Here is a 57,671-nt window from a genome sequence, read left to right as displayed (position 1 = left end):
CGTTCCCGCCGGAGCCGTTCGCCTGGACGGGGATCGCGCTGACCAAGTGGTCGCTGGCCCGGGCCGACGCCCGCGGCGGCCGCCGGAACCTGTGGCTGAGGGCCCTGGACCGGTTCGGCCTCGGCTTCGACAGCTAGCGCGCGCCGCGGGTACCCGCCCCTTCGTGGTGTGAGCCGGTTCACCCCCACGAGGTGGCGCATCCCGCGTCATCATCGCGCCCGGCCCCGCTCTGTCCTGGTGAGAACGTCACCGAGACACAGGGAACGGAGGCCGGGCGATGACGACCCCGGGGTCCAAAACGGCGGTGGACTGGCTGGTTTCGGCGGCGCCGGATCCGGATGCCTGCCGGTGGGAATGGGAGCGCAACCCCCTCGGGGTCGCGCTCCTGCCCGCCGGCCGGCACTGGGACGTGCTGATCCTGCCGGGGGCGCTGGGGAGGCCCACCCTCGACGTACTGACCCGGCTCAAGGGCCCGCCCGGCCCGGTGCTCGCCGACTCCGGCGACGCCCGGCTGGGCTTTTTCGTTCCCGCCGGGACCGCCTCGCACTGGCTCGGCACGGGCGTACGGGGGGCCGGGCGCGGGAGCTGGGTCGTGGTCCCGTACCCGGGCCGGGACGCGGGCGGGGTGCGCTGGCTGGTGGTCCCCGACGGCCGCGGGACGCTCACCGACCCGGCGCTGCTGGAGCTCGCGATGCACGAGGCCGCGGCCCGGGAGCCGGGCGGGGAGGGCTGGAGGCCTTGACGGGGGGAGCGGTCCGGATCGCGCCGGGCGCCGCCCTCGCGGTGTCCGCCTCGCCCCGAGGCCTACTCCGGCGGCTGACCAGGCTCCCGGCCCGGCCCCCGGCCCGTCGCCCGGCGTACCGCCAGGAGCAGGGGTACGCACAGGAAGCAGCTGGCCAGGACGTCCAGGGGCCAGTGGAAGCCGCGCAGGATCAGGCCGCAGGCCGTGGCCGCCGTCAGGGCGAGGGCCAGGGGGAGCGGCCAGGGACGGCGGGCGTACGGGCGGACCAGCAGGGCCGCGCCGAGGTAGGCGACGGCCGCGGTGGCCGTGTGGCCCGAGGGGTAGTACCCGGCCGCCCAGGGCTCCAGCGGGCCCGGGCGGGCGGTCCACTCCTTCAGCGGGACGATCAGCGCGGGCACCAGGGCCATCGCCAGACCCGCCGTCAGCGCGGGGGCCCAGGCGCGGGAGCGCCGGACGGAGTACGCCATCGCCAGCGCCAGGACCGGTACGGCGACCTGGATGTTGCCGAGGTCGGCGAGGCGTTCGGTGACGGCGTCGGGGACCTTGCGCACGAGGGCGCGGCTCAGGCTCTCGTCGGGCGCGAGCAGCGGGCCCGAGACCAGGACCTGCCAGGTCGTCAGGGCAAGGCCCGTCAGGGCGAGGAGGAGAAGGAGGAGGTGAGTGGCCGGCCGTCCCGGAACAGGGGGGATGGTTCCGGGACGGCCGCCCGGATCGGGTTGCCGCGAGCCCCGGGGGGTTTGGGGCGGACGGCCGTCCGATCGGTGAGGAGGGTGCGCGAACGCATGCCCGGTACGGCGCTGGGGAAGCCCGGTGCCGGGATCGTCCCCGGTCTCCCGGGAACGGGCTGTCTCACTCATCTGCAGAAACCGTACGGCAGCAAAAGGGGGACCGACAGCAGGAACGCGCTCCCGCCATCGGCCCCCCACACCTTCTTCACAGTGCCCGACCGTTACCGGCGGTACGGATGGGCCACTGCGTTCGGGCGTTCGCTCAGATGCCCGCGAACGCGGCCTCCAGGATGTCCAGGCCCTCGTTCAGCAGGTCCTCGCCGATGACGATCGGGGGGAGGAAGCGGAGCACGTTGCCGTAGGTGCCACAGGTGAGGACGAGCAGGCCCTCGGCGTGGCAGGCCTTGGCGAGCGCGCCGGCCGCCTCCGGGAACGGGGTCTTGGACGCGGGGTCCTTGACCAGCTCGATCGCGATCATGGCGCCGCGGCCGCGGATGTCGCCGATGATGTCGTACTTCTCCTGCATGGCCGTCAGACGGGCCTTCATGAGGGACTCGATCTTCTTCGCCTTGGCGTTGAGGTCGAGCTCCTTCATGGTCTCGATGGAGCCCAGCGCACCGGCGCAGGCCACCGGGTTGCCGCCGTAGGTGCCGCCCAGGCCGCCCGCGTGCGCGGAGTCCATGATCTCGGCGCGGCCCGTCACGGCGGCGAGCGGCAGGCCGCCCGCGATGCCCTTGGCGGTGGTGATCAGGTCCGGGACGATGCCCTCGTCCTCGCACGCGAACCACTGGCCGGTGCGGCAGAAGCCGGACTGGATCTCGTCGGCGACGAAGACGATGCCGTTGTCGTTGGCGAACTTCACGATCGCCGGCAGGAAGCCCTTGGCCGGCTCGATGAAGCCGCCCTCGCCGAGGACCGGCTCGATGATGATCGCGGCGACGTTGTCGGCGCCGATCTGCTTGGTGATCTGGTCGATCGCCTGGGCGGCGGCCTCGGGGCCGCAGTTCTCGGCGCCGGTCAGCCAGCGGTAGCCGTAGGCGACCGGGACGCGGTAGACCTCGGGGGCGAACGGGCCGAAGCCGTTCTTGTACGGCATGTTCTTCGAGGTCAGCGCCATGGTCAGGTTCGTACGGCCGTGGTAGCCGTGGTCGAAGACGACGACGGCCTGACGCTTGGTGTACGCACGGGCGATCTTGACGGCGTTCTCGACGGCCTCGGCGCCGGAGTTGAACAGCGCCGACTTCTTGGCGTGGTCGCCCGGGGTCAGCTCGGCGAGGGCCTCGCAGACCTCGACGTAACCCTCGTACGGCGTGACCATGAAACAGGTGTGGGTGAAGTCCGCGAGCTGCGCGGAGGCGCGGCGCACGACGGCCTCGGCGGAGGCGCCGACGGAGGTCACGGCGATGCCGGAGCCGAAGTCGATCAGACGGTTGCCGTCGACGTCCTCGATGATGCCGCCGCCCGCGCGGGCGGTGAAGACGGGGAGGACGGAGCCCACGCCGCCGGCGACCGTCTCCAGACGGCGGGCCTGCAGCTCCTGCGACTTGGGGCCGGGGATCGCGGTGACGATGCGGCGCTCCTGCGGGACAGCGGTCATAGGGGGCTCCTGGGGGGTGTTTTCGGACGCACTTGTGTCTTTGTCCGCAGGCTAGGCCCGGGGGCGGGGGTACGGCATGCTCCGTTCGGGAGTGGTCCCAGCGTGTCCTTGTCCGCGGCGGCCATAGGAGTGGCCGGGCGGATGTCCTGTGGACATGGCCCGGTACGCGCCCGTGGGCTGCGCCGGGCAACTACATTGAGCGCCGCAGGGCACGGCACGGGCAGGGGGCAGGGGTTTCATGGACAGCGACGGCACGTACGACGGACGGACGACCCGCGAGGGCCGCGTACCGCGCCCGTCCGCCCCTCCCGAACACCCCCCGAAACCCCGCCACGCCCCGCCCCAGTCCCCGACCCTGACGGACTGGCTGCGCGCCGACCGCCCGGCCGCGGAGCCTGGCGTCTGGCGGTACGGACACACACCACGCGCCGAGGTGGAGACCCCGCAGACCCCCGACCGGGCTCTCGCCAGCGGCGCGGTCATCTCCTTCCTGGCCTGCGTCCTCGTCTGGTCCCTCATGCGGAACACCTACATTCCGTTCTGGGACGCGCCGCTGAACCTCTTCACCCCCGACAGTTGGTACAAGGCCAACGGCGAGCCCGTCATGGGCACCGGAGGGATGAAGGCCAAGCCGATCTACGAAACGCTCTTCGTCGCGGCGCTCCTCTACGGATTCGGCCGGCTCGGGAGCTGGCACACCGCCTGGAACCGCCTGGTCGTGGCGCGCGGGCCCTGGGTCCAGGCCCTGGCCGTCGTTCCGGTCGCCTACGTCACGCTGCTCCTCGTCGACCAGCACCAGCTGCCGGTCCGGCAGCTGGTGTACGCGTTCCTGCCGTACACCCCGAACGACAACGTGGCCAACACCGAGCTCGTCAAGACGGCGGAGAACGTGATCGACGTTGCCGTCGTCCTGGTCTTCGCCTGGCTCGGCGGTGCGGCCCGGGCGGTGCGCCGCCTCTTCGGAGCTCCCGCCGCGGCACCCGCCGCCCCCGGCAGGGCTCCCGCGCGCCCGTCCGCGGCTCAGGACCCGGCCGACGACCCCGTGGAGTGGGGGCAGGTGCGGGGTGGGGGGATGGGGGAGGTGGCCGATCGGTTGGCGGCCGAGGTGCGGGGCGGGGGGATGAACGACGTCGACTACGCGCGGATCCGGCGGGCGTGGGAGACCGTGCGGGTCGATCCCTCGCGGCAGAAGGCCTTCGCCGACGCCGTCAGGGACAACGGCGCGGGCGCCTGCGTGCACCCCTCCGGGGCGCGGGACCTGCCCGTGCGGGCCGCGCGGCACGACCTGCTGGCCCGGCAGGTGCTGCTCGGCACCGTGGACGACGGCGCCCGCAATCCGTACGCCCGCCGCGGGACCCGGCTCGCGCTCGACCCCGCCGTGCTCGGGACCTCGCTGCTCGCCGTCGGGCCGTCCGGGACCGGGAAGACCCGGCAGCTCGTGCGCCCCGTCGTCGAGTCGCTGGCGCTCCAGGCGCTGGCCGGCCAGGCCGCCGTCATCGCCGTCGGCGCGGCCGGATCGCAGCTCGGGCCGGACGCCGCGTACGACGTCGTCGTCCGGATCGGCGACCCCGGCTCCGTCTACGACCTCGACCTCTACGGCGGCACCACCGACCCCGACGAGGCCGCGACCCTGCTCGCCGACGCCTTCACCGGTGACGTCCCCGGCATGGACGTACGCCGCGCCGCGACCGCCCTCGCCCAGCTGCTCGGGCCGTTCCGCGCGGTGCACGGCCGCTTCCCGGCCGTGCCCGAGCTGCGCGAGCTGCTGGAGCGGGTGCCCGGCGCCGTCGACGGCCTGCGGGCGGCGCTGGAGAGCGCGGGGCACCCCGCGATGCTCCGCGAGCTCGACGCCCGCGACCGCCAGCACGGCGCCCCCGGCGACCCCGGCGCGGTGCTCGCCGACCGGGTGGCGCTGCTGGACCGGCCCGCGTTCGCCGGGTTCTTCGACACCACCGCCCAGTCGCGGCTGTTCTCGCTGCGCTCCCTCGAACACCCCCTGCGGGTCCGGATCGACCTCCCCGAGCGGGGCCACGCCGACGCCTCCCGGATGCTCGCACGGCTGCTGCTGGCCCAGTTCACGGCCTCCGCCTCGGCCCGCGCCGACCGCTCCCTCTTCGCCTTCCTGGCCTTCGACGACGCCTCGCGCACCCTCACCGCCGAGACCGTGCGCGGGGTCCAGCGGCTGCGTTCGGTCAACGCCGGCGTGCTGCTGACGCTGCGCACGCTGGACGACGTACCGGAGGCGCTGCGCACGCCGCTGCTCGGGTCCGTCGGCTGCCGGATGGTCTTCTCCGGGGTGACCACCTGGGACGGGCAGCGCTTCGCCGAGGCCTGGGGCACCGAGTGGGTCGAGGCGCGCGACGTCACCAGCAGGACCGTCTTCGCCGACCAGCCGCTGACCCGGGCCATCCACGCGTTCCGCAAGCTGGTCACCGGCAAGGCCGTGACCACGGACGCGGTGACCGTGCGCCAGGTCGAGCGGGAGCGCTGGTCCGCCTCCGACCTCGCGAACGCGGTGCCGCCGGGGCACGCGGTGCTCTCGCTGACGACCGTCCGGGGGGAGCGGGCGGCCCCGCTCCTGGTCCGCCTCGCCGGCTGAGCCGGGATCCAGGTGAGGTGACCCTGCCGAGGTGGCAGAATCGAGGGGAGCCGTTCGTACGCCGTGGCGAAATCGCCCCGCCCGGCTCGGCTTCCCTCCCTCGCTCCGCCTCCTCACCTCCTGTTAGGGCACCTGGTACCCGATGCCGCTCACCCTCGCCTCGCTCGTCCAGCACTCGGCGCTCAAGCTCAGCGTCCGGGCGGGGGAGGACCGCCTCGACACCCCCGTGCGCTGGGCCCATGTCAGCGAGCTCGCCGACCCCGTCCCCTACATGGAGGGCGGCGAGCTGCTCCTGATCACGGCGATGAAGCTGGACGCGGAGGACCCCGAGGAGATGCGGCGCTACGTACGCCGCCTCGCCGCGGCCGGGGTCGTCGGGATCGGCTTCGCCGTCGGCGTCAACTACGAGGCCGTCCCCGAGGCCCTGGTCGAGGCCGCGCGGACCGAGGACCTGCCGCTGCTGGAGGTGCCGCGCCGGACCCCGTTCCTCGCCATCAGCAAGGCCGTCTCGGCGGCCCTCGCCGCCGACCAGTACCGCGCCGTCACCGCCGGCTTCGAGGCGCAGCGGGAGCTGACCCGGGCCGCGCTCTCGGCCGACGGCCCCGCCGAGCTGCTGACCAGGCTGGCCGCGCACGTGCACGGCTGGGCCGCGCTGTACGACACCTCGGGCGCGGTCGTCGCGGCCGCCCCGGAGTGGGCCGCGCGCCGGGCGGCCCGGCTGACCCCGGACGTGGAGCGGCTGCGGGAGCGGCCCGCGCCCGCGAGCGCGGTGGTCGGCGGCTCGGAGGACCGCGTCGAGCTGCAGTCCCTGGGCACCGGCCGGCGGGCGCGCGGGGCCCTGGCGGTGGGTACGGGCGCCCCCCTCGGCACCGCCGAGCGCTACGCGGTGCACTCCGCGGTCGCGCTGCTGACCCTGACCACCGAACGGTCCCGGTCCCTGCACGACGCCGAGTCCCGGCTCGGCGCGGCGGTGCTGCGGATGCTGCTGGCCGGGGAGGCGGACCACGCGCGGGCCGTCGCCGGGGACCTGTACGGGGCGCTGCTGGAGGCCCCGTTCCGGATCGTCGTGGCCGAACCCGCGCTGGCGGGCACCGCGCAGCCGGAGGGCCTGGCGGCGCTGGCCGACGCGGTGGAGTCGGCCGCGGCCCGCACCGGCGAGGCGCTGCTGGTGGTCCCGGAGCCGGGGCGGCTCGTCGTACTGGCCGCCGACGGGGGCAGCGCCGTACAGGCGTGCGCGGAGCACGCCGAGGTGCTGGAGTCGCGGCGCGGCCGGGACGCCACCGGCCCGGAGCCGGACGAGCTGGTCGTGGGCCTGTCCGCGGCGGCGGGGCCGGCCGGGGTGGCGGCCGCCTTCAAGCAGGCCGACCAGGCCCTCGCCGTGGCCCGGCGGCGCGGCCGGCCGCTCGTGGAGCACGAGGACCTGGCGGCGGGCTCGGTGCTCCCGCTGCTCGCCGACGACGCGGTACGGGCCTTCGCGGACGGCACGCTGCGGGCCCTGCGGGAGCACGACGCGACCGGCCGCGGCGACCTGGTGGCCTCGCTCCAGGCGTGGCTCTCACGGCACGGCCAGTGGGACGCGGCGGCGGCCGACCTCGGCGTCCACCGGCACACGCTGCGCTACCGGATGCGGCGGGTGGAGGAGATCCTGGGCCGCTCCCTGGACGATCCGGACGTACGCATGGAGCTGTGGCTCGCCCTGAAGACCAGCCCGCCGGCGGCGTAGCCCGGGGACCCGCCGCGCGCTCGACAGTGACAAAGCGGCGCGGGGAGGGCGCCGCCTACTCCATGCCGGACAAACAACGAATCCCGGCCGGAGTTCTACGGTGGTGGGGACAAGGACCCACCGCACGAACTCCGAAGGGCCGGGATCTCGTATGACTTCCACCCACGCCTTCTGGCTCGCCGGCCGCCAGGCCACCGGCGAGGCCAGCTTCGACGTCCACTCCCCGTGGGACGGCCGGCTGGTCGCCGCCGTCAGCGTGCCCACCGACGCACAGGTCGAAGAGGCCGTGGCCGCGGCGCACGCCGTGACGGCGGAGTTCTCCGCGACCCCCGCGCACGTACGCGCCGCCGCCCTGGACCACGTGTCCAAGCGGCTCGCCGAGCGCACCGAGGAGATCGCGCTGCTGATCTCCGCCGAGAACGGCAAGCCCATCAAGTGGGCCCGCGGTGAGGTCGGCCGTGCGGTGTCCGTGTTCCGGTTCGCCGCCGAAGAGGCCCGCCGCTTCAACGGCGGGGAGGCCCAGCGCCTGGACACCGACGCCGGCGGCGTCGGCCGGCTGGCCCTGACCCGCCGCTTCGTCAAGGGCCCGGTCCTCGGCATCGCGCCGTTCAACTTCCCGCTGAACCTGTGCGCCCACAAGGTGGCCCCGGCCATCGCCGTCGGCGCGCCGATCATCCTCAAGCCCGCCCCGGCCACGCCGCTCTCCGGCCTGATCCTGGGCGAGCTCCTCGCCGAGACCGACCTCCCGGCCGGTTCCTGGTCGGTCCTGCCGGTCACCAACGACAAGATGCCGGCCCTGGTGAAGGACGAGCGCCTGCCCGTCATCTCCTTCACCGGTTCCGACACCGTCGGCTACGCCATCCAGCAGTCGGTGCCCCACAAGCACTGCACCCTGGAGCTCGGCGGCAACGCCGCGGCCGTCGTCCTGGACGACTGGTCCTCCGAGGCCGACCTCGACTGGGCCGCGACCCGCATCGCGACCTTCTCGAACTACCAGGCCGGCCAGTCCTGCATCTCCGTGCAGCGCGTGATCGCCGACGCCTCCGTCTACGACCGCCTCGTCGAGAAGGTCGTCGCGGGCGTCCGGGCGCAGGTCACCGGTGACCCGTCCGACTCGGCCACCGACGTCGGCCCGCTCGTCTCCGAGGACGCCGCCAAGCGCGTCGAGTCCTGGGTCGAGGAGGCCGTGTCCGCCGGCGCGAAGCTGCTCACCGGCGGCAAGCGCGACGGCGCCTCCTTCGAGCCGACCGTCCTCGCCGACGTCCCGGCGGGCGTCAAGCTGGCCACCGAGGAGGTCTTCGGCCCGGTCCTGACCCTGACGAAGGTCGAGAACACCGACGAGGCCTTCGCCGCCGTCAACGACTCGAAGTTCGGCCTGCAGACCGGCGTCTTCACCCGGAACGTCCAGACCGCGTTCCGCGCCCACCGCGAGCTGGAGGTGGGCGGCGTGATCATCGGCGACGCGCCCTCCTACCGCGCCGACCAGATGCCGTACGGCGGCGCCAAGCAGTCCGGCGTGGGCCGCGAGGGCGTCCGCTACGCGATGGACGACTACACGTACGAGCGAGTCCTGGTCCTGACCGGCCTCGACATCTGATTCTCGTACGGCCAAAAAGCCGACGGCCGGAGCCCACTGTGCGGGGGCTCCGGCCGTCCCCCTTTTCCCGACGGCCCGAAGCGGGTACGACTCACAGGCAGCACCGGCCAGGAGGCCGGTACCACCGACTCCGGCGGCGAGGTGAGTCCCCGCATGTCCGCAACACAGCCCAAGGTGACCGAGCGCGAGGCACGGCAGGTCGCGGAAGCGGCCCGGGAACAGGACTGGCGCAAGCCCAGCTTCGCCAAGGAACTGTTCCTCGGGCGGTTCCGGCTCGACCTGATCCACCCCCACCCGCTGCCCGCCGACGAGGACGTCCGGCGCGGCGAGGCCTTCCTGGCCCGGCTGCGGGAATTCTGTGAGACCGAAATTGACGGCGCCCGCATCGAGCGCGAGGCGCGGATCCCCGACGAGACCGTGCGCGGGCTCAAGGAGCTCGGCGCGCTCGGCATGAAGATCGACCCCAAGTACGGGGGCCTCGGCCTGACCCAGGTCTACTACAACAAGGCCCTCGCCCTCGTCGGCTCGGTCAGCCCCGCCATCGGGGCGCTGCTCTCCGCGCACCAGTCGATCGGCGTCCCCCAGCCGCTCAAGATGTTCGGCACGCAGGAGCAGAAGGACGCCTACCTGCCGCGCTGCGCCACCACCGCCATCAGCGCCTTCCTCCTCACCGAGCCCGACGTGGGCTCCGACCCGGCCCGGCTGGCCACCACCGCCGTCCCCGTCACCGACGGCGGCGAGGACGCCTACGTCCTCGACGGCGTGAAGCTGTGGACCACCAACGGGGTCGTCGCCGACCTGCTCGTGGTGATGGCCCGGGTGCCCAAGAGCGACAACCACCGCGGCGGGATCACCGCCTTCGTCGTCGAGGCCGACTCGCCGGGCATCACCGTCGAGCACCGCAACGCCTTCATGGGCCTGCGCGGCCTGGAGAACGGCGTCACCCGCTTCCACCGGGTCCGGGTGCCCGCCGCCCAGAGGATCGGCGCCGAGGGAGCCGGGCTCAAGATCGCCCTGACCACCCTCAACACCGGCCGGCTCTCGCTGCCCGCGATGTGCGTCGGCGCCGGGAAGTGGTGCCTGAAGATCGCCCGCGAATGGTCGGCCGTGCGCGAGCAGTGGGGCCGCCCGGTCGCCCGGCACGAGGCCGTCGGCGCCAAGATCTCCTTCATCGCCGCCACCACCTTCGCCCTCGAAGCGGTCGTCGACCTCGCCTCCCAGATGGCCGACGAGGACCGCAACGACATCCGCATCGAGGCAGCCCTCGCCAAGCTCTACGGCTCCGAGATGGCCTGTCTGATGGCCGACGAGCTGGTCCAGATCCGCGGCGGGCGCGGCTTCGAGACCGCCGAGTCGCTGGCCGCGCGCGGCGAGCGGGCCGTACCCGCCGAGCAGATGCTGCGCGACCTGCGCATCAACCGGATCTTCGAGGGCTCGACGGAGATCATGCACCTGCTGATCGCCCGCGAGGCCGTCGACGCCCACCTGTCCGTGGCCGGCGACCTCATCGACCCCGACAAGGACCTCGGCGACAAGGCCAAGGCGGGCGCCCGCGCCGCCGGGTTCTACGCCCGCTGGCTGCCCCGGCTCGCCACCGGCGCCGGCCAGGTCCCCGGCACGTACCGCGAATTCCACCCGGCCGGACACCCCGACCTCGCCACCCACCTGCGCTACGTCGAGCGCAGCGCCCGCAAACTCGCCCGCTCCACCTTCTACGCCATGTCCCGCTGGCAGGGCCGCATGGAGACCAAGCAGGGCTTCCTCGGCCGGATCGTCGACATCGGCGCCGAGCTGTTCGCGATGAGCGCGGCCTGCGTGCGCGCCGAGCACCTGCGCGCGAGCGGCGACCACGGCCGCGAGGCCTACCAGCTGGCCGACGCCTTCTGCCGGCAGTCCCGGATCCGCGTCGAGGAACTCTTCGGCCGGCTCTGGTCCAACACCGACGACCTGGACCGCAAGGTCGTCGAGGGCGTGCTGTCCGGCACCTACACCTGGCTGGAGGAGGGCGTGCTCGACCCCTCCGGCGAAGGCCCCTGGATCGCGGACGCCACTCCCGGCCCCTCGACGCACAAAAACGTGCACCGGCCACTTCGCTGACCTGAGATCATCGACACCAGTCGGAAGGATGTACGAGTACGGGTGCGGGTAGGCGTACGAGTACGAGTACACGTACGGGCACGAGGGCAAGGCGGGCAGCGATGTCGACGGCCGTGGAAGACCGGGACAGCCGGCGGCTGGCCTGGTGCGTGGCGCACGTCCTGCGCCACGCGTCCGACCACATCGCCCTCGCCCTGCTCCACCGGCTGGACCGGCCGACCCGCAAGTACCTGTGCCGCGACGAGTGGCTCCCCGCCTCGGCCGTCACCCTGCTGCTGCGCCACGGCGGCGAGGCGGACCGCCACTACATCGCCCGCAACCCGCACGTCGTCGGCCGGCCCCTGCCCGGGCTGCCCGGACCCGCCCGGTACGCCCGGCGCCGGACCCCGGCCGGGCTGCTGCCCCTGCTGCGCGCCGAGCTCGGCCGGGACCCCGCCGACGGCCCCCTCACCACCGGGGAGCTGACCGGCCTGCTGCGCCGGCACGGCATACGCCGGCCCCGGGCCGCCCTCGACGTCCTGCGGCTACCGTACGAACTCGACCCCGATCAGCTGGCCGCCGAGCACGCCCGGCGGCCACTGCCGCCCGGCTCCACCGAGGCCCTGCTGCTCGTCGCGGACCTGCCGGAGAAGAGCGTCCGCGCCCTGCTCACCGCCCCCGCCGCCGACGCGGACGGGCCCTCCTGGCACCGGCCCGCCGTCCGCGCCGTCCGGATGGGCCGGCTCACCCACGAGGAGCTCGTCGCCTGCGTCGCCCCCGCCCGCCGTACGCTGCTCCTGGGCCACCTGCCCGCCTGCCCCGGCCTGCGCTGGACGCTGCCCGAGCAGGCCGGGATGCGGGCGGCGGTGACCCGGGCGCTGGCCCCGCTGGCGGACGACCCCCGGCTGTGGTCCGAACTGCTGCGGCACGCCCCCGGCTTCCCGGGCCCGCTGCCGGAGCTGGTGGCCGCGGTGACCGCCGGGACGGCCGGGAGCCCGGACGGCTCCGACGCGCCGCACGACGACCTGGCGCGGGCCGTGCGCCGGCTGGCCCCCACCGCCGCCGAGCCGGCGACCGGCGGCGTGGAGCGCGAGCTCGCCCTGGCCAGCCTCGCCGTCCCCATGGAGACCGTCGAGGAGGACGTCCGCTGGGTACGGGACTGCCTGGACCGGGGCCTGCTCACCGGCGCCGACGTGATCCGGCACAAGCTGCCCGCCTGCTGGGCCCTGGACGAGGTCCACTGGCTCGGCGCCGTGGACCACCCCGACCGGTACGACCGGCCGGGCGCCGTCCTCGCCGCCCGAGCCGAGGCCGACCGGCTGTTCGCCCTGGCCCTCGGCGAGGACCCGGACGCCTGGTGGCGGGTGGCCCGTACGCTCCCCGACTTCGCCGGAACACTGCCGCACCTCCTGCTGCGCGTCACCGACGGGGACTCCGTGTCCACGCGCCCGTGAGTTGCGGCAACAATGGGGGGCATGAGCGACAGTCCAGCCCCCCTCGCCGACCCGCACCTCCTCTTCGATGCCGCGGCCGGCCGCCGGGACATCGTCATCCTCGGGTCGACCGGGTCCATCGGGACCCAGGCCATCGATCTCGCGCTGCGCCACCCGGACCGGTTCCGGGTGACCGCGCTGTCCGCCGCCGGCGGGCGCGTCGGGCTGCTGGCCGAGCAGGCCCGGCTGCTGCGGGTGAACACCGTGGCCGTCGCCCGCGAGGACGTCGTACCGGCCCTGAAGGAGGCGCTGGGCGCCCAGTACGGCCCCTCCGAGCCGCTGCCGGAGATCCTGGCCGGTCCCGACGCGGCCACCGAGCTCGCCGCTTCCGAGTGCCACACCGTCCTCAACGGCATCACCGGTTCCATCGGCCTCGCGCCCACCCTCGCCGCGCTCCGGGCCGGCCGGACCCTGGCCCTGGCCAACAAGGAGTCGCTGATCGTCGGCGGCCCGCTGGTCAAGGCCCTCGCGAAGCCCGGCCAGATCATCCCGGTCGACTCCGAGCACGCGGCGCTCTTCCAGGCGCTCGCCGCCGGCACCCGGGCCGACGTGCGCAAGCTCGTGGTCACCGCCTCCGGCGGCCCCTTCCGCGGCCGCACCCGCGCCGAGCTGGCCGGCGTCACCGTCAAGGACGCCCTGGCGCACCCCACCTGGGCCATGGGCCCGGTGATCACCATCAACTCGGCGACCCTGGTCAACAAGGGCCTTGAGGTCATCGAGGCGCACCTGCTGTACGACATCCCCTTCGAGCGCATCGAGGTCGTCGTCCACCCGCAGTCCTACGTGCACTCGATGGTGGAGTTCACCGACGGCTCCACGCTCGCCCAGGCCACTCCGCCGGACATGCGCGGCCCCATCGCGATCGGCCTCGGCTGGCCCGAGCGGATCCCGGACGCGGCCCCCGCCTTCGACTGGACCAAGGCCTCCACCTGGGAGTTCTTCCCGCTGGACACCGAGGCCTTCCCGTCGGTCGGGCTGGCCCGGCACGTCGGCGGCCTCGGCGGCACCGCACCCGCCGTGTTCAATGCGGCGAACGAGGAGTGTGTGGAGGCCTTCCTCGCCGGTCGGCTGCCGTTCACAGCAATCATGGATACGGTCTCTGCCGTGGTCGATGAGCACGGGACACCGGAGTCGGGAACTTCCCTGACCGTCCGGGACGTCCTCGAAGCGGAGACCTGGGCCAGGGCCCGGGCACAGGAGATGGCGGCCCGGGCCGCCGTGGAGGCGGGCGCATGACACTGGTGCTGAATCTGATCGGCGTGCTCGTCTTCGTCGCGGGCCTGCTGATCTCCATCGCCTGGCACGAGCTGGGCCACCTCTCCACGGCCAAGCTCTTCGGCATCCGCGTGCCCCAGTACATGGTCGGCTTCGGCAAGACCATCTGGTCGCGCAAGAAGGGCGACACGGAGTACGGCATCAAGGCCATCCCCATGGGCGGCTACATCCGCATGATCGGGATGTTCCCGCCCGGCGAGGACGGCAAGGTCTCGGCCCGCTCGACCTCCCCGTTCCGCTCCATGATCGAGGACGCCCGCTCGGCGGCGTACGAGGAGCTGGAGCCCGGCGACGAGACGCGGCTCTTCTACACGCGCAAGCCGTGGAAGCGCGTCATCGTGATGTTCGCCGGGCCCTTCATGAACCTGGTCCTGGCGATGGCGCTCTTCTTCGGCGTCTGGATGACCTACGGGATCAAACAGCAGACCACCGAGGTCGCGACCGTCTCCGAATGCGTCCTGAAGCAGAGCCAGAACCGCGACGTCTGCAAGGACGGCGACCAGATCGCCCCCGGCAAGGCCGCGGGCCTCCTGGTGGGCGACCGGATCGTCGCCTTCGACGGCAAGCAGGTCAAGGACTGGGCCGCCCTCCAGAAGAAGATCCGCGACACCATCGGCCCCGCGACCCTCACCGTCGTCCGCGACGGGGAGCGTATGGACCTCAAGGCGAACCTCGTCGCCAACCAGGTCGCCAAGTCCGACGGCCACGGCGGCTACGTCAAGGGCCAGTACGTCGACGCGGGCTGGCTCGGCTTCGGCTCGAAGACCGTCATCGCCCCGCTCTCCCTCGGCGAGTCCCTCGACTACGCGGGCCAGTACGTCGAGACCAGCGTGCAGGGCCTCGTGAACCTCCCCGCCAAGATCCCGGCGCTGTGGGACGCGGCCTTCAACGGCGCCGAGCGCCAGCCCGACTCCCCGGTCGGCATCGTCGGCGCGGCCCGGATCACCGGGGACCTCGCGGCCCTCGACCTGCCGTCCGAGGAGCGCGCCTCGTACATCCTGAGCATGCTCGCCGCGTTCAACCTCTCGCTGTTCCTGTTCAACATGCTGCCGCTGCTGCCCCTGGACGGCGGGCACATCGCCGGCGCCCTGTGGGAGTCCGTACGGCGGCACGCGGCGCGGATCTTCCGGCGCGCCGACCCCGGCCCGTTCGACGTGGCGCGCCTGATGCCCGCGGCGTACGTGGTGGCGGCGGTGTTCGTCTGCTTCACGCTGCTGGTGCTCGTGGCCGACGTGGTGAATCCCATCAAGATCACCTAGGCGGGCTCCGGGCGGCTCGCCCGTACACCGCGCCCACGGGAGCCGGGCACGCATCGTGCCCGGCTCCCTACGTTCGGGTGGCACGGCCCCTCTGATGCGAGGAGCGCGCGCTGCTTGGCGTAATCTCGAAGCCTGGAGCCCGCCGATCTCGGGACCTTGATCCACACCTTGGGGTTGCACAGCAGATGACTGCCATCTCTCTCGGAATGCCGTCCGTGCCGACGAAGCTTGCCGACCGACGGGTCAGCCGCAAGATCCAGGTCGGTTCCGTGGCCGTCGGAGGCGACGCGCCCATCTCGGTGCAGTCGATGACCACGACCCGCACCTCCGACATCGGCGCCACGCTCCAGCAGATCGCCGAGCTGACGGCCTCCGGCTGCAACATCGTCCGCGTGGCCTGCCCCACCCAGGACGACGCCGACGCCCTCGCCGTCATCGCGAAGAAGTCGCAGATCCCGGTCATCGCCGACATCCACTTCCAGCCCAAGTACGTCTTCGCCGCCATCGACGCCGGCTGCGCCGCCGTCCGCGTGAACCCGGGCAACATCAAGCAGTTCGACGACAAGGTCAAGGAGATCGCGCGCGCCGCCAAGGACGCGGGCACCCCGATCCGGATCGGCGTCAACGCGGGCTCCCTCGACGCCCGGCTGCTGAAGAAGTACGGCAAGGCCACCCCCGAGGCGCTGGTCGAGTCCGCGCTGTGGGAGGCCTCCCTCTTCGAGGAGCACGGCTTCAGCGACATCAAGATCTCGGTCAAGCACAACGACCCCGTCGTGATGGTCAACGCCTACCGCCAGCTCGCCGCCGCCTGCGACTACCCGCTGCACCTCGGCGTCACCGAGGCCGGCCCCGCCTTCCAGGGCACCATCAAGTCCGCCGTCGCCTTCGGCGCGCTGCTCTCCGAGGGCATCGGCGACACCATCCGCGTCTCGCTCTCCGCCCCGCCGGTGGAGGAGATCAAGGTCGGCATCCAGATCCTGGAGTCCCTGAACCTCAAGCCGCGCCGCCTGGAGATCGTCTCCTGCCCCTCCTGCGGCCGCGCCCAGGTGGACGTCTACAAGCTGGCCGAGGAGGTCACGGCGGGCCTGGAGGGCATGGAGGTCCCGCTGCGCGTCGCGGTCATGGGCTGCGTCGTCAACGGCCCGGGCGAGGCCCGCGAGGCCGACCTCGGCGTCGCCTCCGGCAACGGCAAGGGCCAGATCTTCGTGAAGGGCGAGGTCATCAAGACCGTCCCCGAGTCGAAGATCGTGGAGACGCTCATCGAAGAGGCGATGAAGATCGCCGAGCAGATGGAGAAGGACGGCATCACCTCCGGCGAGCCCACCGTGGCCATCGGCGTCTGATCGCCGCCGCCCGCGGTCTTCCGCAGCACTTCGGTCCCGGCCCCGTTCCCGCAGCTCGCGGGCGGGGCCGGGGCTTTTTCGTGACCTGGGAGACAGGGCATCCCACGGCGCCGCCGGGTACAGTGCGGAGATCAGCAGACTTGTACGGTGAGGCCCCCAGTGTTGACGCAGACCACCACCCGGGTCCTTGAACCCAGTGATCTCGACGCCGCGCTCGCCATCCTCGGACGCGAGCCGGTCGAGAACGCGTTCGTCACCTCCCGCGTCCAGGTGGCCGGGCTCGACCCCTGGCGCCTGGGCGGCGAGATGTGGGGCTGGTACGCCGACGGCGAGCTCCGCTCCCTCTGCTACGCGGGCGCCAACCTCGTCCCCGTCTGCGCCGGACCCGACGCCGTACGCGCCTTCGCGGACCGCGCCCGCCGCACCGGCCGCCGCTGCTCCTCCATCGTCGGCCCGGCCTCCGCCACCCGGCTGCTGTGGCAGCTGCTGGAGCCCACCTGGGGTCCCGCCCGCGACATCCGCTCCCACCAGCCGCTCATGGTCACCGAGCAGCCCTCCGCCGAGGTCCGCCCCGACCCGCTGGTCCGCCGGATCCGCAAGGACGAGATGGACCTGATCATGCCCGCCTGCGTGGCCATGTTCACCGAGGAGGTCGGCATCTCGCCGACCGCCGGCGACGGCGGGCTGCTCTACCAGGCCCGGGTCGCCGAGCTCGTCGCCGCCGGCCGCTCCTTCGCCCGCATCGAGGACGGCAAGGTCGTTTTCAAGGCGGAGATCGGCGCCGCCACCTCCCGCGCCTGCCAGATCCAGGGCGTCTGGGTGGCCCCCGAGTTCCGCGGCCGAGGCCACTCCAAGACCGGAATGGCCGCCGTCGTCGAATTCGCGCTGCGCGACGTGGCGCCCGTGGTCAGCCTCTACGTCAACGACTTCAACACCGCCGCGCGGGCGGCCTACCGGCGCGTCGGCTTCCGCGAGGTGGGCGAGTTCATGAGCGTCCTGTTCTGACCCGGCGCCCGCCCGCGGGGCCGCCCCGGCGGCCCGGACCGGACGGCCGGATCGCCCGCCCCGGCCCTCGACGCCATACCGGCGCGCCGGGGCCGCGAAGTAAGGTCGCCGCATGCTGCCTACGCCCGGGCTCGACCCCGACCGGCCCGCCGGACTCCGCATCGGCCCGCTCGACCTCGCCGCCCGCGTGGACGAGGCGCTGCGCGTCCAGGCCGTGGCCTTCGGGCTCAGCCAGGAGGAGGTCGGCATCCGGCGCTGGATCGTGCAGCGCCACATGACCTGCCCCGGAGCCCGCGCCCTCGGCGCGTACACCGACGACGGGGCGCTCGCCGGGTTCGTGTACGGGATGCCGAACGACCGCGCGCACTGGTGGTCCACGATCGTCGAGCCGTACCTGCGCTCCGGCGGCCACGAGGACTGGCTCGACGGCTCCTTCGTGATCACCGAACTGCACGTCCACCCCGGCTTCCAGGGCCACGGCGTCGGCCGCGCCCTCATCACCCGGATCACCGACGGCGCCGCCGAACAGCGCTCGATCCTCTCCGCCGTCGACACCGACAGCCCGGCGCGCGGGCTCTACCGGGCGCTCGGCTACACGGACCTCGCCCGCCGGGTGCACTTCCCGAGCGCGAGCCTCCCGTACGCCGTGATGGGCGCCCCGCTGCCGCTGCGCAGGCCCTGAAAATCCCGTTTCGGGGCGGGCGGGGGCTGCCGGTAGCCTCCCGGCATGGCAACGCAACACGTACAGCGCATGTCCCGCCTCATGGCCAAGACGCTCCGCGAGGACCCGGCGGACGCCGAGACCCTCAGCCACAAACTGCTGGTCCGCGCGGGCTATGTCCGCCGCAGCTCGGCCGGGGTGTGGACCTGGCTGCCGCTCGGCAAGCGGGTCCTCGACAACGTCTCGCGCGTCGTGCGCGAGGAGATGGACGCGATCGGGGCGCAGGAGGTGCTGTTGCCCGCGCTGCTGCCGAAGGAGCCGTACGAGGTCAGCGGGCGCTGGTCGGAGTACGGGGACCTGCTGTTCCGGCTCAAGGACCGCAAGGGCGCCGACTATCTGCTCGGCCCGACCCACGAGGAGATCTTCACCCTGGTGGTGAAGGACCAGTGCACGTCCTACAAGGACCTGCCGGTCATGCTCTACCAGATCCAGACCAAGTACCGGGACGAGGCGCGGCCGCGGTCGGGCGTGCTGCGGGGCCGCGAGTTCCAGATGAAGGACTCGTACTCGTTCGACGTGTCGGACGAGGGGCTGGCGGAGTCCTACGCGCTGCACCGGGCCGCGTACCGGCGGATCTTCGAGCGGCTCGGCCTGGACCACCGGATCGTCTCCGCGGTCTCGGGGGCGATGGGCGGTTCGGCCTCGGAGGAGTTCCTGGCGCCCGCGACGGCGGGGGAGGACACCTTCGTGGACTGCCCGTCCTGCGACTACGCGGCGAACACCGAGGCCGTGACGTTCGCGGCGCCCGCCGTCGACGGCGCCGGGCACGCCCCGGCGCAGGAGATCCCCACCCCCGACACCCCGACGATCGAAGCCCTCGCGGCGCACCTGGGCGTGCCGGCGTCGGCGACGCTGAAGAACCTCCTCGTGAAGGTGGACGGCGAGATCGTGGCCGTCGGCGTACCGGGCGACCGGGAGGTCGACCTCGGCAAGCTGGGCGAGCATCTCGCCCCGGCGGTCGTGGAGTTGGTGACGGCGGAGGACTTCGCGGACCGGCCCGATCTGGTACGCGGCTACGTGGGCCCGCAGGGCCTCGACAAGGTGCGCTACCTGGCCGACCCCCGTGTCGCGCCCGGCACTTCATGGGTGACCGGCGCCAACAAGGCGGACACGCACGCCCGGAACGTGGTCTGCGGCCGGGACTTCGAGGTCGACCGGTACCTGGACGTCGTGGTCGTCGAGGCGGGCGACCCCTGCCCCTCCTGCGGCGCGGGACTGCGGCTCGACCGGGCGATCGAGATCGGTCACATCTTCCAGCTGGGGCGCAAGTACGCGGACGCGTTCGGGCTGGACGTGCTGGGCCGGGAGGGCAAGCCGGTCCGGGTCACGATGGGCTCCTACGGCATCGGCGTCTCGCGGGCTGTGGCCGCGCTGGCCGAACAGACCGCGGACGAGCGGGGTTTGTGCTGGCCGGCGGAGGTGGCCCCGGCCGACGTGCACGTGGTCGCGGCGGGCAAGGCGGTGCCGCTGGCGCTGGCCGAGTCGGCCGCCGAGGCGCTGTCGGCCTCCGGGCTCCGCGTCCTGCTGGACGACCGCGCGGGGCTCTCGCCCGGTGTGAAGCTGACGGACGCGGAGCTGATCGGCGTTCCGTGGATCCTGGTGGCGGGCCGCCGCTCCGGCGACGGCGTCGTCGAACTCCAGCACCGCCCCACGGGCACCCGCGAGGAACTCACGCTGGACGAGGCACTGGCCCGGCTGACCTGACCGGGGCCGCCGCCCCGGAGCCGGGGCCGGTCCGCCGTCAGGCGGGCGGGCTGCCGGCGGCGGGGTCCCGGGCCGGCAGCGCCGGGGCCGAGCCGTTCACGGTCGGCAGCGCCGGGGGCACGGTGTCGGGCGCGGCGGGCGCGGGCGCGGCCGCAGCGGGCGGGGCGGGCGCCGCCGGGGGGTTCGGGGGCGGAGCGGGGTCCGACGGAGTGGCGCGTTCGAGGAAGCGCAGGAGCTCCACCGGGAACGGCAGCACCAGGGTGGAGTTCTTCTCCGCGGCCACCGCCACCACCGTCTGCAACAGGCGCAGCTGGAGCGCCGCCGGCTGGTCCGACATCACCTCCGCCGCCTCGGCCAGCTTCTTCGAGGCCTGGAGCTCCGCGTCCGCGTTGATGACCCGGGCGCGGCGCTCCCGGTCCGCCTCCGCCTGGCGGGCCATCGAGCGCTTCATGGTCTCCGGCAGCGAAACGTCCTTGATCTCGACGCGGTCGATCTGGACGCCCCAGCCCACCGCCGGGCTGTCGATCATCAGCTCCAGCCCCTGGTTCAGCATCTCGCGGTTCGACAGCAGATCGTCCAGGTCCGACTTCCCGATGATCGACCGCAGCGAGGTCTGCGCCATCTGCGACACCGCGAACCGGTAGTCCTCCACCGCGATGATCGCGTTCGCCGCGTCGACCACCTTGAAGTACACGACCGCGTCCACCCGCACCGTGACGTTGTCCCGCGTGATGCCCTCCTGCGCGGGCACCGGCATCGTCACGATCTGAAGGTTCACCTTCTTCAGCCGGTCCACGAACGGCACGATCGTGGTGAGCCCCGGTCCCCGGATCCCCGACCGCACCCGGCCCAGGCGGAACACCACGCCCCGCTCGTACTGCTTGACGACCCTGGCGGCGGCGCCCAGGTAGACGACGGCTCCCACTCCCGCGGCGATCCCCGCGGCCAGCAGTTCTTCGACCATGACGGCCCCCTGCCGGACATACGTTCCTACCTACGGTATGCCCTACAACCAGGCCGCGAACTCCAGCAACAGCTCCGCGTCCCGGCGCCGCCCCGCGGCCAGCGCCCGGTTGCCCGACTCCACCGCCCGGAACAGCGTCCAGCCCCGCAGCCGGTCCCGGTCCACCTCCAGCGAATCCGCCAGCTTGTTCACCCGCCGCCGCGCCCCCGCCGCGCCGGCGGAAGAGGCGACCTGGTCCTCCAGCCGGTCCCGGACCAGCCGCGCCAGGTCGTACGCCCGCTCGCCCACCAGCGGGTCCGGGCCCACCGTCAGCCACGGCGCCCGCTCGCCCGCCAGCACCTTGCCCTGCCGGAAGTTCCCGTGCAGCAGCAGTTCCTCCTCCGGGGCCGCCGTCAGCTCCTCGCGCGCCTCCAGCGCCGCCCCGGCCAGCGCCGCCACCTCGGCCGGAGCCGACCGCAGCGCCCCGGCCTGCGCCTTCGTCCGCTCGGCCACCGTCTCCCAGCCGTGCCCGGAGCCCGGCGCCACCCACAGCCTGCGCAGCGTCCCGCACGCCTCCAGCAGCGCCTTCGCCTCCGGCAGCGACCGCAGCGACACCTCCGGGTGCAGCCGCTCCAGCAGCAGCGCCCCGTCCTCCTCGTGGTGGCGGGTGTCGAGGACCCGTACGGCCCCGAACCCGCCCCAGTGCGCCAGCGCGGCCAGCTCTAGGTCCGGGCGTGCCGACGGCGGAGCCAGCTTCAGGGCCGCCGGGGTGCCGTCGGCGTACCGGACGAGGACGAGCAGACTGCTCCGCCCGCCCGGGGCCTGCACCCGCTGGGCCCGCACTTCACGCCGGGTCAGCGCCGTCTCGGCGAGCTCGGGCAACTGCCCCAGCCAGTCCGCGTCCTGGGCCGGTTCCGGCGTCTCGCCGAGCGCCCGTACAAGCCGCTGCGGCGGTTCGAAAGCCATGCGTGCGGGGTCCCTTTCAGCTGGTCCGGGCTCCTGCGGAGCGTTCCGTGAGCCCAGGGAAGGCTACGCCGACACCGCGCCAGCGCGCCGCGCGCACGGCCGCGGCGGTCAGCGCGTCGGCCGCCTCCCGGCGCAGCCCGCCCTCCGCCGCCCGCACCAGATCGGAGTACGCGCCGGCCACCCGGTCCTCGATGTCGGCGGCCAGCCGCTCGGCGTCGGCCGGGTCGCGCACCTCGAACGGAAGGGCGTACGCCGCCTCCGCCGGCCGCGGCGCACCGCCCAGCTCGCGCACCGTCCGGGCCAGCGCGTCACGCCGCGCGACATGGGCGCCGTACGCGTCCCGGGCCTCGGCCGCGCGCGCCCCGGAGGCCCGGGCGCCGATCACGCCGTAGCCGTACGCGGCCGCGTGCTCGGCCGCGAGCGCGGACTGCGCCGCGACCAGGGCCCGGCCGGCGGGGGAGGGTTCGGGCTTCACGAGGCGGCTCCCGGGGTCGAGGTCAGCAGGTACGCGTGGACGGCGCCGCACGCCGCCACCGAGGCCAGCAGCCGCGCCAGCTCCCCGGGGGCGCCGGCCAGGGCGACCGTCCGGGCCTCCGCCAGCGACCGCTCGGCGTCGGCGAGCGCGGTCAGCGCCTCGGCGGGCTTCGCCGGGACGGCCGCCGCACTGGGCGCCGCGGCCGCGCCGGCGGGCGCCGAAGCGGGCGCCGAAGCGGACGGCGAACGGGACGCACCGGAGCGCGAGCCGGACACCGAGGGAGAGGCGGAAGGACCGGTCTTCACCGGGCCCGCGACGGCCAGCGCCCCGGTGTGCTCCGCGACCGCCCCGCGCAGCGGGGCCAGCCGCGCCGCCAGGTCCGGATGGGCGGCGGCGGTGGCGTCGTAACGTTCCAGCAGTCGCTCGCTGTCACGGACGGCCGCCTCGCGCATCCGCCGTTCGAGTGGAACTCCGGTGTCCGCGTCCGAGGAGCCGCTCCCGTCGGAGCACCCGGCGAGCAGCGCGCCGCCGGCCACGCCGGCGGCTCCGGTGAGCAGACTCCTTCGCGAGGGCCTCAAGGTCTGTGTCCAGGGCACGGCGACGTCCTCGGGGTGATGGGCGGGGCAACGTGTGATCACGGTACCCGGGGGCCCCTCCGGAGCGCGGACGGCAACACCCTCCGCGACCGGATACCCTTTGACCTGACACACGACGGAAACCACAACAGCACACGCGGCCGAGGAGTCACCCGGATGAGCACCACCCAGAGCGACAGGCTGCGCGGATTGCTGGAGCCGCTCGTCGCCGCCAAGGGCCTGGACCTCGAAGACATCGAGATGTCCAAGGCGGGCAAGCGCCGGATGCTGCGGGTCATCGTGGACTCCGACGAGGGCGTGGAGCTGGACACCTGTGCCGAGCTGAGCCGCGAGATCTCCGACCAGCTCGATGAATCCGACGTGATGGGCGAGGACGAGTACGTCCTCGAAGTGAGCTCGCCGGGCGCCGACCGCCCGCTGACCGAGCACCGCCACTACGTCCGTGCCCTCGGCCGTCTCGTGAAGTTCCAGCTGACCGCCGGGGACGACAAGGGTGCCGGGGAACTGGTCGCCCGCATCCTCGACGTCGACGACGAGGGCATGGACCTCGAAGTTCCGGGCGTGAAGGGCCGCAAGGCGACCGCCCGCCGCATCGCTTTCACCGACATCGCCAAGGCGCGTGTCGAGATCGAGTTCAACCGCAAGGACAAGAAGGAAGAGGAGGCGTAGCCGTGGACATCGACATGAGTGCCCTGCGGGGTCTGGTCCGGGAGAAGGAGATCTCCTTCGACCTGCTCGTCGAGGCGATCGAGTCGGCCCTCCTCATCGCGTACCACCGCACCGAGGGCAGCTTCCGGCGTGCCCGCGTCGTGCTCGACCGCACCAACGGTCACGTGGTCGTATGGGCGACGGAAGACCCGAGGGACCTCGAAGAGGGGCAGGAGCCCAAGGAGTTCGACGACACCCCGTCGGACTTCGGCCGGATCGCCGCGACGACCGCCAAGCAGGTGATCCTGCAGCGTCTGCGCGACGCCGAGGACGACCTGACGTTCGGCGAGTTCGCCGGCCGCGAGGGCGACGTCATCACCGGTGTCGTCCAGCAGGGCAAGGACCCCAAGAACGTCCTCGTCGACATCGGCAAGCTGGAGGCCATCCTGCCCGTGCAGGAGCAGGTCCCCGGTGAGGACTACACGCACGGCCTGCGTCTGAAGACGTACGTCGTGCGGGTGGCGAAGGGTGTCCGCGGCCCGTCCGTGACCCTGTCGCGGACCCACCCCAACCTGGTGAAGAAGCTGTTCGCCCTGGAGGTCCCGGAGATCGCCGACGGCAGCGTCGAGATCTGCGCGATCGCCCGTGAGGCCGGTCACCGCACCAAGATCGCCGTACGGTCCACCCGCGCCGGACTCAACCCGAAGGGCGCCTGCATCGGCCCGATGGGCGCCCGTGTGCGCAACGTCATGGCCGAGCTGCACGGCGAGAAGATCGACATCGTCGACTGGTCGGACGACCCGGCGGAAATGGTCGCCAACGCCCTGTCACCCGCCCGGGTGAGCAAGGTCGAGGTCGTCGACTGGGACACCCGCTCCGCGCGGGTGACCGTTCCCGACTACCAGCTGTCGCTGGCCATCGGCAAGGAGGGCCAGAACGCCCGCCTCGCCGCGCGGCTCACCGGCTGGCGCATCGACATCCGCCCGGACACCGAGCCCGCCGAAGGCGCGGACCGGGACCGGCGCGGGGAATAAAACCGCTACCGGCCGGTGCTTCCGGCCGGTAGACAGGGATCCCGCGGGCCGGGATCCGATCCATCCGGTCCCGCAAGGATCAGGACAACAACGACGTCCGTTCGATCTTTCGCCCGTAACTTGTCGGGGGAGAGGTCGGTGCGGGGAGGTAGACTTAGGCGTGTCTGGCCGGACGCAAGCCCGCGCATGCCCCGAACGCACCTGTGTGGGGTGTCGGGAGCGAGCGGCCAAGAGCGATCTGCTGCGCATCGTGGCGATCGGGGACGAATGCGTCCCCGATACACGCGGTACGCTGCCCGGCCGGGGTGCGTACGTGCACCCCGCCGCGGTCTGCCTCGACCAGGCGGTCCGCCGCCGGGCGTTCCCCCGGGCCCTCCGGTCCGCCGGAACGCTCGACACGACGGAACTGCGCAAAGCCCTGGCCGGTGAGGCCGGGGCGACACCGTAAGAAGTAGTACGGCACGGATACCCCGTGCGGTCAGGTACCTCGCGAGTTGGAAGTAGGTCGAGATTGCGATGAGCACTCGATGAGTACGCGATGAGTACGCCCATGAAGTAGCGACGGTCCGGCGTAACCCGGACCTAAAAGGAGCGAAGTGGCTAAGGTCCGGGTATACGAACTCGCCAAGGAGTTCGGGGTGGAGAGCAAGGTCGTCATGGCCAAGCTCCAAGAACTCGGTGAATTCGTCCGTTCGGCGTCCTCGACGATCGAGGCGCCGGTTGTACGCAAGTTGACTGACGCACTGCAGGGGCCCGGCGGCAACGCCGGCAAGTCCGCTGCGAAGCCCGGCGCGCCCCGCAAGGCCGCGCCCGCCAAGCCCGCGGCGCCCTCCCCGGCCGCCGCGGCACGTCCTGCTGCCCCGAAGCCCGGCGCACCGGTGGCTCCCAAGCCCGCCGCTGCCGAGGCTCCGGCCGTCAGCGCCCCGGTGACCCCGGCCGCCCCCGGCCCGCGTCCCGGTCCCAAGGCTCCGGCCGCCCCGAAGCCCGCTCCGGCGGCTCCCGTGGCGACCGAGTTCTCCGCGCCTCCGGCGGCCCCGGCCGCCCCGGCGCGCACCGAGCGTCCCGCCGCGGCCCCCGGCCCCCGTCCGGCGCAGCAGCGTCCGGCGGCCCAGGGTGGCCAGGCCGGTGCCCGTCCCGGCGCTCCGCGTCCGGCCGGCACCGCTCCCGGTGCTCCGGGCCAGCGCCCCCAGGGTGCTCAGGCCCCGCGTCCCCAGGGCGCCCGTCCGGCCGGTCCCCGTCCGGGCAACAACCCGTTCACCTCTGGTGGCTCCACCGGCATGGCGCGCCCGCAGGCGCCCCGTCCGGCCGGCGCTCCCCGTCCCGGTGCCCCCGGCGCCGGCGGCGGCCAGGGTGCTCCCCGCCCGCAGGGTGGTCCCGGTGGCGCTCCGCGTCCGCAGGGTCCCGGTGCGGGTCGTCCGACCCCGGGCGGCATGCCCCGTCCGCAGGGCGGCGCCCCGCGTCCGGGCGGTGCCCCCGGTGGTAACCGTCCGAACCCGGGCATGATGCCGCAGCGTCCCGCTGCCGGTGGTCCCGGTCCCCGTCCCGGTGGCGGCCCCGGTGGCCGTGGTCCCGGTGCGGGTGGCGCGGGTCGTCCCGGCGGTGCCGGTCGTCCCGCGGGCGGCGGCTTCGCCGGCCGTCCGGCCGGTCCGGGCTCGCGTCCCGGCGGCGGTGGCGGCTTCGGTGGCCCCCGTCCCGGTGGCGGCGGCTTCGGCGGCGGTCCGGCCGGTGCCGGTGGCGGCGGTCGTCCCGGCTTCGGCGGGCGTCCCGGTGGTCCCGGTGCCCGTGGTGGCACGCAGGGTGCCTTCGGCCGTCCCGGCGGTCCGGCCCGTCGTGGTCGCAAGTCCAAGCGTCAGAGGCGCCAGGAGTACGAGGCCATGCAGGCCCCGTCCGTCGGCGGCGTGATGCTGCCGCGCGGTGGCGGCGAGACCGTGCGCCTGTCGCGCGGTGCCTCCCTCACCGACTTCGCGGAGAAGATCAACGCCAACCCGGCGTCGCTCGTCGCCGTGATGATGAACCTCGGCGAGATGGTCACTGCCACGCAGTCCGTCTCCGACGAGACCCTCGAAATGCTGGCCGGCGAGATGAACTACGTCGTTCAGATCGTCAGCCCGGAGGAAGAGGACCGCGAGCTCCTCGAGGGCTTCGACATCGAGTTCGGCGAGGACGAGGGCGGCGAGGAATACCTCATGCCGCGTCCGCCGGTCGTGACCGTCATGGGTCACGTCGACCACGGTAAGACCCGACTGCTCGACGCCATCCGCAAGACGAACGTCGTCGCGGGCGAGGCCGGTGGCATCACGCAGCACATCGGTGCGTACCAGGTCGGTACCGAGGTCAACGGTGAAGAGCGCAAGATCACCTTCATCGACACCCCGGGTCACGAGGCGTTCACCGCCATGCGTGCCCGTGGTGCGAAGTCGACCGACATCGCGATCCTCGTGGTCGCGGCCAACGACGGCGTCATGCCGCAGACGATCGAGGCGCTCAACCACGCCAAGGCCGCCGGCGTCCCGATCGTCGTCGCGGTCAACAAGATCGACGTCGAGGGTGCCGACCCGGTCAAGGTGCGCGGTCAGCTCACCGAGTTCGGTCTGGTCGCCGAGGAGTACGGCGGCGACACGATGTTCGTCGACATCTCCGCCAAGCAGGGTCTGCACATCGACTCCCTGCTGGAGGCCGTCGTCCTCACCGCCGACGCCTCGCTCGACCTCCGCGCCAACCCCGAGCAGGACGCTCAGGGTATTGCGATCGAGTCCCACCTCGACCGCGGCCGCGGTGCCGTCGCCACCGTCCTCGTCCAGCGCGGTACCCTCCGCGTCGGCGACACGATGGTCGTGGGCGACGCCTACGGCCGAGTGCGCGCCATGCTCGACGACAAGGGCAACAACGTCGAGGAAGCGGGTCCGTCGACCCCCGTCCTGGTCCTGGGTCTCACCAACGTCCCCGGCGCCGGCGACAACTTCCTCGTCGTCGACGAGGACCGCACCGCCCGTCAGATCGCCGAGAAGCGTGCTGCGCGTGAGCGCAACGCCAACTTCGCCAAGCGTGTCCGCCGGGTGTCCCTGGAAGACCTCGACTCGGTCCTCAAGGCCGGTCTGGTCCAGGAACTCAACCTCATCATCAAGGGCGACGCGTCCGGTGCGGTCGAGGCTCTCGAGTCCTCGCTGCTCCAGCTCGACGTCGGCGAAGAGGTCGACATCCGCGTCCTGCACCGCGGTGTGGGTGCGGTCACCGAGTCGGACATCTCCCTGGCGATGGGCTCCGACGCCATCGTCATCGGTTACAACGTCCGTGCGGCCGGCCGTGCCGCGCAGATGGCGGACCGCGAGGGCGTCGACGTCCGCTACTACTCGGTGATCTACCAGGCCATCGAGGAGATCGAGGCGGCCCTGAAGGGTCTCCTCAAGCCGGAGTACGAAGAGGTCGAGCTCGGTACGGCGGAGGTCCGCGAGATCTTCCGCTCGTCCAAGCTGGGCAACATCGCGGGTGTTCTCATCCGCTCCGGCGAGGTCAAGCGCAACACCAAGGCGCGGCTCCTGCGCGATGGCAAGGTCATCGCCGAGAACCTCACCATCTCCGGTCTGCGCCGCTTCAAGGACGACGTCACCGAGATCCGCGAAGGCTTCGAGGGCGGTATCAACCTCGGTTCCTACAACGACATCAAGATCGACGACGTCATCGCGACGTACGAGATGCGCGAGAAGCCGCGCGCGTAAGCGCGAGGCGGTTCGCACCGTGTCGTACACCGGGGCCGGTCGGCGGAATATCCGTCGATCGGCCCCGGCCGTTGCGTGTACGGTTCTGGTGACCCTGCCGAGCGACGGCCGGCAGGCCACCGAACCCGCACCGGCGGGATATCCGGAACTGCATGTACGTGGGGACTCTGTCCTTCGATCTGCTCCTCGGCGACGTTCACTCGCTGAAGGAGAAACGCTCCGTCGTCCGGCCCATCGTCGCCGAGCTCCAACGCAAGTTCTCCGTGAGCGCGGCCGAGGTGGGCGACCAGGATCTGCACCGCAGGGCTCGCCTGGGGGTCGCCCTGGTGAGCGGGGACGCGGGGTTCGTGTCGGACGTACTGGACCGCTGCGAGCGGCTGGTCGCGGCGCGTCCAGAAGTGGAACTGCTGTCGGTACGACGGCGCCTCCACGGTGATGAAGACTGACTTATAGCTTGTCTGCAAGACAGAAGAAGGAGACGGACCAGTGGCCGACAATGCGCGGGCGAAGAAGCTGGCGGACCTCATCCGGGAGGTGGTGGCCGAGAAGCTGCTGCGCGGAGTCAAGGACCCCCGCCTCGGTACGCACGTGACCATCACGGACACCCGCGTCACCGGCGACCTGCGGGAGGCCACGGTCTTCTACACGGTCTACGGCGACGACGAGGACCGGGCCAGCGCGGCAGCGGGCCTGGAGAGCGCCAAGGGCGTGCTGCGTTCCGCGGTCGGCCGGGCGGCGGGAACCAAGTTCACGCCCACCCTGACCTTCGTCGCGGACGCCCTCCCGGAGAACGCGAAGACCATCGAGGACCTCCTCGACAAGGCGCGCTCCTCCGACGCCCAGGTGCGCGAGGTCTCCTCCGGCGCCACGTACGCCGGTGAGGCCGACCCGTACAAGAAGCCGGGCGACGACGACGAGGACGCAGCCGCGGAATGAGCAGGCAGGCAGGAAAGAAGCCGGGGGGCACCTCCGGGCCGGAGGCCGCGGGAGGGCTCGTCATCGTCGACAAGCCCTCCGGCTTCACTTCGCACGACGTCGTGGCCAAGATGCGCGGGATCGCCAAGACCCGCCGCGTCGGGCACGCCGGCACGCTCGACCCGATGGCCACGGGCGTCCTCGTGCTCGGCGTCGAGAGGGCGACCAAGCTGCTGGGTCACCTGGCGCTGACGGAGAAGGAGTACCTCGGGACGATCCGTCTCGGGCAGGACACCCTCACCGACGACGCCGAAGGCGAGATCACCTCGTCGACGGACGCCTCCGGGGTCACCCGCGAGGCCGTCGACAAGGGCATCGCCAAGCTGTCCGGCGAGATCATGCAGGTCCCGTCCAAGGTCAGCGCCATCAAGATCAAGGGCGTGCGCTCCTACAAGCGCGCCCGTGACGGCGAGGACTTCGAGATCCCGGCCCGGCCGGTGACCATCTCGTCGTTCCAGGTGTACGACATGCGGGACGCGGAGGCCGAGGACGGCACCAAGGTCGTCGACCTCGTCGTCTCCGTCGTCTGCTCCAGCGGTACGTACATCCGCGCCCTGGCGCGCGACCTCGGCGCCGACCTCGGCGTCGGCGGTCACCTCACCGCGCTGCGGCGCACCCGCGTCGGGCCGTACAAGCTCGACCGGGCGCGGACCCTGGACCAGCTCCAGGAGGAGCTGACCGTCATGCCGATCGGCGAGGCGGCGGCCGCTGCGTTCCCGCGCTGGGACCTGGACGCGCGGCGGGCCTCGCTGCTCGCCAACGGCGTACGGATCGACATGCCGGACGAGTACGCGGAAGGCCGCACCGTCGCTGTCTACGGGCCGGAGGGGCAGCTGCTCGGGCTCGTGGAGAGCAAGGGCGGCAAGGCGAAGTCGCTCGCGGTCTTCGTCTGAGCACGGAGCCCGGTTGACGTGGAGCGGTGAGCGCTCAGTGCCTGCCGCTCACCGCTCCACGATCCCCCTCGGGTAGGTGTCTATCCACCCGGACCCTCCTCTTCACCCGTCCGAGCAGGCGCTCGGAGTGACTGGAGGAGCGTAAGGGGGCGCTTTCGCCGCGCCCGCCCGGATGTGACCTGAGCCGCAACCCGACGCGGAGCGGCCGGGAGCCGGACGCCGATGCGGGTCGCCGCGCACCGGCATGGCAGTCTTAGACCTGCAATCAGTACAGGGACTACACGGGTTCGGGCGAGGAGCGGTCACAGTGCAGCGCTGGCGTGGCTTGGAGGACATCCCCCAGGACTGGGGACGCAGCGTCGTCACCATCGGCTCCTACGACGGCGTGCACCGGGGACATCAGCTGATCATCGGACGGGCCGTGGCCCGCGCCCGTGAGCTCGGCGTCCCCTCGGTCGTCGTCACCTTCGACCCGCACCCCAGCGAGGTCGTGCGGCCCGGCAGCCACCCGCCGATCCTGGCGCCGTACGACCGGCGGGCCGAGCTGATGGCCGGACTGGGTGTCGACGCGCTGCTGATCCTGCCGTTCACGGCGGAGTTCTCGCAGCTGTCCCCGGCGGACTTCATCGTGAAGGTGCTCGTCGACAAGCTGCACGCGCGCGCCGTCATCGAGGGCCCGAACTTCCGCTTCGGCCACAAGGCCGCCGGGAACGTGCACTTCCTGCGCGAGCTGGGCGGCACGTACGACTACGAGGTCGACGTCGTGGACCTCGTCGAGCGGGGCGAGGCGGGCGGCGGCGTGCCGTTCTCCTCGACGCTGGCGCGCCGGCTCGTCGCCGAGGGCGACATGGACGGCGCGGCCGAGATCCTCGGCCGGCCGCACCGGGTCGAGGGCGTCGTGGTGCGCGGTGCGCAGCGCGGGCGCGAGCTCGGCTACCCCACGGCGAACGTGGAGACGCGGCCGCACACCGCGATCCCGGCGGACGGGGTGTACGCGGGCTGGCTGACGGCGGACGGCGAGCGGATGCCGGCGGCGATCTCGGTCGGCACGAACATCCAGTTCGACGCGACCGACCGGACCGTGGAGGCGTACGCGATCGACCGGATCGGGCTGGACCTGTACGGCAAGCACGTGACCGTCGACTTCCTCGCGTACGTGCGGGGGATGGCGAAGTTCGAGTCGCTGGACGGGCTGCTGGAGGCGATCGCGGACGACGTGAAGCGGGCGCGGGTGCTGACGGAGACGTACGACGCGCCGCGCCGCGTTCAGTAGGCGGCAGAGCAACGGGCAAGGGCCCGTACCGTCCTGGGACTTGGGTTCCAGGGGGTACGGGCCCTTCGCGTTGCCGTGTCCGTCAGCCGAGGCGCGGATCGCGCGGGGGCTGCCCCGGCTGCGGGTAGGGCTGCGCGTACGGCTGAGGCTGCTGCGGGGGCTGCTGCTGGTACGGGTACGGCTGCTGCGGCGCCTGGGGCTGCTGGAGTTGCTGGGGAGCCGACTGCGGGGCCTGCTGCTGCGGTGCGCCCCAGTGGGCCTGGGGAGCCTGCTGCTGCGCGCGGACGAAGTCCTCGGCGACGAGCGCGGAGAGGTTGAAGTACGCCTCGCGCGTCTTGGGCCGCATCAGGTCGAGGTCGACCTCGGCGCCGGTCGCGAGGTGCTCGTCGAACGGGACCACGACCACACCGCGGCAACGGGTCTCGAAGTGCTGGACGATGTCCTCGGTCTTGATCATCTTGCTGGTCTCGCGGACCCCCGAGATGACGGTGAGGGAACGCGAGACGAGGTCGGAATACCCGTGCGCCGAGAGCCAGTCGAGCGTGGTGCTCGCGCTGCTCGCCCCGTCCACGGAGGGCGTCGAGATGATGATCAGCTGATCGGCCAGGTCCAGGACGCCGCGCATGGCGGAGTAGAGGAGGCCGGTGCCCGAGTCGGTCAGGATGATCGGGTACTGGCGGCCGAGCGTCTCTATGACGCGGCGGTAGTCCTCGTCGTTGAAGGTCGTCGAGACCGCCGGGTCCACGTCGTTGGCGATGATCTCCAGGCCGGAGGGCGCCTGCGAGGTGAACCGCCGGATGTCCATGTACGAGTGCAGGTACGGGATCGCCTGGACCAGGTCCCGGATCGTGGCGCCGGTCTCGCGGCGCACCCGGCGGCCGAGGGTTCCGGCGTCGGGGTTCGCGTCGATGGCCAGGATCTTGTCCTGGCGCTCGGTGGCGAGGGTGGCGCCGAGCGCGGTGGTCGTCGTGGTCTTGCCGACGCCGCCCTTGAGGCTGATGACGGCGATGCGGTAGCAGGACATCACCGGCGTACGGATCTGCTCCAGCTTGCGCAGCCGCTCGGCCTCGGCCGCCTTGCCGCCGAAACGGAACGGGGAGCGCTGGGGCTTGGATTTCTGCTTGCCGCGCAGCAGGCGGTCGGAGGACAGCTCGACGGCGGCGGTGTAGCCGAGGGGCGCCCCACCGGTGGCCTGGCCGGCCGGGTAGCGGGGGTCGTACTGCGCCTGCGCCTGCGGTTGCTGCCACTGTGCCTGGGCGCGGGGGTCGTACGGGGCCTGCGGCTGGGCCTGGGCCTGGGCCTGGGGCTGCGGCTGGGGAGCCGGAGCGGGCGGGAACCCGTACCCGTGCGGAGGCGGCGACTGCTGCGGCTGCGGCTGCTCCGGGGTGGAGGGCGGGAACCCGTAGCCGTCCTGCTGCCCGGAAGCCGCGAACTGCGGCGGCAGCGAGGGCAGATCAGTGCCGGGGCCCGGCACGGGGGCGTACGGGTTGTCCACGGCGGGCGCGGCGTCAACCGGAGCGTGTCCCCCGAACGGAGCAGGCGCGGACACGCCCTGGTACGGCCCGGGCGCCGGGACGGCGTCGACCGGGGCCACCGGAGCGGGAGCCGGGGGGAACGGGGCCGGGGCCTCGGCGGGGGCCGGCGGGGCGGCCGGGTGCGGCTCGGGCGCGGGGACGGCGTCGGCCGGGGACTCGGCGACCGGCTCGGGGGCCGTGAACGGCGCGGGAGCGGGAGCCGGGGCCTCGAAGGGGGCCGGCGGGGCCGGAAGGTCGGCCGGGACCGGGGCCGGTGCCGGGGCCGGGGTTTCGGCGACCGGCTCGGGGGCCGCGAACGGCGCGGGGGCCGGGGCCGGAGCCTCGACGGGAGCCGGCGGGGCCGGGACGGCGTCGGCCACCGGGGCCGGGGTCTCGGCGACCGGCTCGGGGGCCGGGGTGTCGACAACCGGGGCCACCGGAGCGGGAACCGCGGTGATTGGGGCCGGGGCCTCGACGGGGGCCGGCGGGACGGCCGGGTGCGGCTCGGGTGCCGGGACGTCGGCGACCGGGGTCGCGGGGGCCGGGGTTTCGGCGGAAGGGGTCCGGGGGACAGGAGGGGCGATCCGCATGGTCGGGGGCGACACCACGTCCGTCGGGCGGTGCGGCTCGAAGCCGCTGCCCTCGGGCAGACCCGGCACCGGTGTGGCCGGGGCGGAGGCCGCGCCCTGCGTGTACCAGGCGGGCGGGGTGTAGTCGATGGTGAACTCGCCCGTCACCTCGGACTCCGCGTCGGACTGATCGTCCGTCGGGACGTCCCACGTCCCGCCGCGCCTCTCGTTCCGATCGCCGCTCACTGGTCCTCCTGGTCTGTCGAACACTGGTCCGGCGCCCGCCTCGACGCCACGCCCACACTCAGCCTAATCGTGCCCCGGCACGGCAGTCCGCACCGGAGTCCGCCCCGGTGGCGGCCGCCGCGCCGCGGCGCGTCTCCGGGCGACCTGACCACCGGACCACCGGCACCCGGTCAGTCGATCCGGCGCGACGGTCCCAGCAGGCCCGTCTCCGCCTCCGTGCCCTGGGTCATCACGAACTGCCGGTCGCGCGGAGTGCACCACAGGGTGACCCCGTCACCCAGCGTCGGCAGCGAATCCACCGCCGGACGCGGCAGGTTCATCAGCCGGCCGATCTCCTGCGCCTCGTCCGGGGACACCCGCTGCACACCCACCAGCGAGGAGTTCCGCAGCAGCCGCGGCGCCGCCGGGCTCAGGTACGGCAGCAGCGTCAGTACGGACTGCCAGGGTCCCGCCACCACCCGGCCGCGCGGCGGCCGCATGCCGCAGTCGCGGACCACCAGCACCGGGCTGCCCGCCGAGGCGCCCTGCGGCGGCACCCGGCCCACGTCGTGCAGCGTCACGCACGGCTGCCCGCCGCCCGCCGCCTGCGCGAGCCCGGACCAGACCTGCCCGCGCCCCGTCTCCACCGCGATCCGCGCGCCCGTGGCCGCCGCGCGCAGCGCCAGCACCTGGGCCGTCCACAGACCGCCGATCAGCGTCACCTCGTACGGAGTCGGCCGGTTGACGCCGAGCACCGCCGGGTGTCCCTCCGCGTCCACGCCGATGACGACCCCGTCGTCGCCGACGGGCAGCGCCAGCGCGTCCAGATCCGCCGCCGGCACCACGTGCCGCTCCCGGCGCGGCCCCAGCAGCCCGTATCCGCCCCTCATCGCGCCCCTCCCAGCGGCAGCGAGGCCAGCAGCCCCGGCACCTGTTCACGGTCGAGCCGCACCAGCCCGGTCTTCACGCCCCGCGCCGTCCGCTCCAGTTCGCGGCGGGCCGCCACCAGCTCCTCGTCACTGCGCCCGGTGACCCGGACGTGCCCGGTCAGCGTGACGCCGTGCCGCTCGGCCGGGGCCATCGTCAGGCTGAAGTTCGTCGCCAGCGCGGGCAGCGAGGTCAGCAGCGCCACGAACTGCGGCAGCGCCGCACCGGCGCCGCCCAACTGCGGCCAGCGGCCTATCCAGTACGTGGTGTGCCGCCGGTCGTCGCACCGCCAGGCCCGCGGGGTCTCCTCCGTACGCCGGCCCGTGCTCGCCGAGCGTCCCGCCTGGGTGATCGCCATCGGGTTCGCGCACGAGGACGTCGCCAGCGCGGCCGTCAGCTCCTGCTCCGTCAGCACGGTGGCCCGGAACCCGGCCCCGGCCAGCCGGCTCGCCAGCTGGTCCGCGGCCCGCACCACGCACCGCTGGGCGCCCGCGAGCCCGCCGCCGCGCGCGGCGACCGCCTCCGGGCACAGCTCCGGGTCCAGCTTGAGCGCGATCCACGTCAGCCGCACCGCCGGACTGCCCGTCAGGGCCTGAAGCGGCGCGTAGTTGCGGGTGGCCATCGACTGGGCCGGCAGGTGCGGCGCGGGCGCCGGCTGGGTGTGCTGCACCAGCTGCGCGGACTCCAGCCTGATGCCGTCGACTTCGAGGACGTCCCGGACGGCCGCCAGCGGCAGCGGCCGCGCCCCCCGCTCGGGCCGCAGCGCGGTGGCATCCATGTCCACCTGGACGACCGCCGTCAGGAAGGTGCCGTCGCCGATCATCCCGACGGGCCGCCGGTCCCGGTCGCTGAAGGTCAGCGTCCGCAGCGCCGGATCGGCCTCGACCAGCGGGGCCAGCCCCGGCTCGGTGCCCGCGGGCACGGTCGCGGAGGCGGCCCGGCGCCGCCGGGCCCGCAGCGCCAGCGCGCCCCCGATCCACTCGGGCAGGGAGCGCTGGTGCCTGCGTACGACGGCGAGGACCACCAGGACCACCGCGAGCACGCCGGCGGGAACCAGCAGCAGCGGTCCGACCACCCACGCCACCAGCAGCCCGGCCGCCGCCAGCTGGAGGAGTACGAGCTGTTGCAATCGGAACGGACCGAACCGCCCCGGGCTGGACTTCGGATGCGGCGTCACCCCGCCGCGTGCGGGTGCGGCCGCGGCCGCCTGCGGCTCCGTCGCGGTGGCCATCACTCGCGCACCTTCCCTTTCCGGGGGCGGACCCCGAGGGACTCCGGGACGCGCGGCATCCGCCGCATGCCCCCGGAATCTCCCCAATCCACCCCAACAAGCCCTGATTTCCCCGGTGCCGGAGGTGCCGAGAGGCAACCGCACCCTACCCGGCCCCTGTCCACGCTCCGTCAAGAGGCATAGTAGGTCCCCGGTCCGACAATCGAGGCCCGGGGACCGTACTCACCGACCGGGCCGTGCGGGGGAGAAGCAGGCGGTCATGGCATCACGACGCGATGAGCTCAACGCGTACACCTTTGCGAAGCGGCGTACCGTGGCGGCGTTCCTCCAGCCCTCCGCCACGGGAACCGAGGAGGGCGCCCCCCGGCCGCTGCGCGCCGTCCTGCCCGGGGCGATCGTCGCCATGGTCGTGCTCGCCGGGTTCGGCGCCTGGGGCATGTTCAAACCGCAGGCGCCCAAGGGCTGGGACGCCCCCGGCACCGCCGTCATCGTCGGCAAGCAGTCGACGACCCGCTACGTCGTCCTCACCACCAAGGTCAACGGCAAGAGCCAGACGCGGCTGCACCCCGTGCTCAACCTGGCCTCGGCCCGGCTCCTGCTGGACCCGCAGAAGTTCAAGGTCATCCAGGTCGAGGACAAGGTGCTGGACGCGGGCAAGCCGCCGCGCGGCCCCATCATCGGCATCCCGTACGCCCCGGACCGGCTCCCCGCCACGGCGGACGCGGCCAAGGCCAAGCGCTGGGCCGTCTGCCAGCAGCCCGGCGGCAACGGGCAGGGCGTGCAGACCGCCGCCTTCGTCCTCGCCGACCGCGAGGCGGGCCTGATGGACGACGCCCGCAAGGTCACCGACGGCCAGGTGCTGTACGTCCAGAGCTCCGGCGGGTCCAAGGAGCGCTACCTCGTCGACACGACGGGGACGAAGTACAAGTTCCCCGAGGGCACCCCCGACGCCGGGAAGATCACCAACGCCCTCGTCGGTTCCGGGGCGGTCCCGCAGCAGGTCACCGAGGAGTGGCTGGCGACCCTCAACTCGGGGGACCCGCTGGAGTTCCCGCGGCTGCCGGCCACCGCCGGACCGGACGCCGGGGTGCAGGGGCTGGGCTCCGCCGACAACAAGGTCGGCATGGTGCTGCTGGCCCAGACGGGCTCCGGCACCCAGCACTACGTGGTGCTGCCCGGCCGGGTCGCGCCGGTCTCCGACTTCGTGGCCTGGCTGCTGATCTCCTCGCCCGCGACCGACGTGCTCAACATGAACGGCAAGCCGCACGAGGTGGACCTGCAGTCCCTCAACCCGGAGGCCACCGCCTTCAAGGCCGACGCCAAGTGGCCGCTGAAGAAGTCCGCCCAGATCAACCGGGCCCCGGCGGCCGCGGGCACCACCCCGGGCGCGGGCGGCTCCGGCTCGGGCTCCGGCGACCGCGACACCGTCTGCAACGTGCTGCGCTCCGTCGACGGTCAGGGCAACCAGACCCTGAGCACCTGGGCCGGCACCGGATTCCCCGTGGACATCGCCGCCAGCGGCACGAGCGCGTACGTCACCCCCGGCTCCGGCCTGCTCTACACCCAGATCCAGGGCAAGCAGACAAGCGCGGGCGGCGCCCTGTTCCTCGTCACCGACACCGGGCTGCGGTACGCCGTCCAGGCCAACGGCGACAGCGACGCCGAGAAGTCGAAGATCGGCGCGCCCGACCAGCAGCAGGGCGCCGGCTCCGACGGCCGGCCCGAGGCCAGCCAGGCGCAGATCCGGCTCGGCTACGGCGGGGTCGTCCCGGCCATGGTGCCCATCGCCTGGTCGGAGTTCCTCTCCAAGGGGCCCCGCCTGGACACCAACTCGTCGCGCCAGCCGCAGGGTTCATGAGGGAGCCGGCCATGTCCACACCCGCGCGCCGCGCGCTCCCCGCGCTCTCCCTGGCCCTCGCCCTCCTCGCCCTGTCCGGGCCCGTCGCGGCCGCCGCCGCGAGCACGGCCGCCACCCCGGCCCTGCGGCTCGCGGGCGCCGGCGAGTGCACGTACCCCATGAAGAAGCAGATCGCCGACCGTCCCTGGGCCCTCCAGCGGCTCCTGCTCGACGCGCTCTGGGCCGAGTCCAAGGGCAAGGACGCCAAGGGCGCCAGCGTCCGGGTCGCCGTCATCGACACCGGAGTGGACCGGGCCAACCCGCAGCTGTCCGGCGCCGTCGACACCGGCGCCGGCAAGGACTACGTCGACCCCAAGGGCGGCGACGGCACGAACGACACCGTCGGGCACGGCACCAAGGTGGCCGGACTGATCGCCGCCCGCCCCCAGGACGGCACCGGATTCGTCGGCCTGGCCCCCGAGGCCACGATCATCCCGATCCGGCAGAACGACGGGCAGGGCCAGGGCAACGCCAAGACCCTGGGCGAGGCGATCGACCACGCGGTGTCCAAGGGCGCCCAGGTCATCAACATCTCCCAGGACACCGACGTACCGCTGAGCGAGGACTCCGAGCTCGCCAAGGCCGTCAAGCGGGCCGTCGACGCCAAGGTCGTCGTCGTCGCCTCGGCGGGCAACGACGGCCTGAGCGGCGAGAAGCGCAGGACCTTCCCGGCGGCCTTCCCCGGCGTGCTGGCCGTCGCCGCCTCGGACCGCAACAACGAGCGGGCCCCGTTCTCCCAGCCCGGCGACTTCATCGCGGTCGCGGCCCCCGGCGTCGACATGGTCTCCACCGTCCCGGGTTTCGGTCAGTGCGTCGACAACGGCACCAGCTTCTCCGCGCCGTACGTCGCCGGGGTCGCCGCCCTGCTGCGCGCCCAGCACCCGGACTGGACGCCGGAGCAGATCGTCTGGCAGATCCAGGGCACCGCCGAGCGGTCCGTCAAGGGCCGTGACGACTACGTCGGTTGGGGCGTCGTCGACCCGGTGCGCGCGGTCACCCAGGACCGGGAACCCCCGAGGAAGCCCGTCCCGGACCCCGGGCCGCCCCCGGCGGCCGCCCCGCAGCCGGCGGCGATGCACCTCACCGAGACCCCGCAGGAACGCGAGGAACGGCTCGGTACGTACGCTCTCGGGATCGGAGCCGTCCTGATCGCGGTCATCGCCGGTACGGCGACCGTGATCCGGGACGCCCGCCGCCGCGGACACCGTTTGCAGTGAACGGTCACGGTTCATCCACAGAACCGGCCAACCGGTGTTGGGCAAGGCGGTTGGAGTGGCTAGAGTGGCGCCAGGCTTCACGACTGTGATCGGGGGATTGGCGTGAAGCGGAGGGGGATTCCAGAGGCGCGCGGCTCGCTGCCGCGCCCCGGAACGTCCGCTCCGCCACCCAGTCCGCCGGTCTCGCCGGCGAATTGAGAAGTGAGGAGCTTCGGGTGAGCATCAACAGCGGTTTCGGTCTCGCAGACGATCCCATCGTCAAGGCCAAGACCAGGATTTCCGATACGGCCGAGGCGGTCAGCAAGCAGGCCCGCGAACTGGCCGACATCATCGAGACGGTGAGCGCCGGCTGGACCGGTGTCGGCGCCGACGCGTTCAAGAGCGCGCAGATCATGATCAACAGCGACCACGACCGGATCCGTACGCTGCTCGGCGTCCTGCACAACGCCGTGGCGCAGACCAAGAACCTCAGCAACGCCCAGGACGACGAGGTCCTCCAGGCCTTCCGGAAGCTCGGCTCCGACACCGGGCAGGCCGGCGCGCCCCCGGCCAACACCTCCGGCCTCAACGGCGTCTGACCCCGGATCCGAACACTCGTCACCCCACGCCCCAAGGAGAAGAACATGTCTGGTTCCGACGGCCACACCCGGGTACGGTACGAAACCGTCCAGCAGATGGCGGACCGGATCCGCGCGATTTCCAAGAACATCGTCGATGACCTCGCGGAGATGGACGCCGCGCTCACCGTCGTCACCGACACCTGGGACGGTGAGGCGCACGCGAAGTACGTGGGCGTCCAGAAGGACTACAAGGGCCGCGCCGAGCACATGCGTGACAAGCTCGAGGAAACCGCCAAGCTGATCGAGCACGGCAAGGGCAGCTACCGCGCCACCGACATCAAGGCCTCGCAGCTGTTCACCGAGGCCTACTGAGCCCGGAGCACCGAGCCCGAACGCACCGAAGGGGCGCGCCCGAACCCGGGCGCGCCCCTTCGGCGTTCAGCAGGCCGACCGACCGACCGACCGACCGGCCTGCCTGCCTGCTACGTCAGGTCGAACTCGCCGTCCCTGGCACCGAGCACGAACGCCTCCCACTCGGCGGCCGTGTAACGCAGCACGGTGTCGGGGTCCAGGGAGGACCGCATGGCCACGGCGCCGCCGGGCAGCTTCGCGATCTCGACCCGTTCCTCGCTCGGGCTGGTCCCGGGCGGCCCTTCCCACTCCACGCCGCTGATGTCGAGCGCGTACAGCTCGTCCTTCTCCTGCTGGGTGCCCATGTGCGGCCTTTCCCTCGGTTCCCTCGGTGGTGCCGGTGCTGCTGAGGTCTTCGCTGCCGATTATCGGTGCTGCGGGCCCGCCGGGGGAGGGTTTCCCCCGGCCGGGCCGACCGGGGCCTAGCCGAGCTGGCCGGCGAGCGCCTTCGCCAGCGCCCCGACCTGCTCGGCGCCCAGCCCGCTCTTGCCCGAGTCCCCGACGGTCAGCAGCAGGGACGCGTCCCCCGAGCCGTCGAGCCCGAGCCGCGCTGCCGCCACGTTCCCGCTCTTGGCCACGACCGGGACGCCCTTCTTCGCCGCGGCCGCGTCCTTCAGGAACGTGCGCAGGTCGTCTATGCCGATGCCGGCCGCCCGCTGGGCCACCGGGGCGAGGACGGACAGCGCCTGCACCTTCTCGGTCGCCACCGTGTGCAGCTCCACGTCCTCCTGCCCGAGGTGGAACGTGCAGGTCACCAGCGCTCCCGGGTTGGCCGCCCACGCAGACCCCTCGGGAGCCTCGCGCCCGTCCTCGGCGGTCACGGCGGGCTCCTCGCCCTGCGTGTCGCCCGGCCCGGCCGCCAGGGACACCCCGGCGGTCTTCGCCGCCCCGGCCAGGTCGTACGCCAGAGGGCAGTCGGCCGCCCCGTCCCCGCCGATCTTCGCCGCCTTCTCCTGCAACGAGCCGAGGCTGAGCGCGTCCCCGCCGCCCGAGCAGCCGCTCAGCAGGAGGGCCGCGACCGCCGCCGCCGCGACCGGAGCCGCACACCGGCGCCCGGAGCGCCCGAGGCCACGTACACGTATCACCGAAGTTCACGCCTTTCTCGAAGGACGGGACCGCGCCCGGGGAGACCGGACCCGAAGACCGGGCCCCGGGACCGCGCCCGAAAGACCGCGGGCCCGGAGAGGTTCCGGGCCCGCGGGTGGAGAACACCTGCCGGATCACATGCCGGGCATCCGGCCCAGCTGCACCAGCGGGGTACCGCGCCTGCGCGAGGCGAAGTAGCCCCGGCCCGGCGGCATCGGCCGCGGCCGGACGTTGCCGACCAGCTCGCCCTCGGAAGGATCGCCCGACAGCAACAGGCCCTGCGCGCCCAGCTCCTTGATCCGCTGGATGAACGGCTCGTACATCGAGCGCGAGGCGCCCGCCGAGTTGCGCGCGATGATGAAGCGGACCCCGGTGTCCCGGGCGAACGGCAGGAACTCCACCAGGGGGTTCAGCGGATTGCCCTGGCTCGTGGCCACCAGGTCGTAGTCGTCGATGACGATGAACACGTCCGGGCCCGTCCACCAGCTGCGGTCGCGCAGCTGCTGCGGGGTGACGTCCGTCGGCGGCTGCCGCCGCGCGAACACCCCGGCCAGCGCCTCCATGTGCATCTGCAGGGAGCCCGCCATCGGCGCGTACTCCAGCAGGTGCTCCTCCGGCAGCGCCCCCAGCAGACCGCGCCGGTAGTCGCCCACGACGAGCTTCGCCTGGTCCGGGGTGTACCGCTCCGCGATCCGCTGCGCGATCAGCCGCAGCAGGTTCGTCTTGCCGGACTCGCTCTCACCGAAGACGAGCAGGAACGGATCGGTGTCGAAGTCGATGAACACCGGCTCCAGCGCCGTCTCGTCGATGCCGATCGACAGCCCGGCGCCGGGGTGCTCCCCGCCCTTGGGCAGCTGGTCCGCGTGCAGCAGCCGCGGCAGCAGCCGTACGCCCGGAGCCGCGGCGCCCGACCAGTGCTGCTTGACCGCCGACACGAATGCGGCCGTCGCCTGCGAGAGGTCCTCCGGGTCGTGCTCGCCGTCGATCCGCGGCTGCGCGGCCAGGAAGTGCAGCTTCTCCGGCACCTGACCGCGCCCCGGCATCCCCGTCGGCACGTTCGCCGCGACCTTCCGGTCGAACTCGGAGTCCATGACGTCACCGAGCCGCAGCTCCAGCCGGCTCAGCATCTGGTCCTTGAGCGCGGCCCGCACCTCCATGTACCGGGCCGCGGTGATCACCACGTGGATGCCGTAGCCCAGACCCCGGGACGCGATGTCGGTGACCACCTGCTCCAGGCCGTCGTACTCGTTGCGGAAGGTGCCCCAGCCGTCCACCACCAGGAACACGTCGCCCCACGCCTCGCCCGGCAGGTCGCCCGCCGCGCGCCGGCGCCGGTACGTGCCGATGGAGTCGATGCCGTGGGCGCGGAAGAACTCCTCGCGCCGGTTGAGGATGCCCCCCACCTCCGCGACGGTACGGCGCACCCGCTCCGGGTCCAGGCGCGAGGCGATCCCGCCGACGTGCGGCAGCTCCGACACCGCCGACAGGCTGCCACCGCCGAAGTCCAGCCCGTAGAACTGCACCTCGCGCGGGGTGTGCGTGAGCGCGAACGAGGAGATCAGCGTCCGCATCAGCGTCGACTTGCCCGACTGCGGACCGCCGACCACGATCATGTGGCCCGCCGCACCCGAGAAGTCCCGGTACAGCACCTCGCGCCGCTGCTCGAACGGCTTGTCGATCAGGCCGAGCGGTACGACGAGCCCGCCGGGCCGCGTGTACCCCTGCGCGTGCAGGCCCCGCGCCTCGCTCGGCGCCAGCGCCGGCAGCAGCTGGTCCAGCGACGGCGCCCGGTCCAGCGGCGGCAGCCACACCTGGTGCGCGGGCACCCCCTGCCCCTCCAGCCGGCCCACGATCACGTCCAGCACCGTGTCCGCCAGCGCCTCGTCCTCCCGCTCCGTCTGCGCGGCCAGGTACGCCGGGTCCGGAGCCGCGTACGCCACCGGCACCGGAGCCGCCGTGAACAGCGCCGGCCGCCGCTCCACCGGGAACAGCCCGACCGACAGGTCCGGCCCGCCCGAACGGTAGGTACCCGACACGTACGCCGCCTTGAAGCGCGTCATCTCGTCCGTGCCGAACTTCAGGTAGCCCGAACCCGGCACCGACGGCAGGTGGTACGCGTCCGGCACGCCGATCGCGGTCCTCGACTCCGCCGCCGAGAAGGTCCGCAGGCCGATCCGGTACGACAGGTACGTGTCCAGCCCGCGCAGCTTGCCCTCCTCCAGGCGCTGCGAGGCCAGCAGCAGGTGCACGCCCAGCGAGCGGCCGATGCGGCCGATCTGGATGAACATGTCGATGAAGTCCGGCTTCGCGGTCAGCAGCTCCGAGAACTCGTCGATGACCAGCACCAGCGAGGCCAGCGGCTCCAGCGGGGCACCCGCCGCGCGCGCCTTCTCGTAGTCGTGGATGTTCGCGTAGTTGCCCGCCGACCGCAGCAGCTCCTGCCGGCGCTGGAGCTCACCGCGGATCGAGTCGCCCATGCGGTCCACGAGCGTCAGGTCGTCCGCCAGGTTGGTGATGACCGCCGCGACGTGCGGCATCTGCCCCATACCGGTGAAGGTCGCACCACCCTTGAAGTCCGCGAGGACGAAGTTCAGCGTCTCCGAGGTGTGCGTGACCGCCAGACCCAGCACCAGCGTGCGCAGCAGCTCCGACTTGCCCGAACCCGTCGCGCCCACGCACAGACCGTGCGGGCCCATGCCCTCCTGCGCGGCCTCCTTGAGGTCCAGCATCACCGGGGCGCCGCCCTCGCCGACCCCGATCGGCACGCGCAGCCGCTCACCGGCCGACCGCGGCCGCCAGGTCCGCGCCACGTCGACCTGCGCCGCGTCGCCCAGGTTCAGCAGGTCCGTGAAGTCCAGGTTGGCCAGCAGCGGCTCGTCGTCGTCCCCACCGCCCGTACGCAGCGGCGCCAGCTGCCGCGCGAGCGCCTCCGCCGCCGGCAGCGACAGGGTGTCCGGCACCCCCTCGTACGCCACGCCGCCGCCCGACTCCAGCCGCAGCCGGCCCGGCCGCACCACGACCGACAGCCCGCCGCGCGGCTCGTCGAGCTCGCCCGCGACCACCTCGACCATGGTCACGCCCTGCAGCCCCTCGGCCGCCGCGAACACCGAGTCCGGCGGCACCATCCCGCCGTCGAGCACCACCACCAGGTGCGGCTGGTCCAGCACCGGCGACACCTCGCGGCTGAACCGCGGCCGGCCCTCCAGCCGGGAGCCCAGCAGCCCCTCCAGCTCAGCCAGGTCGTCGCCGAACAGCCGCTTCGTACCCGCCCCGTCGACCTGACCCGGCAGCTGCGTGTGCGGCAGCCACTTCGTCCAGTCCCACGAAGGCACCGCACCCGGCGCCGCCACCACGGCCACCATCAGGTCCTCGGGGGAGTGCAGCGTCGCCAGCTGCGCCACCAGCGCCCGCGCCGTCCCGCGCGCCGACTCCGCCTCCCCGGACACCGTCACGTGGTAGAACGCCCGGATCGACACCGCCATCGGCAGCCCGTCCAGCGAGGAGTGCACCTTCAGGAAGCGCTGCATCGCGCCCGCCGTCAGCGGCTCCAGCTCGTCCACCGGCGCCGTGTCCGGAGCCACCAGCGCGGTCGCCAGCCGCTGCGCGCCCAGCCCCAGCCGGGCCTGCCCGAAGTCGCCGTCGCCGACGCGCCGCTCCCACAGCCGCGAACCCTCGGCCACCACCGACCACAACTGCTCCGGGGCCGGGTGCAGATACAGCTGGGCGTCACGCTGCGCCCGCGCGGTCCGCCGTACCTGACGGCGCGTCTGCGCGAGGTACTTGAGGTAGTCCCGGCGCACATCGGCCATTTGCCCCTGCGTACCGCGCCGGAAGCGCACCAGCTGCGCGATCACCATTCCCACCGTGGACGCCAGCATCAGCACACCCATGATGCGCATGAAGGGCGCCGCACCCGGCATGAAGAAGAACACCACCGACGAACCCATGCCGAGCATCGGCAGGAGCTGCATCAGCATGCCCTCCTGCTGCCCCCGCGGCAGTTCCGGCGGCCCCTCCAGCCGCAGCTCCTCCGAAGGGACTTCGGGCGGCAGGGCCCGCGGCGGGCGTTTGACGACGATCTGGCTCACCGGAGCATCAATCCCTCGAAAACGGACGGGACGTCGCAACCGGCGCCCCCAAGTCCCGGGCGGGGAGGGGGTCTCCTTCCCGCGCCGGTGATCCTACTTGCCGACAGTCACGCATACTCCCGGTAGGGTGGCGCGCGCAGCATGCGCATCCGCGAATCCGACGCCGCCGACACCTCGTCAGGCCGGGCGGAGACATCGCCAACCAGGGGGGTCACACAGGTGAGTACGGCCGAGGCGACGGGCTTCTGCAGGGTCACCGTCGTGGCACCCGACAGCCGGATCGACGTCGCCCTCCCCGAGGACATAGCCGTCGCCGACGTCTACCCCGAGCTGCTGCGCCTCACCGGCCAGACCCAGCCCGTCGGCGCCCCGACCGGCTTCCACCTGGTCCGCCGCTCCGGCACCGTCCTCGACGGCGCCCGCAGCCTCGCCGCCCAGCAGGTCCTCGACGGCGAGGTGCTCAGCCTGCGCCCCTTCGCCGAGTCCCTGCCCCCCGCCGTCTTCGACGACGTCTCCGACGCCGTCGCCTCCGCCGTCGTCCGCGACCGGCACCGCTGGAGCGACGACATGCTGCGCGGCGCGGGCCTGGCCGGCGCCGCCGTTCTGCTCGTCCTGCTCGGCTTCGTCCTCTGGTACGCCGACCCCGTCCGGCACGACATGCACGGCCTGCCCGGCGTCATCGCCGGAGCCGTCGGCGTCCTGCTCACCGCCGCCGCCGGAGTGCGGGCCCGCGTCTACCGCGACCGGGGCTCCGCCGTCGCCCTCGGCCTCGGCGCGCTGCCGCACCTGCTGATCGCCGGCGCCGGCATCGTCGCCCCCGCCGCCGGGGAGGGACCGGGCCGCCTGCAGTTCCTGCTCGGCTGCGTCTGCGTCCTCGTCGCCTCCGTCACCCTGGTCGCGCTCACCCCCAGCGGCGACGCCCCCTTCGTGGCCACCACCTTCCTCGGCGCCACCGGCACCCTCGCCACCTTCACGGCCATCGCCACCGGCGCCTCCGCGACCGCCACCGCCGCCGTCTGCGCACCCGCCGCCATCGGGCTCGTCGCCTTCCTCCCCGGCCTCTCCGCCCGCTTCGCCCGGCTGCCCATCGGGTACGCCGCCCCGCGGAGCTCCGTAGAGGACTACGAGACCCCGGACCGGTACGAGACCGAGCCGTACGGCGAGGCCGCCGGCTCCGAGCAGCGCGACCCCGGCGCCCCCCTGGACGCCGAGCAGATAGCCGCCCAGGCCCGCCGCGGCCACGAGATGCTTCTCGGTCTCGTCGGCGGCTGCGCCGCGGTCGCCGTCGGCTCCGCCGCCGTCCTCGGCTTCTCCGACAACACCTGGGGCCGCCTCCTCGCCCTCGCCACCGGCCTGGCGATGCTGCTGCGCGCCCGGCTCTTCCGCTACACCTCGCAGGTGGTGTGCACCCTGGTCGCGGGCCTCGCCGCCGTCGGGCTGCTGATCCTCGGCCTGTCGCTGCACCCGCCGGCCGACCTGGTCCTCGACCTCGTCCGCTACCACGACCGCGGCGGCATGGACCTCCGTACGATCTGGCTCTCCGCCGCCGTCGCCGCCGGCGCGGCCCTGCTCGCCGGAATTGCGCTTGTCATCCCCCGCAAGGGCCTGTCACCCTTCTGGGGACGGCTCCTCGACCTCACCGAGGCCGCGGTACTGCTCAGCCTGGTCCCGCTGGCCCTGGCCGTGCTCGACGTCTACTCCCGGGCCCGCTCCCTCACCAGCTGAGAGAGCCGCGACCCGGCAGCCTGGTACGCTGTGTGACGGCCGTTTGTGTACGCGTCCGCCGGACTCCTCGACAGAGGGTCTGTGGACTGCGCCCAGCGGACCCCGCCTCCCGAGTTACGGAAGCTCCCCAGAGAATTCGACCTGGGGCACTCGGTGGCTACGAAGACCTATTACGAGGAGTACGCGTGCCGCTCGACGCCGCAACGAAGAAGCAGCTCATCGCAGAGTTTGGTGCCAAGGAGGGCGACACCGGCTCCCCCGAGGTCCAGGTCGCGATGCTGTCCCGCCGCATCTCGGACCTGACCGAGCACCTCAAGACCCACAAGCACGACCACCACTCCCGTCGTGGTCTGCTGATCCTGGTCGGCCAGCGTCGCCGCCTGCTGCAGTACCTGGCCAAGAAGGACATCCAGCGCTTCCGTACGCTGGTCGAGCGCCTCGGCATCCGCCGCGGTGCGGCCGGCGCCAAGTAAAGACGCTGTGAAGGGAGCGGACCCCACTCTGAGGGGGCCGCTCCCTTTGCTGTACGTGCGCGACGTACCGGACGCTTTGTAGTCTGGGAGAGCGCACAACCGAAGAGGAGGAGCGCCCTCCCTACGCCGCCGGTCCTCGGTAGTGGCATCCGGAAGGCCCCACGGGCCACGAACCGGGTGCTTCGATCGAAGACCGGCCCGCACGCCAGGAGCGCTTCTCCGACACCGTCCTCCACCACACGGGTGGCGGACGGAGACGACGAATATGGAGAAAACGCTAGTGGAGAACGAGACCCACTACGCCGAGGCCGTCATTGACAACGGTTCCTTCGGCACCCGCACCATCCGCTTCGAGACGGGCCGTCTGGCCCGCCAGGCCGCCGGCTCCGCCGTTGCCTACCTGGACGACGACACGATGGTGCTGTCCGCCACCACCGCGTCGAAGAAGCCCAAGGACCAGCTCGACTTCTTCCCCCTCACGGTGGACGTCGAGGAGCGGCAGTACGCGGCCGGCAAGATCCCCGGCTCCTTCTTCCGTCGTGAGGGCCGGCCCTCCGAGGACGCGATCCTCACCTGCCGCCTGATCGACCGCCCGCTGCGCCCGTCCTTCAAGAAGGGCCTGCGCAACGAGATCCAGGTCGTCGCGACGATCATGGCCCTCAACCCCGACCACCTGTACGACGTCGTGGCGATCAACGCCGCCTCCGCGTCCACCCAGCTGGCCGGTCTGCCCTTCTCCGGCCCGATCGGCGGCGTCCGCGTCGCGCTGATCCGCGGCCAGTGGGTGGCGTTCCCGACGCACACCGAGCTCGAGGACGCCGTCTTCGACATGGTCGTCGCGGGTCGCGTCCTGGAGGACGGCGACGTCGCGATCATGATGGTCGAGGCCGAGGCCACCGAGAAGACCATCGCCCTCGTCAAGGGCGGCGCCGAGGCGCCGACCGAGGAGATCGTCGCCGCCGGTCTGGACGCCGCGAAGCCGTTCATCAAGGTCCTCTGCAAGGCCCAGGCCGACCTGGCCGCCAAGGCCGCCAAGCCCGAGGGCGAGTTCCCGGTCTTCCTGGACTACCAGGACGACGTGTACGAGGCCCTCGCGGCCGCCGTCAAGGGTGACCTCTCCCAGGCGCTGACCATCGCGGGCAAGCAGGACCGCGAGGCCGAGCTGGACCGCGTCAAGGAGATCGCCGCCGAGAAGCTCCTCCCGGCCTTCGAGGGCCGCGAGAAGGAGATCTCCGCCGCCTACCGCAGCCTGACCAAGGCCCTGGTGCGCGAGCGCGTCATCAAGGACAAGGTCCGCATCGACGGCCGCGGGATCACGGACATCCGTACCCTCGCCGCCGAGGTCGAGGCCATCCCGCGCGTGCACGGCTCGGCGCTGTTCGAGCGTGGCGAGACCCAGATCCTGGGCGTCACCACCCTCAACATGCTCCGCATGGAGCAGCAGCTGGACACCCTCTCCCCGGTGACCCGCAAGCGCTACATGCACAACTACAACTTCCCGCCGTACTCCGTCGGCGAGACCGGCCGCGTCGGTTCGCCGAAGCGCCGCGAGATCGGCCACGGCGCGCTCGCCGAGCGCGCGATCGTGCCGGTCCTCCCGACCCGCGAGGAGTTCCCCTACGCGATCCGTCAGGTGTCCGAGGCCCTCGGCTCCAACGGTTCGACGTCCATGGGCTCGGTCTGCGCCTCCACCATGTCGCTGCTGAACGCCGGTGTGCCCCTCAAGGCCCCCGTCGCCGGCATCGCCATGGGCCTGATCTCCCAGGAGATCGACGGCAAGACCCACTACGTCGCCCTCACCGACATCCTCGGTGCGGAGGACGCGTTCGGCGACATGGACTTCAAGGTCGCCGGCACCAAGGAGTTCGTCACCGCGCTCCAGCTGGACACCAAGCTCGACGGCATCCCGGCCTCGGTCCTGGCCGCCGCCCTCAAGCAGGCCCGCGACGCCCGCCTCCACATCCTCGACGTGATGATGGAAGCGATCGACACGCCGGACGCCATGTCCCCGTTCGCCCCGCGGATCATCACGGTCAAGATCCCCGTGGACAAGATCGGTGAGGTCATCGGCCCCAAGGGCAAGATGATCAACCAGATCCAGGAGGACACCGGCGCCGAGATCACGATCGAGGACGACGGCACCATCTACATCGGTGCCGCCGACGGCCCGGCCGCCGAGGCCGCCCGCGCCACGATCAACGCGATCGCCAACCCGACCATGCCGGAGGTCGGCGAGCGCTACCTGGGTACGGTCGTCAAGACCACCACCTTCGGTGCCTTCGTCTCCCTCATGCCCGGCAAGGACGGTCTGCTCCACATCTCGCAGATCCGCAAGCTCGCCGGTGGCAAGCGCGTGGAGAACGTCGAGGACGTGGTCGCGGTCGGCACCAAGGTGCAGGTCGAGATCGCCGAGATCGACTCCCGCGGCAAGCTTTCCCTGATCCCCGTGATCGAGGGCGAAGCCGCCGACGCCGATGCCGACAAGGACGACTCCGACAAGTGACGTCGCGTAGTTCCCGTGTGACGGCCCGCCCCTCTTCGGAGGGGCGGGCCGTCGCCCGTACCCAAACCCTGCTCAAGGGGCAGGGCGGCGTCGGCACCGTCCGCCGCACGGTCCTCCCCGGCGGACTGCGCATCGTCACCGAGACGCTGCCCTCCGTCCGCTCCGCCACGTTCGGCATCTGGGCGCACGTCGGTTCCCGCGACGAGACGCCCACGCTGAACGGCGCCACGCACTACCTGGAGCACCTCCTCTTCAAGGGCACCGAGAAGCGCAGTGCCCTCGACATCTCCTCCGCGATCGACGCGGTCGGCGGCGAGATGAACGCCTTCACGGCGAAGGAGTACACCTGCTACTACGCGCGGGTGCTCGACACCGACCTGCCGCTGGCCATCGACGTGGTCTGCGACATGCTCACCGGCTCGCTGATCCGCGAGGAGGACGTCGACGCCGAGCGCGGCGTCATCCTCGAAGAGATCGCGATGACCGAGGACGACCCGGGCGACTGCGTGCACGACCTGTTCGCGCAGACCATGTTCGGCGAGACCCCGCTGGGGCGTCCCGTCCTCGGCACCGTCGAGACGATCAACGCGCTCACCGCCGACCGGATCCGGCGCTTCTACAAGAAGCACTACGACCCGACCCACCTCGTCGTGGCCGCCGCCGGCAACGTCGACCACAACAAGGTCGTCCGCCAGGTCCGCGCCGCCTTCGAGAAGGCCGGCGCGCTGACCCGCACCGACGCCGAGCCGATCGGCCCGCGCGGCGGCACGAAGCGGATCCGCACCTCCGGCCGCGTCGAGCTGATCAACCGCAAGACCGAGCAGGCCCACGTGGTCCTCGGCATGCCCGGTCTGGCCCGCACCGACGAGCGCCGCTGGGCCCTGGGCGTGCTGAACACCGCCCTCGGCGGCGGCATGTCCTCCCGCCTCTTCCAGGAGGTCCGGGAGAAGCGCGGCCTGGCCTACAGCGTGTACTCGTACACCTCCGGCTTCGCCGACACCGGGCTCTTCGGCGTCTACGCGGGCTGCCGGCCCAGCCAGGTCCACGACGTGCTGCGGATCTGCCGCGACGAGCTCGACAAGGTCGCCTCCGACGGCCTCACCGACGAGGAGATCAGGCGGGCCGTCGGCCAGCTCTCCGGCTCCACCGTCCTCGGCCTCGAAGACACCGGTGCCATCATGAACCGCATCGGCAAGAGCGAGCTCTGCTGGGGCGATCAGATGTCCGTCGACGACATGCTGGCCCGGATCGCCGCGGTGACCCCGGACGACGTCCGCGCGGTCGCCCAGGACGTCCTGGCCCAGCGCCCGTCGCTCGCGGTGATCGGCCCGCTGAAGGAGAAGCAGGCCGCCCGCCTCGACGAAGCGGTGGTCTGAGGTCCGGACGCCCGCCGGCCGCCCCGCCCGGGGCCGCCGGCGGGCGTCCGCCCCGCACGACGTACGACCGGCGGCCTGGCCGCCACGACCAGCGAAGGAAGATCGAGATGAGCAGCAAGCTGCGGGTCGCGGTTCTCGGAGCCAAGGGACGCATCGGCGCCGAGGCGGTCAAGGCCGTCGAGGCCGCCGAGGACATGGAACTGGTCGCCGCCCTCTCCCGCGGCGACAAACTGGAGACGCTGGCCGAGACCGGCGCCCAGGTCGCCGTGGAGCTCACCACCCCCGCCTCCGTCATGGGCAACCTCGACTTCTGCATCCGCCACGGCATCCACGCCGTCGTCGGCACCACCGGCTGGACCGAGGACCGCCTCGCCCAGCTCGGCGGCTGGCTGGCCGGCTCCCCGGAGACCGGTGTGCTCATCGCCCCGAACTTCTCCATCGGCGCCGTCCTCACCATGAAGTTCGCCGCCCAGGCCGCCCGCTACTTCGAGTCCGTCGAGGTCGTCGAGCTCCACCACCCCCACAAGGCGGACGCCCCCTCCGGCACCGCGACGCGCACCGCGCAGCTCATCGCCGCCGCCCGCGCCGAGGCCGGCTGCGCCCCGCAGCCCGACGCCACCGTCACCGGCCTCGACGGGGCCCGCGGAGCGGACGTCGACGGCGTCCCGGTGCACGCCATCCGGCTGCGCGGCCTGCTGGCCCACCAGGAGGTGCTGCTCGGCGGCGAGGGCGAGACCCTCACCATCCGTCACGACTCCCTGCACCACAGCAGCTTCATGCCGGGCATCCTGCTCGGCGCGCGCCGCGTGACGCAGACCCCGGGCCTCACCTTCGGCCTGGAACACTTCCTCGACCTCGGCTGATGAGCAGGCAGTAGTACCCATGCGCGCGAAGATCACGTACTTCCTCACGGCCGCCGTCCTGGCCGTCTACTTCGTCCTGGTCGGCGGCCGGGGCCTGATGCTGATCCGGCTCGGGACCCCCATCTCCGTCCCGTTCGGGCTGGCCGTCCTGGTCCTGCCGGTCATCGGCGTCTGGTTCCTCTGGAAGAACACGCAGTTCGTCACCAGGGCCAACCAGCTCGCGACCGAGCTGGAGTCCGAGGGCGGCCTCCCCGTGGACGAGCTGGAGCGGGACCAGTACGGCCGGATCCTGCGGGACTCCGCCGACGAGGTCTTCGCGCGCCGCAAGGCCGAGACCGAGGACGCGCCGGGGGACTGGCGCAGCTGGTTCCGCCTCGCCGTCGCCTACCACGACGCCCGCGACACCCCGCGCGCCCGCAAGGCCATGCAGCGGGCCATCGCCCTGCACGCGGAAAAGCCCGTACAGGCCTGATCAGGTCCTGTACGGGCTTTCCCGTGCGGTGCTGTCGTTACGCGGCCACGGCCCGGTACTCGTCGGCCCAGGCCTCGACCGCGTGCGCGGCCCGGTCGAACGCCTCGGTCCGGGACAGGAAGTCGGCGTTGTGGTCGGTGAGCAGCACCGGCAGCTCCGCGCCGTCGCGCCCGGCGACCGTCAGCGCCTGACCCTGTACGGTCCTCGGCAGTCCGAGCCAGCGCACCGGCTGCTGCACCGTACGGACCTCGTCGATCTGGTTCCAGGCGAGGGAGTGGGTCCGCAGGAACGCCACCCGGCGCAGCCCCGAAGGGCTGACCCAGACGCCGGCGAGCAGGATCCGCAGCGCGGACCCGATCACGGCGAGGGCGGCGGCGAGGCAGATGAGCGCCCCGGGCCAGGTGCCCGCGAACGCGATGATCATCGTGGACAGCAGCATGAAGGCGGCCAGCAGGAGCAGCAGGGCCGCGGCGGCTACCCGCCAGGGGCCGGGCCGGTAGGGCCGGCGCCAGCGGTCGTGGTCGACGTGGGCGAGGGCATCGTCTTCATGCGCTTCGAATACGCCGTCGGCCGTCAAGAAGGGCAGGGGCACGGCTGGACCTCACTCACATGCACGTTCGGTTGGGCTGTGCCGTGAGGCTACCGCCCCTGGGAGGCCTCGGACTTCTGCGGCGCGGTGCTGGGCTGAAGTGCGGGCATTCCGAGGAGCAGCGAGCCGACGAGCCCGGCCACCACGGTCAGGCCCACCAGACTACGGGCGGTCATCTGGCTCCAGCTCAGACTCTCGCGCGGCGGTGGAGTGACATTGCTGCGGAACCGGTCGGCCTCGGCGACGAATGCGAACGGAACGGGTTCGCGCCGGCTGAACATGAGAGCGACTCTCCTCACGATCGGGCCGCCGGCGGGCGGCGGCGGGATGGGCTGGTTGTTCTAAGAGGTAGGACGATCGGCGGGCCCGATCGGTGCCGCATTTCGGGGCATTGACAAAAATTCGTGGCGGCGCGTCAGCTGTCCGGGTCACGACGGTGCGGGCCGGGGCTGCGCGGACGCCTCCACGGGGCCCCGTAGAGTGGGCGGCGCCCAGCCCGCGCATGTTCGGAAGGACCCCCGGTGAGCGAGACCGCCGCTTCAGACCTGAAACCCAGCTTCCGCAGTGACGTGACGGTGGAGCTGGTGAAGCACTCCGCCGCCGACTCCGACGTGCTGTGGGCCGCCCGGGTCTCCACGGCCGGCGAGCAGTCCCTGGAGGAGCTCCAGAAGGACCCGGAGCGTTCCAAGGGCCTCATCAACTACCTGATGCGGGACCGCCACGGCAGCCCCTTCGAGCACAACTCGATGACCTTCTTCATCAGCGCCCCGATCTTCGTGTTCCGCGAGTTCATGCGGCACCGCGTGGGCTGGTCCTACAACGAGGAATCGGGCCGCTACAGGGAGCTGGAGCCGGTCTTCTACGTCCCGGACTCCGAGCGCAAGCTCGTCCAGGAGGGCCGCCCGGGCAAGTACGTCTTCGTCGAGGGCACCCAGGCGCAGCAGGAGCTGACGGGCCGGGTCATGGAGGACTCCTACCGGCAGGCCTACGAGGCCTACCAGGAGATGCTGGCGGCGGGCGTGGCCCGGGAGGTTGCCCGTTCGGTCCTGCCCGTGGGTCTTTTCTCCTCGATGTACGCGACCTGCAACGCGCGCTCCCTGATGCACTTCCTGGGTCTGCGCACCCAGCACGAGCTGGCGGCGGTGCCGTCCTTCCCGCAGCGGGAGATCGAGATGGTCGGCGAGAAGATGGAGCAGCACTGGGCGCAGCTCATGCCGCTCACGTACGCCGCCTTCAACGGCAACGGGCGCGTTGCCCCGTAAGGGCTGATGCACCCATGGCGTACTGATGTGCTGAGCGAAGTCCCAAGTGTCCGTATTGCGGCGTTTCGTAAAGTTCATCTAGGCTGATCAAACGGACCCGGCACTGCTTGAACCCCCGAGCAGGCAGTGCCGGGCTCCAACACCACCTCGCCGCCACCGGGAGGTACACCCTGTTGACGTCCCCCGAGGGGACACCGCGAGCGTGGCAGCGAGTAGCGTGTTACCCATGGCTCCGATCTCGACTCCGCAGACCCCCTTCGGGCGGGTCCTCACCGCCATGATCACGCCGTTCACGGCGGATGGCGCACTCGACCTCGACGGCGCGCAGCGGCTCGCCGTCCACCTGGTGGACGCAGGCAACGACGGCCTGATCGTCAACGGCACCACCGGTGAGTCGCCGACCACCACCGACGCGGAGAAAAACGACCTCGTACGAGCCGTGCTCGAAGCGGTCGGCGACCGCGCCCACGTCGTCGCCGGAATCGGCACCAACGACACCCGGCACACCCTTGAGCTCGCCCGCCAGGCCGAGCGCACCGGCGCCCACGGCCTGCTCGCGGTGACCCCGTACTACAGCAAGCCGCCGCAGGAAGGCCTGTACCGGCACTTCACCGCGATCGCCGACGCCACCGAGCTGCCGGTCATGCTCTACGACATCCCCGGCCGCAGCGGTGTCCCGATCAACACCGAAACCCTGGTCCGGCTGGCCGAGCACCCCCGTATCGTGGCCAACAAGGACGCCAAGGGCGACCTCGGCCGCGCCAGCTGGGCCATCGCCCAGAGCGGCCTGGCCTGGTACTCCGGCGACGACATGCTGAACCTGCCGCTCCTGTCGGTCGGCGCGGTCGGCTTCGTCTCCGTGGTCGGCCACGTGGTCACCCCGGAGCTGCGCGCCCTGCTCGAAGCCCACCTGGGCGGCGACGTCCAGAAGGCCACCGAGATCCACCAGAAGCTGCTCCCCGTCTTCACCGGCATGTTCCGCACCCAGGGTGTGATCACCACCAAGGGCGCCCTGAACCTCCAGGGCCTGCCCGCGGGCCCGCTGCGGCTCCCGCTGGTCGAGCTGACCGCCGAAGAGGCGGCGCAGCTCAAGATCGATCTTGCCGCGGGCGGGGTACAGCTCTGACAACAGACTTCACAACTGAATAAGCACGATCGCGAAGCATCGAAGCCGGTACGAAACAGACAACAGTCAGTGCACGAATGACATGCGCGCCACGTGCCTCAAGGGGTACGTGGCGTGCGTGGTGAGGAGACACTTTTGAGCCATCCGCATCCTGAACTCGGTCCCCCGCCGAAGCTGCCCAAGGGCGGCCTCCGCGTCACCCCCCTGGGTGGTCTCGGTGAGATCGGCCGCAACATGACCGTCTTCGAGTTCGACGGTCGCCTGCTCATCGTCGACTGCGGCGTCCTCTTCCCCGAGGAGGAGCAGCCGGGCATCGACCTGATCCTCCCGGACTTCACGTCCATCAGGGACCGGCTCGACGACATCGAGGGCATCGTCCTCACGCACGGCCACGAGGACCACATCGGCGCCGTCCCCTACCTCCTCCGGGAGAAGCCGGACATCCCGCTGATCGGCTCCAAGCTGACGCTGGCCCTCATCGAGGCGAAGCTCCAGGAGCACCGCATCCGCCCCTACACCCTTGAGGTGAAGGAAGGCGAGCGCGAGAACCTCGGCCCCTTCGACTGCGAGTTCATCGCCGTCAACCACTCCATCCCGGACGCCCTGGCCGTGGCCATCCGCACCGGCGCCGGCCTGGTCGTGGCCACCGGCGACTTCAAGATGGACCAGCTGCCGCTGGACAAGCGCCTCACCGACCTGCACGCCTTCGCGCGTCTGAGCGAAGAGGGCATCGACCTCCTCCTCTCGGACTCGACGAACGCCGAGGTCCCGGGCTTCGTCCCGCCCGAGCGCGAGATCTCCAACGTCCTGCGGACGGTCTTCGCGAACGCCCACAACCGGATCATCGTGGCCAGCTTCGCCAGCCACGTGCACCGCATCCAGCAGATCCTCGACGCCGCTCACGAATACGGCCGCAGGGTCGCCTTCGTCGGCCGCTCGATGGTCCGCAACATGGGCATCGCGCGCGACCTGGGCTACCTGAAGGTCCCCGCCGGCCTCGTCGTGGACGTCAAGACCCTCGACGACCTGCCGGCCCACGAGGTCGTCCTGGTCTGCACGGGCTCCCAGGGCGAGCCGATGGCGGCCCTGTCCCGCATGGCCAACCGGGACCACCAGATCCGGATCGTCCCCGGCGACACCGTGATCCTGGCGTCGTCGCTGATCCCGGGCAACGAGAACGCGGTCTACCGCGTGATCAACGGCCTGACCCGCTGGGGCGCCAACGTCGTGCACAAGGGCAACGCCAAGGTGCACGTTTCCGGTCACGCCTCCGCCGGCGAGCTGCTGTACTTCTACAACATCTGCAAGCCGCGGAACCTGATGCCGGTCCACGGCGAATGGCGCCACCTGCGCGCCAACGCCGAGCTCGGTGCCCTGACGGGCGTCCCGAAGGACCGCATCGTCATCGCCGAGGACGGCGTGGTCGTCGACCTGATCGACGGCAAGGCCCGCATCTCCGGCAAGGTCCAGGCCGGCTATGTGTACGTGGACGGCCTCTCGGTCGGCGACGTCACCGAAGCCTCGCTCAAGGACCGCCGGATCCTCGGTGACGAGGGCATCATCTCGGTCTACGTCGTGGTCGACAGCACCACGGGCAAGGTCGTGAGCGGCCCGAACATCCAGGCCCGCGGTTCCGGCATCGAGGACTCGTCCTTCGGCCCGGTCATCGCGAAGATCGAGGAAGCCATCGCCCGCGCAGCGGCCGACGGCGTCGCCGAGCCGCACCAGATCCAGCAGCTCATCCGCCGGACCATGGGCAAGTGGGTGTCGGACAGCTACCGCCGCCGTCCGATGATCCTCCCGGTCGTGGTCGAGGTCTGAGCCTCCCCGTAGCGGCCTGACTGGAGCGGGGCAACCGGATTTGCGTCCGGGGGCCCCGCTCCAGTACGTTTACGTCTCCACCTCGCACGACACTTCGGCACACACGTGTGCCCGGACAGGCGTGCGGGCGGGTGGGAATCAGCACTCAGGGAGACCTGATAAAGTCTGATCCACCCGAAAGAGAAAGGCCCTCCAACGGCCGCCGAATTCAAATCCAAGTCGGAAACGGCACGGAAATGATCTGGTAAGGTTGGAACCGCCGGAAAGGGAAAACGCGAAAGCGAATCACCTGGAAAGCAAGCGGGACTGACTCTGATAGAGTCGGAAACGCAAGAACGAAGAACGAAAGCCCGGA

At 72.4% G+C, this 57,671-nt stretch carries 48 protein-coding genes (1 of these 48 running past the window's edge); 34 read left to right on the top strand and 14 right to left on the bottom strand.

Translation table 11 applies throughout. The features are described 5' to 3' along the window. A protein-coding gene (locus IE248_RS00240; RefSeq protein ID WP_190029735.1) for an NAD(P)/FAD-dependent oxidoreductase crosses the window boundary here: on the top strand, positions 1-137 show its 3' end. 1,282 nt of this gene lie to the left of the window's left edge; the window shows 137 of its 1,419 coding nt (coding positions 1,283-1,419); the start codon falls outside the window, past its left edge; its stop codon occupies positions 135-137. A gap of 140 nt (positions 138-277) precedes the next feature. Beyond that, the gene (locus tag IE248_RS00235; protein ID WP_190029734.1) at positions 278-742 is read left to right on the top strand and encodes a bifunctional DNA primase/polymerase; all 465 of its coding nucleotides are present in this window, start codon (positions 278-280) and stop codon (positions 740-742) included. Between the two features lie 62 nt (positions 743-804). Here the strand turns inward: IE248_RS00235 and IE248_RS37095 are convergent, their stop codons facing one another. Then, positions 805-1,293, bottom strand: coding sequence for a phosphatase PAP2 family protein (locus tag IE248_RS37095; RefSeq protein ID WP_229895071.1), 489 nt, complete (start codon positions 1,291-1,293; stop codon positions 805-807). A 439-nt stretch (positions 1,294-1,732) separates the two neighbouring features. Next, a complete protein-coding gene (gabT, locus tag IE248_RS00225; RefSeq protein WP_008737649.1) occupies positions 1,733-3,067 on the bottom strand; it encodes a 4-aminobutyrate--2-oxoglutarate transaminase in 1,335 nt (444 codons plus the stop codon). A 238-nt stretch (positions 3,068-3,305) separates the two neighbouring features. On the opposite strand from gabT, the gene IE248_RS00220 reads away from it, so the two are divergent. From IE248_RS00220 to IE248_RS00170, 11 genes are all read left to right on the top strand, one after another. Beyond that, positions 3,306-5,666, top strand: a complete 2,361-nt coding sequence (locus tag IE248_RS00220; protein ID WP_073798418.1) for an ATP/GTP-binding protein — start codon at positions 3,306-3,308, stop codon at positions 5,664-5,666. Positions 5,667-5,808: 142 nt separating this feature from the next. Then, complete coding sequence (locus tag IE248_RS00215) at positions 5,809-7,389, top strand: PucR family transcriptional regulator (protein WP_073776458.1); 1,581 nt, start codon at positions 5,809-5,811, stop codon at positions 7,387-7,389. A 151-nt stretch (positions 7,390-7,540) separates the two neighbouring features. Next, positions 7,541-8,986 (top strand): aldehyde dehydrogenase family protein, encoded by a 1,446-nt coding sequence (locus IE248_RS00210; RefSeq protein WP_190029732.1) that lies wholly within the window; start codon positions 7,541-7,543, stop codon positions 8,984-8,986. Between the two features lie 153 nt (positions 8,987-9,139). Beyond that, positions 9,140-11,083, top strand: coding sequence for an acyl-CoA dehydrogenase family protein (locus IE248_RS00205; RefSeq protein WP_037791065.1), 1,944 nt, complete (start codon positions 9,140-9,142; stop codon positions 11,081-11,083). A gap of 101 nt (positions 11,084-11,184) precedes the next feature. Continuing rightward, complete coding sequence (locus IE248_RS00200) at positions 11,185-12,516, top strand: hypothetical protein (RefSeq protein WP_190029731.1); 1,332 nt, start codon at positions 11,185-11,187, stop codon at positions 12,514-12,516. Positions 12,517-12,537: 21 nt separating this feature from the next. Then, positions 12,538-13,791 (top strand): 1-deoxy-D-xylulose-5-phosphate reductoisomerase, encoded by a 1,254-nt coding sequence (gene dxr, locus IE248_RS00195; protein ID WP_229895070.1) that lies wholly within the window; start codon positions 12,538-12,540, stop codon positions 13,789-13,791. Then, positions 13,788-15,089: a M50 family metallopeptidase gene (locus IE248_RS00190; protein ID WP_073798422.1), complete on the top strand. Its 1,302-nt coding sequence runs from the start codon at positions 13,788-13,790 to the stop codon at positions 15,087-15,089. The genes dxr and IE248_RS00190 overlap by 4 nt, the downstream gene beginning before the upstream one ends. A 185-nt stretch (positions 15,090-15,274) precedes the next feature. Beyond that, complete coding sequence (ispG, locus tag IE248_RS00185) at positions 15,275-16,432, top strand: flavodoxin-dependent (E)-4-hydroxy-3-methylbut-2-enyl-diphosphate synthase (RefSeq protein WP_073798423.1); 1,158 nt, start codon at positions 15,275-15,277, stop codon at positions 16,430-16,432. 162 nt (positions 16,433-16,594) lie between these two features. Then, positions 16,595-17,437: a GNAT family N-acetyltransferase gene (locus tag IE248_RS00180; RefSeq protein WP_037791071.1), complete on the top strand. Its 843-nt coding sequence runs from the start codon at positions 16,595-16,597 to the stop codon at positions 17,435-17,437. Between the two features lie 112 nt (positions 17,438-17,549). After that, positions 17,550-18,119 (top strand): GNAT family N-acetyltransferase, encoded by a 570-nt coding sequence (locus IE248_RS00175; RefSeq protein ID WP_037791074.1) that lies wholly within the window; start codon positions 17,550-17,552, stop codon positions 18,117-18,119. A 45-nt stretch (positions 18,120-18,164) separates the two neighbouring features. Next, on the top strand, positions 18,165-19,862 hold the full coding sequence (locus IE248_RS00170; RefSeq protein WP_190029729.1) for a proline--tRNA ligase: 1,698 nt from the start codon (positions 18,165-18,167) through the stop codon (positions 19,860-19,862). A gap of 37 nt (positions 19,863-19,899) precedes the next feature. On the opposite strand, the gene IE248_RS00165 is transcribed toward IE248_RS00170, so the two are convergent. Genes IE248_RS00165 through IE248_RS00150 form a run of 4 tightly spaced genes read right to left on the bottom strand, consistent with a single transcriptional unit; the run spans position 19,900 to position 22,842 of the window. Further along, entirely contained in the window at positions 19,900-20,826 is a 927-nt protein-coding gene (locus tag IE248_RS00165; RefSeq protein WP_190029728.1) for a slipin family protein, read from the bottom strand. Positions 20,827-20,868: 42 nt separating this feature from the next. Further along, positions 20,869-21,771, bottom strand: coding sequence for an aminoglycoside phosphotransferase family protein (locus tag IE248_RS00160; protein WP_008737680.1), 903 nt, complete (start codon positions 21,769-21,771; stop codon positions 20,869-20,871). Positions 21,772-21,787: 16 nt separating this feature from the next. Continuing rightward, positions 21,788-22,246 (bottom strand): ferritin-like domain-containing protein, encoded by a 459-nt coding sequence (locus tag IE248_RS00155; protein WP_229895069.1) that lies wholly within the window; start codon positions 22,244-22,246, stop codon positions 21,788-21,790. Then, on the bottom strand, positions 22,243-22,842 hold the full coding sequence (locus IE248_RS00150) for a hypothetical protein (RefSeq protein ID WP_190029726.1): 600 nt from the start codon (positions 22,840-22,842) through the stop codon (positions 22,243-22,245). The genes IE248_RS00155 and IE248_RS00150 overlap by 4 nt, the downstream gene beginning before the upstream one ends. 156 nt (positions 22,843-22,998) lie before the next feature. On the opposite strand from IE248_RS00150, the gene rimP reads away from it, so the two are divergent. The 8 genes from rimP (at position 22,999) to IE248_RS00110 (ending at position 31,381) form a co-directional block, all read left to right on the top strand. Further along, positions 22,999-23,511: a ribosome maturation factor RimP gene (gene rimP, locus IE248_RS00145; protein WP_008737684.1), complete on the top strand. Its 513-nt coding sequence runs from the start codon at positions 22,999-23,001 to the stop codon at positions 23,509-23,511. Positions 23,512-23,513: 2 nt separating this feature from the next. After that, positions 23,514-24,524, top strand: coding sequence for a transcription termination factor NusA (gene nusA / locus IE248_RS00140; protein WP_008737686.1), 1,011 nt, complete (start codon positions 23,514-23,516; stop codon positions 24,522-24,524). Between the two features lie 160 nt (positions 24,525-24,684). Continuing rightward, on the top strand, positions 24,685-24,972 hold the full coding sequence (locus IE248_RS00135; protein ID WP_008737688.1) for a YlxR family protein: 288 nt from the start codon (positions 24,685-24,687) through the stop codon (positions 24,970-24,972). 148 nt (positions 24,973-25,120) lie between these two features. Further along, positions 25,121-28,240: a translation initiation factor IF-2 gene (infB, locus tag IE248_RS00130; protein ID WP_073776440.1), complete on the top strand. Its 3,120-nt coding sequence runs from the start codon at positions 25,121-25,123 to the stop codon at positions 28,238-28,240. A 152-nt stretch (positions 28,241-28,392) separates the two neighbouring features. Beyond that, on the top strand, positions 28,393-28,686 hold the full coding sequence (locus tag IE248_RS00125) for a DUF503 domain-containing protein (protein WP_008737690.1): 294 nt from the start codon (positions 28,393-28,395) through the stop codon (positions 28,684-28,686). 40 nt (positions 28,687-28,726) lie between these two features. Beyond that, a complete protein-coding gene (gene rbfA, locus IE248_RS00120; protein ID WP_008737692.1) occupies positions 28,727-29,176 on the top strand; it encodes a 30S ribosome-binding factor RbfA in 450 nt (149 codons plus the stop codon). Beyond that, positions 29,173-30,108, top strand: a complete 936-nt coding sequence (gene truB / locus IE248_RS00115) for a tRNA pseudouridine(55) synthase TruB (RefSeq protein ID WP_008737694.1) — start codon at positions 29,173-29,175, stop codon at positions 30,106-30,108. Before rbfA ends, truB begins: the two co-directional genes overlap by 4 nt. Positions 30,109-30,415: 307 nt before the next feature. Continuing rightward, positions 30,416-31,381, top strand: a complete 966-nt coding sequence (locus IE248_RS00110) for a bifunctional riboflavin kinase/FAD synthetase (RefSeq protein WP_190029725.1) — start codon at positions 30,416-30,418, stop codon at positions 31,379-31,381. Between the two features lie 82 nt (positions 31,382-31,463). On the opposite strand, the gene IE248_RS37090 is transcribed toward IE248_RS00110, so the two are convergent. The 3 genes from IE248_RS37090 to eccE form a co-directional block, all read right to left on the bottom strand. Then, positions 31,464-33,710, bottom strand: coding sequence for an SCO5717 family growth-regulating ATPase (locus tag IE248_RS37090; protein WP_229895068.1), 2,247 nt, complete (start codon positions 33,708-33,710; stop codon positions 31,464-31,466). A gap of 170 nt (positions 33,711-33,880) precedes the next feature. Continuing rightward, entirely contained in the window at positions 33,881-34,579 is a 699-nt protein-coding gene (locus IE248_RS00100; RefSeq protein WP_008737702.1) for a hypothetical protein, read from the bottom strand. Beyond that, entirely contained in the window at positions 34,576-35,847 is a 1,272-nt protein-coding gene (gene eccE, locus IE248_RS00095; protein WP_124289388.1) for a type VII secretion protein EccE, read from the bottom strand. Before eccE ends, IE248_RS00100 begins: the two co-directional genes overlap by 4 nt. Before the next feature lie 259 nt (positions 35,848-36,106). Between eccE and eccB the strand changes: the two genes are divergently transcribed. From eccB to IE248_RS00075, 4 genes are all read left to right on the top strand, one after another. Beyond that, positions 36,107-37,705, top strand: coding sequence for a type VII secretion protein EccB (gene eccB / locus IE248_RS00090; RefSeq protein ID WP_190029724.1), 1,599 nt, complete (start codon positions 36,107-36,109; stop codon positions 37,703-37,705). Between the two features lie 11 nt (positions 37,706-37,716). Beyond that, positions 37,717-38,961, top strand: coding sequence for a type VII secretion-associated serine protease mycosin (gene mycP / locus IE248_RS00085; protein ID WP_073798432.1), 1,245 nt, complete (start codon positions 37,717-37,719; stop codon positions 38,959-38,961). Positions 38,962-39,176: 215 nt separating this feature from the next. Further along, positions 39,177-39,539 (top strand): WXG100 family type VII secretion target, encoded by a 363-nt coding sequence (locus tag IE248_RS00080; protein WP_229895067.1) that lies wholly within the window; start codon positions 39,177-39,179, stop codon positions 39,537-39,539. Between the two features lie 45 nt (positions 39,540-39,584). After that, positions 39,585-39,893 carry a WXG100 family type VII secretion target gene (locus IE248_RS00075; protein WP_073798434.1) on the top strand — a complete coding sequence of 103 codons (309 nt, stop codon included), beginning with the start codon at positions 39,585-39,587 and terminating at the stop codon, positions 39,891-39,893. Between the two features lie 110 nt (positions 39,894-40,003). Here IE248_RS00075 and IE248_RS00070 read toward each other — a convergent pair whose 3' ends face one another. The 3 genes from IE248_RS00070 to eccCa all read right to left on the bottom strand — a co-directional run bounded on the left by IE248_RS00070 (position 40,004) and on the right by eccCa (position 45,106). Beyond that, entirely contained in the window at positions 40,004-40,237 is a 234-nt protein-coding gene (locus tag IE248_RS00070; RefSeq protein ID WP_008737714.1) for a DUF397 domain-containing protein, read from the bottom strand. A 117-nt stretch (positions 40,238-40,354) separates the two neighbouring features. Further along, positions 40,355-41,017: a hypothetical protein gene (locus tag IE248_RS00065; protein ID WP_190029723.1), complete on the bottom strand. Its 663-nt coding sequence runs from the start codon at positions 41,015-41,017 to the stop codon at positions 40,355-40,357. Between the two features lie 135 nt (positions 41,018-41,152). Next, the gene (gene eccCa, locus IE248_RS00060; RefSeq protein ID WP_190029722.1) at positions 41,153-45,106 is read right to left on the bottom strand and encodes a type VII secretion protein EccCa; all 3,954 of its coding nucleotides are present in this window, start codon (positions 45,104-45,106) and stop codon (positions 41,153-41,155) included. Positions 45,107-45,325: 219 nt separating this feature from the next. On the opposite strand from eccCa, the gene eccD reads away from it, so the two are divergent. From eccD to IE248_RS00030, 6 genes are all read left to right on the top strand, one after another. Next, positions 45,326-46,831: a type VII secretion integral membrane protein EccD gene (gene eccD, locus IE248_RS00055; RefSeq protein WP_008737719.1), complete on the top strand. Its 1,506-nt coding sequence runs from the start codon at positions 45,326-45,328 to the stop codon at positions 46,829-46,831. Between the two features lie 185 nt (positions 46,832-47,016). Beyond that, complete coding sequence (gene rpsO, locus IE248_RS00050) at positions 47,017-47,304, top strand: 30S ribosomal protein S15 (RefSeq protein WP_008737721.1); 288 nt, start codon at positions 47,017-47,019, stop codon at positions 47,302-47,304. Positions 47,305-47,584: 280 nt separating this feature from the next. Continuing rightward, the gene (locus tag IE248_RS00045; protein WP_037791090.1) at positions 47,585-49,807 is read left to right on the top strand and encodes a polyribonucleotide nucleotidyltransferase; all 2,223 of its coding nucleotides are present in this window, start codon (positions 47,585-47,587) and stop codon (positions 49,805-49,807) included. Then, on the top strand, positions 49,804-51,183 hold the full coding sequence (locus IE248_RS00040) for a M16 family metallopeptidase (RefSeq protein WP_190029721.1): 1,380 nt from the start codon (positions 49,804-49,806) through the stop codon (positions 51,181-51,183). The genes IE248_RS00045 and IE248_RS00040 overlap by 4 nt, the downstream gene beginning before the upstream one ends. A 107-nt stretch (positions 51,184-51,290) precedes the next feature. Then, positions 51,291-52,046: a 4-hydroxy-tetrahydrodipicolinate reductase gene (gene dapB / locus IE248_RS00035; RefSeq protein WP_073776388.1), complete on the top strand. Its 756-nt coding sequence runs from the start codon at positions 51,291-51,293 to the stop codon at positions 52,044-52,046. Positions 52,047-52,065: 19 nt separating this feature from the next. After that, entirely contained in the window at positions 52,066-52,518 is a 453-nt protein-coding gene (locus tag IE248_RS00030; RefSeq protein WP_073798437.1) for a hypothetical protein, read from the top strand. Positions 52,519-52,555: 37 nt separating this feature from the next. On the opposite strand, the gene IE248_RS00025 is transcribed toward IE248_RS00030, so the two are convergent. Together IE248_RS00025 and IE248_RS00020 are read right to left on the bottom strand one after the other, a co-directional pair. Next, on the bottom strand, positions 52,556-53,110 hold the full coding sequence (locus IE248_RS00025; protein ID WP_073776383.1) for an SCO5741 family PH domain-containing membrane protein: 555 nt from the start codon (positions 53,108-53,110) through the stop codon (positions 52,556-52,558). Positions 53,111-53,157: 47 nt separating this feature from the next. After that, on the bottom strand, positions 53,158-53,388 hold the full coding sequence (locus tag IE248_RS00020) for a hypothetical protein (RefSeq protein ID WP_190029720.1): 231 nt from the start codon (positions 53,386-53,388) through the stop codon (positions 53,158-53,160). Positions 53,389-53,628: 240 nt separating this feature from the next. On the opposite strand from IE248_RS00020, the gene thyX reads away from it, so the two are divergent. The 3 genes from thyX to IE248_RS00005 all read left to right on the top strand — a co-directional run bounded on the left by thyX (position 53,629) and on the right by IE248_RS00005 (position 57,316). Continuing rightward, a complete protein-coding gene (gene thyX / locus IE248_RS00015; protein WP_073776381.1) occupies positions 53,629-54,369 on the top strand; it encodes an FAD-dependent thymidylate synthase in 741 nt (246 codons plus the stop codon). Positions 54,370-54,595: 226 nt separating this feature from the next. Next, positions 54,596-55,495, top strand: a complete 900-nt coding sequence (dapA, locus tag IE248_RS00010) for a 4-hydroxy-tetrahydrodipicolinate synthase (RefSeq protein WP_190029719.1) — start codon at positions 54,596-54,598, stop codon at positions 55,493-55,495. A gap of 135 nt (positions 55,496-55,630) precedes the next feature. Then, positions 55,631-57,316 carry a ribonuclease J gene (locus IE248_RS00005; RefSeq protein ID WP_008737738.1) on the top strand — a complete coding sequence of 562 codons (1,686 nt, stop codon included), beginning with the start codon at positions 55,631-55,633 and terminating at the stop codon, positions 57,314-57,316. The last annotated feature ends 355 nt before the right edge of the window (positions 57,317-57,671 follow it).

Origin of the sequence: Streptomyces goshikiensis, assembly GCF_014650555.1 — a bacterium.
GTDB lineage: Bacteria > Actinomycetota > Actinomycetes > Streptomycetales > Streptomycetaceae > Streptomyces > Streptomyces goshikiensis.
This window is presented reverse-complemented; position numbering and strand designations above follow the sequence as displayed.

Coding starts and splice junctions, on each gene's coding strand:
- dapB (WP_073776388.1), top strand. CDS start 51,291: ATGAGCAGCAAGCTGCGGGTCGCGGTTCTCGGAGCCAAGGGACGCATC.
- IE248_RS00075 (WP_073798434.1), top strand. CDS start 39,585: ATGTCTGGTTCCGACGGCCACACCCGGGTACGGTACGAAACCGTCCAG.
- dapA (WP_190029719.1), top strand. CDS start 54,596: ATGGCTCCGATCTCGACTCCGCAGACCCCCTTCGGGCGGGTCCTCACC.
- IE248_RS00160 (WP_008737680.1), bottom strand. CDS start 21,771: ATGGCTTTCGAACCGCCGCAGCGGCTTGTACGGGCGCTCGGCGAGACG.
- IE248_RS00020 (WP_190029720.1), bottom strand. CDS start 53,388: ATGTTCAGCCGGCGCGAACCCGTTCCGTTCGCATTCGTCGCCGAGGCC.
- IE248_RS00205 (WP_037791065.1), top strand. CDS start 9,140: ATGTCCGCAACACAGCCCAAGGTGACCGAGCGCGAGGCACGGCAGGTC.
- IE248_RS00215 (WP_073776458.1), top strand. CDS start 5,809: ATGCCGCTCACCCTCGCCTCGCTCGTCCAGCACTCGGCGCTCAAGCTC.
- IE248_RS00190 (WP_073798422.1), top strand. CDS start 13,788: ATGACACTGGTGCTGAATCTGATCGGCGTGCTCGTCTTCGTCGCGGGC.
- eccB (WP_190029724.1), top strand. CDS start 36,107: ATGGCATCACGACGCGATGAGCTCAACGCGTACACCTTTGCGAAGCGG.
- IE248_RS00220 (WP_073798418.1), top strand. CDS start 3,306: ATGGACAGCGACGGCACGTACGACGGACGGACGACCCGCGAGGGCCGC.
- IE248_RS00200 (WP_190029731.1), top strand. CDS start 11,185: ATGTCGACGGCCGTGGAAGACCGGGACAGCCGGCGGCTGGCCTGGTGC.
- eccE (WP_124289388.1), bottom strand. CDS start 35,847: ATGGCCACCGCGACGGAGCCGCAGGCGGCCGCGGCCGCACCCGCACGC.
- mycP (WP_073798432.1), top strand. CDS start 37,717: ATGTCCACACCCGCGCGCCGCGCGCTCCCCGCGCTCTCCCTGGCCCTC.
- ispG (WP_073798423.1), top strand. CDS start 15,275: ATGACTGCCATCTCTCTCGGAATGCCGTCCGTGCCGACGAAGCTTGCC.
- gabT (WP_008737649.1), bottom strand. CDS start 3,067: ATGACCGCTGTCCCGCAGGAGCGCCGCATCGTCACCGCGATCCCCGGC.
- dxr (WP_229895070.1), top strand. CDS start 12,538: ATGAGCGACAGTCCAGCCCCCCTCGCCGACCCGCACCTCCTCTTCGAT.
- IE248_RS00070 (WP_008737714.1), bottom strand. CDS start 40,237: ATGGGCACCCAGCAGGAGAAGGACGAGCTGTACGCGCTCGACATCAGC.
- IE248_RS00100 (WP_008737702.1), bottom strand. CDS start 34,579: ATGAGGGGCGGATACGGGCTGCTGGGGCCGCGCCGGGAGCGGCACGTG.
- IE248_RS00170 (WP_190029729.1), top strand. CDS start 18,165: ATGGCAACGCAACACGTACAGCGCATGTCCCGCCTCATGGCCAAGACG.
- IE248_RS00125 (WP_008737690.1), top strand. CDS start 28,393: ATGTACGTGGGGACTCTGTCCTTCGATCTGCTCCTCGGCGACGTTCAC.
- IE248_RS00235 (WP_190029734.1), top strand. CDS start 278: ATGACGACCCCGGGGTCCAAAACGGCGGTGGACTGGCTGGTTTCGGCG.
- IE248_RS00165 (WP_190029728.1), bottom strand. CDS start 20,826: ATGGTCGAAGAACTGCTGGCCGCGGGGATCGCCGCGGGAGTGGGAGCC.
- rimP (WP_008737684.1), top strand. CDS start 22,999: ATGAGCACCACCCAGAGCGACAGGCTGCGCGGATTGCTGGAGCCGCTC.
- IE248_RS00030 (WP_073798437.1), top strand. CDS start 52,066: ATGCGCGCGAAGATCACGTACTTCCTCACGGCCGCCGTCCTGGCCGTC.
- IE248_RS00210 (WP_190029732.1), top strand. CDS start 7,541: ATGACTTCCACCCACGCCTTCTGGCTCGCCGGCCGCCAGGCCACCGGC.
- truB (WP_008737694.1), top strand. CDS start 29,173: ATGAGCAGGCAGGCAGGAAAGAAGCCGGGGGGCACCTCCGGGCCGGAG.
- IE248_RS00175 (WP_037791074.1), top strand. CDS start 17,550: ATGCTGCCTACGCCCGGGCTCGACCCCGACCGGCCCGCCGGACTCCGC.